Consider the following 55,709-nt stretch of genomic DNA (forward strand, 5'->3'; position numbering starts at 1 on the left):
CGAGGGCGGGGCCAACGACTGGCTCGCGCTCGGCGTCTCCGAAGACCACGGCGCCGGCCCCGCCGCCGGCGCCGCCGCCCTCGCCACCTTCTCGGTCGCGATGACGGTGGTCCGACTCTTCGGCGGTCCGCTGGTCGACCGCTTCGGCCGGGTCATCGTGCTGCGCATCCTCGCGATCACGGCGGCGGGTGGCATCCTGCTCTTCATCCTCGCGCCGAACACGCCCCTGGTCTTCGTGGCTGCGGCGCTGTGGGGCATCGGGGCCTCCCTCGGGTTCCCCCTCGGCATGTCGGCGGCGGCCGACGACCCCGCCAAGGCCGCGGCGCGCGTGAGCGCCGCCGCGACGATCGGCTACGTCGCCTTCCTCGGCGGCCCCCCGGTGCTCGGATTCATCAGCGAGCACATCGGGCTGCTGAACACCCTGTACATCCTCGTGGTGCTCGCCGCGCTCTCCGGTCTCTTCTCGGCGGCGGCGCGGCCGCTCCGCGCCGACGAGATGACCGAGCCGGAGAAGCAGGGCTAGCGCAGGACGCCGCCGGGGAGCGAGCGCTCCCCGGCGGGCGTGCGCTGCGGACTACGCCTGGAGAACGCTGTCCGATCGGGCGCCGACCTCGACGGCGACCACCGCGACGACCGCCCCGGCGGCGACGAGCGCGACGGCCCAGAGTCCGGGGCGAGGATGCTCCTACCGCCTCGCCCGCGCCCGCGCCCGAACAACGTCGCCGTGATCATGCGGCGCACCGTCACAGTCGACCTTGTATGACCAACTGGTGACTACACACCACGTATCACGCGTCCGATTCATAACGAATGCGCGGCTCGACTCTGTCAGGAAGGGAGGTTCTGACGCCCTTCGGCTACTCAATTCCCAAGCGCATAAATGACCATTTATGCGTAAAACTTAGCGTCTGTATGTAGGTACTTTGGGGGACACCAATCGCCCTCTTGACAGACGAATTGTCGAGGGACATCATGACTCGCACCGGGCCCAGTCGACAGATCTGAGCCGACCACAACGGAGCGGACGGGAATATGGATGCAACACACCTCACTGGCAGGCGGCGGGCGCGATCGAAAGTCCTCGCGCTGCTCACCTCATGTCTGATCGTCCTCGGCGTGGTTCTGTTTCCCGCACCAGCCATGGCCTACGTCACGAACGGCTGCTCGTGGCCTCAGCGACCCGTGGCATGGAATAGAGCCACAACCGGCAGCTATGGGACCGCCGCCGACGGCGCTGCATCCTCCTGGTCCTCGTCCACAGACCTCAACATGACGATGAACTACTCGGCCAACCTGAAGTTCACTGACAAGAACAGTGGCGCCAACGGATACGACGGGTACTCGACATGGTCATGCCCGTTCGGAACGCAGATTAGCTCTGAGTCGTGGTTCAACACCTATTACGTGAGCGGGTGGACAGTAACCAAGCTACGGGCCGTTGCTGTTCATGAATTCGGACATGTCCTGGGCCTGAGTCATGTAACGAGCACCAACCAGATGATGTACAACTGCGCCGCCTGCGTCTACAACTCCTACGGCTACTACACCCCACAAAGTGATGACAAAGCCGGAATGAACGCCATCTATTGATTCGAGCCTGGAGAAACATTATGAAGAGAACAAAACTCCGTCACGGAGCCACTTTCCTCGCCGCGCTCCTCCTCGCCTCATCGGTCGCGGGCTGCAGCCCAGGGGTGCAGAAGCTCGACGGTTCACGGCACGAGATCTTCTCGTCAAACCAGGAGCTGATCGAAGCGAGCGAGGTCATGGTCACGGGCACCGTCCTCTCGCAGCAGGAGAAGACGATCGGCGATGATCTCGCTCCCACGACATTCTCCGAGGTCGAGGTCATTGCGAGCTTCACACCTGAGGGACTCGCACGGAACACGCCCGAGAACTCTGCTCCTCAGATCCGCGCAGGCGACACGATCACCGTAATGCAACTCGGAGGGAAAGGCTGGGACACACCCTATCCCCTCCTCGCCGAGAAGCAGACCTATCTACTCTTGCTCAACTCAAGCGGTGTCGAGGGCGTCGACGGGTACTACACAGCCGGCGGACCAGCGGGCATCTTCACGCCCACTGCGAGCGGATTCGAACCAACCTCCACCGATGGAGACAAGCTCACCGCCATCAGTAGCGCAGATCTCAAAGGACTTCCACAGCAGTAACCAGCCGAACCGAACCCTGAGGCCTCCCCGATCGTGTCGACCGGGGAGGCCCTCCTTTCGCGCCACACGGATCCACTCGGCAATCCAGAGCCGGGACCAAACTCGTACGCCCGTGCGGTGATCGTTGCGGGCATGCCAGTGCTGACGAAACTCATCGACAAGCGCTGTCCACACTGACCGACAGAATCACACCATCCGTAGAAATACGGTTACCCCGCCGCGGACGGCTTGTTACGTTGGCCGCGGGGAGTCACCCTCTCCACTCGAAGCGAACCGATTCTTGGAGGAAATCATGTGCAGAGACACACGCTGGGGCTTCGCCTTCGGACTTCTCGGCTGGGCGATCATTCACGACTACTGCCTCTACAGCTGATCCCGCCGCTGCCATCGCGGGTGCAGGTCACGGCCGTCTCCGGTCGCCGTCGCGCACGAGCGCGGCGGCGTGAGAGCGACTGCGGGCGCCCAGCTTGGCGAGCACGCTCGACACGTGCGTCTTCACGGTCGGCACGCTGATCCCCAGCCGCTGGGCGAGCTGGGCGTTGGACCACCCCTGGAGGATGCCGTCGAGCACCTCCTGCTCGCGCGACGTCAGCTCGGGCAGCGCAGGGGTCGCGATGTCGGGCGGACTCCCCACGCCCTGTGCCGCCGCGGCGAGCGCACGTCGCGTCACCCGGGGGTCGAGCGCCCCTTCACCCGCGGCGACCGCACGGACCGCGGCGACGAGAGACGACGCATCCACGGTCTTGAGCAGGAACCCGGCCGCACCGGCCCTGATCGCCCCGAACACCAGCTCGTCCTCATCGAAGCTCGTGAGCACCAGGACGTCGCTCAGGCCCTGCTCCACGATCTCGCGTGTCGCGGAGACGCCATCGCGCCCCGGCATCCGGAGGTCCATGAGCACCACGTCGGGGCGCAGGGCTGCGGCGTTGCGCACCGCCACGTCTCCATCGGCGGCCTCGCCCACCACGCGGATGCCGTGCGACTCGAGCATGATGCGCAAGCCCGCGCGGATCGCACCGTGATCGTCGGCGAGCAGCACGGTCGGGGCGCTCATACCGCCCTCGCGGGCAGCTGCGCCTCGACCAGCCAGCCATCGGCGTGCGGCCCCGCGGAGAACCTGCCGCCCAGCGCCTCCACCCGCTCGGCGAGCATGCTCAGGCCCCAGCCGCCGCCCTCGTAGCCGGCCGAGACGAGAGGCGCTCCACCCCGGGACTCCACGCGCACCGCGATCACGGCATCCCTCTCCTCCATCGTCACATCGACCTCCGCGCCTCCGGCGTGACGGAGGCAGTTCGACAGCGCCTCGCGCACGACGCGCACCACGGCCTGCTCGGTGGGACCCGTCAGCGTCGTCACGCCGTCTGCCGACACCCGCACCCGGAGTCCCGCGCGGCGCGCATCGTCGGCGAGCGCCTCGACATCGGCCAGCCGGGGCGTCGGCGAGAGCTCTCCGTCGCCCCTCCGCAGCACGGCGATCATCGAGCGCAGCGCTCCGTGGGCATCGATGCCGGCATCCCGCACCGCCTGCAGCGCCGCACGATCGGCCCTCTCGTCGGCCGGCGTCGACAGCGCGGCCTCCGCCCTGATCGCCATGGCCAGCACGTGACCGGCGACGACGTCGTGGAGCTCCTTCGCCATGGTCTCCCGCTCGCGCAGCACGGCCTCCGCACGATCCCGCACCGCCGCGGCCGCCGCCTCCTCTGCGCGCTGGCGGTGGAGGTCGGCGAGCTCGTTCGCCTGCGACACGGCGACCGCCCACCAGTAGTCGGTGCCGACGAAGGCCCCGAACTGGACCGCCACCAGGAACGCCATGGGGGCGGAAGCCTCCGACACGAGGAGCGCGACCACGAAGAGCACCACGACGCTGAGGATCATGGCGATGAGGATCCTGCGCCGCACCCGCGGGGAGGCCAGGAACGCCGCCGTCCACAGCACGTCGAGGAGCACGACGAGCGGGCCGAGCCCGCCGGTGGTGAACAGGTCGACCGCGAACACGACCGTCGCGGCGATCAGCGAGAGCCACGGAGCGCGGTGCTTGGTCAGGACGAGGATGCAGGCGGGGAGCGCCGTCGCCAGAGTCCACCAGGGAGAGGCATCCGCGGGGAGCACCGAGAAGATGCTCCAGATGCCGCTGAAACCGAGGAACGCGGCGAGCGCGCTGAGCAGGGCGATGAGGAGGGCATCGACCGGCCGCCGATGCGACAGATACCACTCGCGGATGCCGCCGACCCTCGCCTCCTCCATGCGTTCATGCAACCACGGCTGGCCGTTCCCCGCATCCGACCAAGGTATGAGGAGCCGCGGGTGCGACCGCGACCTTCGCCCGATCCGCGCGGGGGCGAGCGCGGAGAGGCTGATCGCATGGAACTCTTCGGCGGACTCCCGCTCCCCCTCTCCCTGGCACTTCTGGCGCTGATCGACGGGCTGAGCGTCGGCACGCTGCTCATCCCCGTGTTCCTCCTCCTCAGTCCGGGTCGCGTGCGGGCCGGACGCATCCTGCTCTACCTCGGCACCATCGCCGCGTTCTACCTCGTGGTCGGACTCCTCTTCCTCTGGGGCCTGGTCAACCTCGTCGACGTCGCCTCCGACTTCCTCTCCTCCTCGGCGGGGCTGATCGTGCGCCTCATCGTCGGCGCCGCGCTGCTCGTGGTCGCGTTCGCGATGCCGACCGACTCGAAAGCCCGCGAGGCCGCGTCGGCATCCGCGGCGTTGGGCGCCACGGCATCCGCGGCCTCCGGCACAGCGGCATCCGGCACCACAGCATCCGGCGCCACGGCATCCGACGGTGCCGTATCCGCCGCGCGCACCGATCCGCTCACCCCTCCTCCCGCGGCTGCCGCTCCTCCCGCCGGCGGCGCCGTCCCCGCGCCGACCCCATCGTCCGGACGCATCACGCGATGGCGCGAGCGCCTGCTGGACCCGCGTACCCGGGGAACGGCGGTCATGGCGGTCGCGATCGCCGCCGGCGTGGTGGAGGTCGCGACGATGCTCCCCTACATCGTCGGCATGACGATGCTCGCGGATGCCGGCGTGAGCACGCCGTTTCGCGTGCTCGCGCTGGTGGGCTACTGCGCGCTCATGGTCGCCCCCGCCGTCGTCCTCCTCGTGCTGCGCATGGTGGCCGCCCCTCTGGTGCAGCGGCCTCTCGAGCGCTTCGCCGCGTGGATGGAGCGCACCGGCGCCGAGAACACCGCCTGGATCCTCGGCATCATCGGCTTCCTGATCGCACGCTCCGCCGCGACGGAGCTCGGGATCTTCGAGGCGATCGGGACCATGCTCGACCGGTGACCGTCCCGACGGTCCGGCGCGACCGGACGCGGTCGCGACGAAGTAGGCTCGACGGGTGCGTCTCGTCATCGCCCGCTGCTCCGTGGACTACACCGGGCGGCTCAATGCTCATCTCCCTCTCGCCACGCGCCTGCTGGTGCACAAGGGAGACGGAAGTCTGCTCGTGCACTCCGACGGCGGCAGCTACAAGCCGCTGAACTGGATGAGCCCGCCGTGCTCGCTCTCGCCCGAGGAGCCCGGTGAAGAGGAGGCCAGCGCGGGTGTCGTCGAGGTCTGGCGCGTCACGCACAAGAAGACCGGCGACGCGCTGCGCGTGCAGATCTACGAGATCCTCCACGACTCGAACCACGACCTCGGCATCGACCCCGGCCTGCAGAAGGACGGCGTCGAGGCTGATCTGCAGCGGCTCCTCGCCGAGCAGGTCGAGCTCGTGGGCGAGGGGACCACGCTCGTGCGACGCGAGTACCCCACGGCGATCGGCCCCGTCGATCTGCTGGTCCGGGATGCCGAGGGCGCGGCCATCGCGATCGAGGTGAAGCGCCGCGGCGACATCGACGGCGTCGAGCAGCTCACCCGCTACCTCGAGCTGCTGGGCCGCGACCCGCACCTCGCCCCGATCACCGGCATCTTCGCCGCGCAGGAGATCAAGCCTCAGGCTCGCGTGCTCGCGGAGGATCGCGGCATCCGCTGCCTCGTCCTCGACTACGACGACATGAAGGGGATCGATTCGGGCGCGCCGCGCCTGTTCTGACGCTCTGCCGCCCGCATCGCGGTCAGGAGATCAACGCCCCTGTCCGTCCGGGCGCTCGGCGATGAACATCGACCTCTTGAGCTCCAGGACGTGCGCCCGCGCGGTTCGCGCGGCCCCGAGAGCATCCCCCTCTTCGATCGCCGCGAGGATGCGCCGATGCTCGTCGTTGCTGTCGCGCAGGTACGCGATCGGGTACGGCACGAAGTAGTCGTAGAGCTGGTCGGCGATGCGGCTGTGTTCGGCGAGAGCCCAGTCGAGGCCCGAGGCCGAGGCGACAGCACGATGGAAGGCGCGATCGGCGTCATGGAACTCCGCCCAGTCCCCGGCAGCCACCGCGTCCTCCAGAGCCTGCGCCGCCTCGTCGAGCGCCCGCGCTCTCGCTCCGTCGCGCACGGTTCCTGCCGCCTCCGCCGCCAGGGCGGACTCGATCAGCGCGCGCTCGTCGATCAACTGGATCACGGTCGACGTCCTGTCGCGGAATCCGCGCACGGAGTCGTCCTCCTGCCACGTCCGCGGATCGATCGGGTCGCTCACGAAGGTCCCGCCGCCCCTGCCGCGGCGGCGCTCCAGGATCCCCTGGTCGGCGAGTGTGCCGAACACGCGCCGAAGGGTCATCAGACTGACGTTCAGCGCCCGGGCCGTGCTCTCGTGCGGCGGCAGCTGCTCGCCGGGCTTGAGCAGTCCCAGCTCGATCGCCAACAGGATCCGTGCGCGCACCGCATCCGTCGCGCTGAGCGGCCGGACCCCGTCCAGCGGGCCCGAGGCCAGGACGTCGCGCTCCGCTCGTTCGGTCATCGGCGCCCCTCTGTGTCGATCCGTGCCCGCATCGGATCCCGAGCACTTCCACCGAGGGTACGCCCGCGTCGCCGGGCCCGCCTAACCCTCCTGCCGCGCCTCCGCGAGCCGGTTGCCCCCGCCGAGCGCGACCCCGAGGAGGAAGACCGCCGGCGGGAGGCAGGCGAGGAACACCGAGAGTCCGACGCTGCCTCCGGTCACGAGCGTGAAGTTCGACAGCACGACCCACCCAGCGGCGATCAAGCCGATCACCGCGGCGGCGGGCACCAGCACCGTCGTGACGACGTGTCCCTCCCGCAGTGAGGGATGCCGGCGGAAGAACACCAGGACCGCGATGCTCGTCATGAGCATGAGGAGCACCATCCCGACGGTCGCGACCCCCGCCATCGAGCCGAACACTCCCACGAGAGGCTCCACGCCTCCGATGATGAATGCCACCATGATGACCGTCGCCGTCACCGTCTGCACGAGCGAGGACACCGCCGGCGAGTGGTGCCGCGGGTGCACGGTGCCCCAGCGCGCCGGGAGGACGCCCTTGCGCGACAGGGCGAACTGGTAGCGGGCGATGACGTTGTGGAACGAGAGCACGCAGGCGAAGAGGCTCGTCACGAGCAGCACCTGGACGATGTCCTGGACCAGCCAGCCGAGATAGCGACCGGTCATGTCGGTGAGCATGTTGGCCTCTCCCGCCAGCGTCGCCGTCGCGAGATCGACGATCCCCTGCCGGCCCCCGCCCACGACCATCGCCCAGCACGACAGGCAGTAGAAGACGCCGATGATGATGACGGCGAGGTACGTCGCCCGCGGAATCGTCCGCTCCGGATCCCGCGCCTCGTCTCGGAACACCGCGGTCGCCTCGAACCCGATGAACCCGGTCAGCGCGAACAGCACGGCGACCGAGAGCCCCGGCGCGAACGCGTTCGCCGGGTCGAAGGTGTCCCACACGATCCCCTCCGCGCCTCCGGTCGCGAAGATGACGGTGTCGAGCACGATGACGACGCCGATCTCCAGGACCAGCGCGATGCCGAGGACCTTGGCCGACAGATCGATGTGCCGATACCCGAGCACGGCGACGAGCGCGACGGCGGCGAGGGAGTAGACGCCCCAGGGGATCGCCGGGCCGCCGAAGTGCTGCACCAGATCGTCCACCGCCCAGCCGAGATAGCCGTAGATCCCCACCTGGATGGCGGTGTACGCGAGGAGCGACACGAACGCCGTTCCGAGACCGGTCCGGCCATCGATCCCCTTCGTCACATAGGAGAAGAACGCGCCGGCCTCCTTCACGTGCGGCGTCATCTTCACGAAGCCCACCGAGAACAGCAGCAGGACCACGGTCGCGATCACGAAACCAACCGGGGCGCCGATGCCGTTGCCCAGGCCGATCGCGATCGGAGCGTTGCCGCCGATCACCGTCAGCGGCGCGGCCGCGGCGATCACCATGAAGACGATCGAGCCGGTGCCGAGCCTGCCGCGGAGCCGGTGCTCCGTGGTCGTCTGATCTGCACTCATGAACTGTCCCTCTCGGTCGTGATCCGGGTGCGGATGCCGGGCGTCCTGCCGGCTCCTTGGGGGTCGGGGGCGACGACGAGTCCTGGGCGCCGGTCCCGAAGATACGGATTGCGCGCCTGAGCGCTGCGCACCTCCGCCGGGTCGATCCTGGCGAGGAGCAGCGCGCGCTCCTCCGGGCCGGCGGCGGCGAGGACGCGGCCGGAGGGGTCGACGATCGAACTCAATCCGACGTAGTCCAGCTCCTTCTCGGAGCCGATGCGATTCGCGTAGGCCACATACACCTGGTTCTCCCAGGCGCGGGTGCGGATGACGTGCTCCGCGATGAACTGGTACGGCGCCATCTGGGCCGTGGGCACCAGCACGACGTCGGCGCCGGCGGAGGCGAGCGCGCGGACCGTCTCGGGGAACTCCACGTCGTAGCAGATGAGCAGGCCGATCCTCACGCCGTGCAGCTCGACGATCGGACCGAGGGCGTCACCCGGCTCGAAGAGCGAGACATCCAGATCGCCGAAGAGGTGGGTCTTGTCGTAGCGCGCCACGACATCGCCGTCCTCCGACACCAGGACGGCCGAGTTGGAGATGCCCGCCGCAGCGGGCAGTCCCGTGCCGACGAGGAGCGCGATCCCCTCGCTCCGCGCGATGTCGCGGATGCCGTCGACGAGCTCGTCCCGCACGACATCGGCCAGCCGCGCACCCACGTTGTAGCCCGTGAGGTACATCTCGGGCGTCATGAGGAGCTGCGCACCCTGTGCCGCAGCATCCCGCGCCGCCTCGCGGATGAGACGGAAGTTCGCCTCGACGTCGGCGCCGACGCCCTCCGCCTGGAGCACGGCGACAGTGAGTCCGTTTGAATAGCTCATTGCGAACACTTTAGCCACGCGCGGGCTTCCCGTCCAGGGTCAACCTCAGGCTCGCGCCCAGGGCTCGGCGAACGAAGAGACTCCACCCACGGCCATCCGGGCAGAGAAGGTGCCCGTAGGCTGGAGACATGCCCCACTCCCCCTATACCTGCGTGCTGTGGGACGTCGACGGCACCATCATCGACGCCTCGGTCGGCATCCTCCGCCGCCTGAACGTCGCGCTCACGCACTTCGGCCACCCGGCGCCGACGCGGGACGACCTGGTGCACTGGATCGGCCCGCCGATGTTCCAGTCCTTCCAGGTCCAGGCCGGCATGACCCCCGAGGAGTCCGCCGACGCCGTGGCCTTCTACCGCTCGCTGGGCAAGGCCGACGGGTACACCACCGACGTCGCGACCTATCCCGACGTCCCCGAGATCATCCGCGAACTCCACGCCGCCGGGGTGCCGCAGGCGACCGCGAGCTCGAAGCCGGAGAACCAGGTCGACGCCCTCGTCGACCACTTCGACCTGCGCCCGTACTTCCTCGCCACGGTGGGGGCGACACCGGATGAGGCGACGCTGGCGTCGAAGGCCGACATCGTCGTCGAGGCGCTGAAGCGGCTCCGTGAGCGCGGCGCCGACACCTCGCGCCCCGTGCTGATCGGCGACCGGCACCACGACGTCGAGGGCGGGAACGCCAACGGGGTGCCCGTGATCTTCGTCGAATGGGGCTTCAGCGACGAGCATGAGGGAGACGATGCCGCGTTCCGCGTGTCATCCCCCGACGAGCTGAAGGCCCTGCTTCTCGTCTGACTCCGTCGATGCACCGCCCTCTCGGAGGGAGACGGTTCGCCACCCGCTCGGAGGGAGACGGTGCGCCCGCCCGTTCAGGAGGAGAACTCCGCCTCGGGAGGAGGAATCCGCGCCGATCCTCAGCCCGAACGCGCGAACTCAGCCCGAACGTGCGACCGGTAAAGCCCCCAGAAAGCACACGACTCCCCGCCGGATGCCGCAAAAGCGGATCCGGTCGGGGAGTCGTCGAGTATTCCGACCTCAGAGAGGACGGATGTTCTCGGCCTGCAGGCCCTTGGGGCCCTGCGCTACATCGAACTCGACGCGCTGGTTCTCGTCGAGCGAGCGGTAGCCGGATGACTCGATGGCGGAGTAGTGCGCGAAAACGTCAGCGCCGCCGTCGTCGGGGGAGATGAAGCCGAAGCCCTTCTCCGAGTTGAACCACTTGACCGTGCCCTGGGTGCTCATGTACTGCCTGTTCTGCTGATGAAGAAGCCGACGCAGGTATGCCCCGACATCGCTAACGCTAGTGGAGCAGCGGCTGAGTGGAAGGGCCGGGGTCACCCCGTAACAGAAATGTTGCACGAGCCGTCACACCGCGTCACAGAGGATCCGCGGAAAACTCGCCCGGAAAATTGTGTGGCCCTCACCGCGGGGGGAGCGATGAGGGCCGAAGACGACCGGAGGGTGCGTCAGAAATAAGCGTACCCCCTCCGAAGAGGTTTTGTCCCCCATTTGGGGGACATTCTCGAAAAATCTCAGCGGAACGATAGCGGCCCCCTCGAGCAGCCCATTGGGGACTGAACTACTCGAGAGGGCCCAATCGCATGCACGGACCGTCTTGCCTCTGGGGAAGGCTTCCCGTCTTCTGGGGAAAGACGGAGACGATCGATTCCCCTGTGCACGCACCTACACCATAGGGGACGGACGACGATCCCGCCACGATCACGTCACCGGTGAGAACAGGCCTGGAATCCCCCTCGACGAAGGGGTACCCTGCGGACGCGACCGCCCATAAAATGTGGTCGTGCTGAGAGATTCCTCACCGCAGTTCCGCGAGGCGGGCGGCAACGCCGAGCGGCGGAGACTCGCGCTCATGCTGCGTGCCGCCATCATGCGCGGAGACTTCCCGGAGGGGAAGCTCCCTCGGGAGTTCGAGATCATGCGCGACTACGACGTCAGCCGCGCGGTCGTCCGAGACGTGCTGCAGCAGCTCAAGGAGACGGGCGTGGTCAGCCGCACCCACGGGGTGGGCACGCACGCCGACATCGGATCCGTCTTCGGTCTGTATGAGTTCCATGGCGTCGACGTCATCCCGGAGCAGTCGACCTATCCGCGCGTGGTCGACCGCACGATCATCCCCATACCTCCGGTGGCGAAGGAGCGGATGCCGGAAGCCGGCCCGCAGGTGCTGCGAGTCGAGTACCTCGCCGCCCCCGCCGACTATGCGAGCGCCGTCTCCACGAACTACTTCGCCCTGCCGAAGGCCGCGAGCCTCGAGACCGCGCCGTTCGGCCACAACATCTACCAGTTCCTCCACAACGGCGGACTGCGGCTCTCGTCCTCCGAGTTCCTGATCGGCGCGATGCTCGCGGACCAGTCGGTGGCCACGCGATTGAGCGTGCTGCCCGGTAGCCCGCTGCTGAGCCTGGAGCAGGTGATGTACGACGAAGACGGCGTGGCGTTGAGCTTCTCCACCGTGGCCCTGCGGGCCGACAGAGTCGCCTTCTTCTCCCGCGTCGGACGCTCCGACGGCGGCGATGCCCTCCGTCCCTTGAACGAGAGCGCGGTGCCCGACCTCGGTTTCGGCTGATCCGCGGAGACGCTGGCGGCATCCGGCTCAGATCGCCGCTGCGCGCGTCCGTCGGCGCAGCCGCCCCTGACTGACGGCGATGCCGAGGATCACCACTGCAGCTCCGGCCGGCTCGTTCCAGGAGATGTGCTCGCCCCGCACGAGGACGCCGAGAGCCACTCCGATCACCGGCGTGAGGTAGGTCACCGTGGATGCGCTGGTGGCACCCCACGCGGTCACGATGTTCGTGTTCCAGACGTAGGCCACGCCCGTCCCCAGAACGCCGAGGGCGAGCACCGCGACGATGACGGGGGCCGACAGGTAGACCTCTCCGCGAGCGACGACCGGAGAGAGCACCAGCATCACCGCCGCTCCGAGACCGACCTGCACCGTCGCGACCGGTATCGCTCCGAGCCTGCGCGGCGTGACGAACCGGCGGAGGTACACGAACGCGATGCCGTAGCTGAGGGTGGCGCCGAGACAGGCGAGCTGGGCGAGCACGGATCCGGCGCCGAGCCCCTCCCACGGTGCGAGGACGACGACCACTCCGAGGAAGCCGACGAGGATCCCGAGCAGGGTCGTCCTGGTCGGACGCTCCTCACGGAGCGCGATCAGCGCCACCAGCATCGTCATCAGCGGGGTCGTCGCGTTGTAGATGCTCGCGAGACCGGAGGAGATGTCCTGCTGCGCCCACGCGAAGAGAAGGAAGGGGATGACGCACAGCAGCAGCGCCACCACGAGCAGGTGCGCCCAGATCGTGCCCGGCGGCGGCAGCCGATGACGGCCGATGACGCAGACCGCCGCGAGCGCCAGCGCTCCGGCCACGAGCCGGCCGAGCACGACCTGCGCAGGGGAGACCCCGGTCAGCGCGATGGCGACGAAGAGGAAGCTCGCACCCCAGGTGAGAGCCAGCAGGATGAACGGCAGCAGCACGCCGCCGCGCCGGATCTGCGTGGCGCCCGTGGCTGCATCCGTGTTCGGCATCCGCTCTCCTCCGCATCGACGTCCCGCGTCGCTGCGTCCAGCCTGAACCGCTGCCGTGCGGAGCGCTGGCGGGTATCGGCCATCGCACCCGACGCCCGGGCTCCCGACGCTCCGGCAGTCCGACAGCCCCGGCAGCCCCGCAGCCCGGCAGCCCCGCCGCTCGCCTAACGGACTGCGGGGCGCGGCCGCGCGATCGTCACGGCGATGGCGAGACCGCCGATCAGGACGGCGAAGGCGCCCCAGGGCAGCGCGGGCGCGCCCGGCGCCGAGGGGAGGGAGATCTGATCCGCCTCCGCCGTGTGCGCGTCGACGCGTTCGCCGCGGACCAGCAGTCGGTGGGTGTTGACCCCGGTGGGCGTGCAGGTCAGCAGGGTCACGTAGTCGTGCCCGGGCGACTGCCGCAGCAGATCGCCGTCGTCGGGGAGCACGGTCTTGATCTGGTCGACGCGGTAGACCAGCGTCTCGCCGGCGACGTCGATCGCGAACTCGTCGCCCAGGTCGAGCTCGTCGAGACGCGTGAACAGACTCGCCCCGGGGATCCCGGAGTGGCCGGTCAGCACGGAGTGCGTCCCCTCCCCGCCGACGGGGAGGCCGGAGCCGTACAGATGGCCGATCCCGTGTGCGAGGGTGTCTTCGTCTGTGCCGTGATAGATCGGCAGGTCCACCCCGATCCCGGGGATGCGGATGCGCGCCATCGGAGCTCCGGGAGCGAGCGAGAGCTGCTGCAGGTAGTCCGCGCGTCCGTCGTCGACGTCGTCTGCCCCGCCCTCCGCATTGAGCGTGTAGGGATCACGGAGCGGTCCGTCGGGAAGATGCTCGTTGTAGTCGCGGGCCGCGTCGATCATTCCGCCGAGCTCGGAGGAGGTCGAGTCGGATACCGCCTGCGCATACCCGGAGACCGTGGACGCGTGGGTGAGGTCGCTGATCCAGGTCGCTCCGGAGGGGTAGGCGATGAGGCCCGCCCCCGCCATCACGATCACGGCGACGGCGATGCTCATCGGAGACCACCGACGCCCGACGGATGCACGCCGGGCACGACGCGTGAGCGGAGTCGCGTCCTGCGGTTCGGCGGTGACGATCATGAGGAAACTCCGAAGTCGAGGTGGGGGCGACCCGATAGGCGGGTCGCCCCCGAAGACGGTTCGGTTCGAGCCGATCCGCCCCAGAGGCGGGGGCGACCCGGGGAGGTGGGTCGCCCCCGAGGATGATCCGGTTCGAGCCGCATCATCCCCTGGAGAGGGGACAGCCGGGGAGAGGAAAAGGCTGCCCCCTCGATGGCGGCGGTGTGGGGACTCCGCCGTCTCGGGTGGTCAGGCGTTACGACGACGCTTCACGACGAGGAACACGACACCACCGGCGATGAGGCCGATGCCGGCCAGGTAGAGCAGACCGGTGCCCGTGCCACCGGTGAACGGCAGCTGGAAGCCGCCGTTGTGCGGCACGTTGGTCACGGTCAGATCGATCCCCGCTGCCGTCGTGGCGGCGGTGACGGTGAACTCGATCGGAGCGGCGAGCAGCTCGTAGCCGCTCGGCGCCTGCACCTCGACGAGGTAGTACTGCAGGTAGCCGGCGTCACCCGGTGCGACCGTGGCGCCGTTGGCGAAGTCGCTGTACCGCAGACCCTCGATCGTGAGGGTGCCGTCCGCGTTCACGACCTCGAACTCGGTGTCCCCGTTCAGGGTGACCGGGTTCGTCTGCGCCGCGGCATCCGCCGCCGAGGTGAACACCTGGAACACGGCTCCGGTGAGCGCCGCGCCGCCCTGACCGACCTTCGCGACGGTCAGACCGCCCCACCGGGTCTCGACCTCGGGGGTCGTGGTGGGTCCGCCGGGCTCACCCGGGTCGATGTCGAAGCTGGCGGCGTTCGGGTAGACGAGTGCCTGGTTTGCGATCTCGCCGATGGTGTTCACCGTGGTGATGATGTCGACGACGACCTGCGTGGTGTTGTTCGCGGCGAGGATCGCGCGACCCGCAGCGGTGAACTCGACCGTGACGGCGTTCGTCCCTGCGTCGTGGACGATCGTGTAGTCGGTGCCCTCGGCGATCGCGGTGCCGTCGGCGAGCGTGACCGTGGCGGCGACGTAGTCGAGCTTGGGGTCGAGCACGTCGACGATCTTGAAGCCGTCGATCGGGTTCGCGTTGGGGATGTCCGACGTGATCGTGAACGACACCTCATCGCCCAGCTGCACGGCATCCGCATCGTCGACGGTCTTGGTGGCCGTCGTGATCGCGTTCTTCGGGTAGACGTGCACGTCGTACAGCCAGTTGTCCCGGTTGTCGGGATCGGTCAGCGGCACCGAGACGAGGAACGGCGCCGACGGCGTCACGCCCGCGGGGAAGCTGGTCTCCTCGACGAGGTACAGGCCGACGGGGAGACCGGTGAACGACGCCTGACCTGCGGCATCCGTCACCAGCGACGAACCCGCCGCGAGCGTGTATCCCGCGCCGGTGATCGAGCCTTCGGGATCTGCGGCGTCGAACACGCCCGACAGCGTCGAGGCGTTCGCCCAGCCGCTGTTGGTCGACAGGTCGATGCCGGTGACCTGCCGCACCTGGAACTCGACCCCGGGGAGCGGAGTGAGGCCCGTGGTGTCCACGGCCGTGCCGTTGTTCGGCAGACCGGTGGGCGTGTCAGGCGCTTCGAGCTTGTGCACGGTGATCGAGCCGGTGGCGTTCGGGTCGACCAGCGGCGCCGCTGCCGCCGGTGCCGCGAGGCCGAGCCCCAGGAGCACCGCGGCGGCGCTCGCTGCGAGGCCGACGCGGAGTCCGCGTCGTGCCGGATTCATGGTCTTCATGTTTCTTCCCCCTTGGGTCGGGTCTTGCGTTTCTCGGGTATTCGGGTGGGCGCGCATGTCACGCCCGGGGACCGCGTGAGGTGACGGCGAGTGCTCGTCGTCGTCGCGCGAGGTTGAGGGTGCCGGCGGTGGTGCCGGCGAGGAGGAGGGTGAGGCCGATCAGGTAGATCCAGGCCGTGCCGGGTCCTCCGGCGTCGGGGAGATCAAGAGCGGGAACGTCTTCGACACGGATCGTGCGGATGCCGTCGACATCCACCAGCTGCACGTTCGAGGAGACACCGGCGTCGAGGGTGATCGTGCCGTCGGCGGCGACCGTGAACGGCACCCGCCCGGCCAGCAGCGCGAACCCGTCCAGCGCCCGCGTCTCCTCCAACCAGTACGTCCCCGCCGTCAGCGTGACATCACGGAACAGGCCCGTCACCGGAGAACCACCCGACACCGCCGCCGGCACCGAATCCACCACCGCCGTGCCCCCGGTCGCCGCGGAGAAGATCGCCCACGACGACCCATCCATCGGCACCACAACACCCGTCGACGCCTCACCGACCTTCTGGACCTGCACCGGCGTCGGGGTGACCTGCGACGTCGTGCACGCCGTCGTGCACGGCTGCGGCGGCGTCGGCTGCCCCGGCGCACCCGCCGTTCCCGACACCACGTTCCGCAACGTCGACGACCACGCATCCGCCGCCACCGTCACCCGATACGTCAACACCGCTGCCGAGGATGCCGGCAGAGTGAACGACGCGGTCGTCAACTGGGTACCCACCGGGTCCGGCTCGGCGACAGGGGGTCCTCCCGCGATGACGAGCTGGGCGGAACCCGCGACGAAGGTCGCGTCGTCGAGCACATCGGAGAGATCATCCGTCAGCACAGTCCCCGACACCGGCACCGCCGAGGTGTTCGTCGCCGTGACACGGTAGGTGATCACCTCACCCGGCTGCACTCTCGCACCTGCGGCGAGCGGGTCGGCGCCGCGCAGGGCTTGCTTCGCCAACGTCCAGGTCGGGATAGGGGTGTTCGTGAACACGCACACGATGTGGGAACCGGTGTTCGACCCCAACGGCATCGTCACCGACCCGCTCGCTCCGGATCCGGACGCGACCAGTGCGTTCCCGTTGAGTGAGTCGCGGCACTCCCACGTCGTTCGGTAATTCGCCAGCACCGCGCCGCCGCTCGGCGTCTCCGTGATCGTGTAGGTGCGGCCAGGAACCCCGACGACCGCACCCGCCGTCGCCGATGCTGCCGTCTGCAACCCCGTCGATGTGCCCGACGTCGTGCCCGCGTTTCCCGACGCCACACCGTTGCCGGTGATCGTGACCGTGAACTGATCCCCCGTCGCGTACCGCCCCACGAGGTCCTTCCGCAGCGTCAGCGTGCTGTTCAACGTGCACGAGCTCAGATCGCTGACCAGCGTGTTGTTCGTGCCGTTCGGGTTCAGGATCGTCGCACTCGACACCTGGGCTCCCGAGTTCGGATCCACGCGCGACAGCACCCGCGTCGCCGCCGTGTGCTGCGTGTACAGATACCCGTCGCTGCCGAACGCGATCCCCTGGAACTGCGCCGAGGCGGGTGCAAGATTCGCCAACAACCGCGACCCTACGAGACTCCCGTTGCTCGGCGGGGAATCCACAACCACCAGACGGTTGCCCGCTGCCGTTCCATTCGACATCACGATGAACGCCCGCCCCTGGCTGTCGAAGACCAGATCACCGTTCGCGCCGCTCCCGGTCGGCACCGCCACACGGAACTGCAGACCCAACGACGTGTTCGCAACGGGATCGAAGGCGAAGAACACGTACTCCGTGCCGGAAACCCCGCCGATGTAATACAGACCGTTCACAGGATTAACCGCACCCATGAAGAGATTGAAGGTCGCTTCCGGAATCGTTCCCGCCAGCGACGCCACACCCGTCGTCGTGTCGTAGCGATACACGTTCTTGGTACCCGACTGCGACGCCGCGTACGCATATCTCCCGTCGGCGGTGATCGCGAGGCTGTTCATCAGAGCGGAACCACCGGCCGGGAAGAACCCCTCCTGCACCGATGCTCCCGTTGCCCGGTTGATCGCCAGCACTGCACCGCTCGTGTTGAGGCCGTAGACCACATCAGCCGTGCACCGGAACCCCGCGGAGAAGGCGGCGGTCGTCGTGCTCTGATCGTTCGACGGATTGGGGTCGCGCTCGTTGCCGATCACTCGCGCCGCGTTCGTCAGCAACCCCGTGGTGGAGGCTGCCACTGTGCCGTTCACCGTGATGGTCCTGGTGGCTCCGACCGCCAGCCCTGCCAGTGCGCACCGGAGGACGCCGGTCACCACCGTGCACCCCGCGGTCGGCGAGGAGGCGCCCGTGATGCCGGCGGGCAGAGTGTCGGTCACCTGGTAGCCGGAGGAGACGCCGGGGCCGTTGTTGGTGACGGTGAGCGTGTAGGTGATCGCCGCACCAGCGGTGTAGACCGCCGGACCGGTCTTCACGATTCCGAGGTCGACATCGAGCCCGGGTATCGCGGCGCCGTCGTTGTTGCCCGAGGCCGGCCCTGCCGTGGTCGACACGAGGGTGAAGGTCGGCGTCGCCGCCGTCGGGTTGGCGATCGCGACCTGATAGATGTTGCCGGTGGCGTTGTCGGACAGGCCGATGTTCCCGTTGCCGTACAGCCACTGCGCACCGAAAGCCGCGCTCACGCCCAGCCCCAACGCCCATGAGCTCACCTGCCCCGTCACGGGGTTCATCCGGTAGATCCGGTCGGCCTGGCTCACCCCCCAGAGGAAGCCGTCCTTCCAGACGATGTCGGACAGGTTCGGAACGGCCGCCTGCAGAGTGATCCCGGTCGCGGTCCTCGTCGCCACGTCGATGGCGCCGATGTAGGTTCCCGCTCCACCCGTGTAGCGCACGTAGAGCACCCCGGCCGTCGCGCCCTGCCCGAAGGCGCCCTCGTTGTAGATCTGACCCGCCGGGGGAGTCGCGAGGCCGGAGATCGCACCGAGAGACGTGATCACCCCGCCCTGACCGATCCGGATCAGCGTCGTTCGGTTCGCCGTGTCCCGCTGGACCCCGTAGAGGTAGTTGTCTGTCGTGTTGAATCCGATCGCGTTGTAGCCGATCGCCGCCGTCGCGCCGATCGGAGTGAACCCGACGGACCCCGCCGTCTGCTGCGCGGCGTAGAGCCTCGTGGGGACGTCCTGCGCGATGAAGACCGTGGGGACGTTCGGATCGAACGGGTCTCCCGGAGCGGCAGACGCCTGAAGTGGCCGCGACAGCGGCACCAGCGCCACCGACATGAGGATCGCGATCACGACGAGCGACAGTGGTCTCCGCCAGCTCCCCGGTCGATCGAGAGCCACGATGTCTCGTGATACGCGCACGGTTCCTCCCCAGATTCGGCTCGCGCCGAGGGGCGTCAACCAGAGGACTCGGGTATCACGGGAACGCTCCCAGCGCGTACCAGGGAAAGCTAGTGAGCAGCCGGTGTCGAACGACAAGGGGCTCTGTCTCGTTTTGGTTACGCCGGAGAAAGTACCGGAAACAAGAGCCGTCATCTCTCGTTCCGCCGATTCTGCGAGTCAGAGATTCCCTCAGTACTGGGGATTGCCGCACGCCTCAGCCGCTTCGATCGCACAAAGCCGGCGGTGGTGCCGGCGAGGAGGAGGGTGAGGCCGATCAGGTAGATCCAGGAATCGCCGGGCCCTCCCGCGTCGGGGAGGTCGAGAGCGGGAACGTCTTCGACACGGATCGTGCGGATGCCGTCGACATCCACCAGCTGCACGTTCGAGGAGACACCAGCGCCGAGGGTGATCGTGCCGTCGGCGGCGACCGTGAACGGCACCCGCCCGGCCAGCAACGCGAACCCGTCCAGCGCCCGCGTCTCCTCCAACCAGTACGTCCCCGCCGTCAGCGTGACATCACGGAACAGGCCCGTCACCGGAGAACCACCCGACACCGCCGCCGGCACCGAATCCACCACCGCCGTGCCCCCGGTCGCCGCGGAGAAGATCGCCCACGACGACCCATCCATCGGCACCACAACACCCGTCGACGCCTCACCGACCTTCTGGACCTGCACCGGCGTCGGGGTGACCTGCGACGTCGTGCACGCCGTCGTGCACGGCTGCGGCGGCGTCGGCTGACCCGGCGCACCCGCGTTACCGGTGACCACGTTCCGCAACGTCGACGACCACGCATCCGCCGCCACCGTCACCCGATACGTCAACGTGGCAGTCGCGCCGACGGGAAGCGTGAAGGGCCCCGCCGTCAAGACCGTCCCGGCAGGATCAGCGACCGCGACCGGGGCGCCCCCGCCGATGACGAGCTGCCCTGACCCCGGAACGAACGTCGCGTCGTCCAGCACGTCGGCGAGGTCATCCGACAGCGCCACGCCCGTGATGTCGACCGTCGCCGCGCTGACCGCGGTCACGGTGTAGGAGATCTCACTCCCGGGGTCGACGACGGCCCCCTGGGCGAGCGGGACTCCAGCGACCGACGCGGACTTCGACAACGACCAGGTCAGAACGGGCTGGATCAGCACGGTCGCCGTCGCCTGGTTCGAGATGACCCCGCGACCGTCCTGGGTCGTCCCCGCCGCGGTCGCCGTGTCGTCGATGCGACCATGGCCGACGTCCGCGTTCGTCGCGACATACGTACCGGTGCACACCGTGCTCTGCCCCGGGTTCAGCGCCGTGACCGGGCAGGTCGGACCAGACGTCAACGCCCCCGCAGGCGCCTGCTGCACATCGGTCACCACGATGTTCTGGATGCGCACGTCAGAGATGTTCTTCACGGTGAAGCTGTAGGTCACGGTCTGCCCCGCACCGGTGATCACCGCCGGACTCGGCGCCTTCGTAATCGTCAGACCGACGCACTGACCCGCATCCTGAACAGCGCTCGCCCCGTAGAACTGCGGTCCTCCCGACAGCACCGTCGTGTAGGAGAGCATCGCCGTGCTCGCCGCCGTGGGCAGAGTCGCCAACGGGATCCGGTTGATCTGTCCGCTCGGCGCGGCCATGAAGAAGTTGCCTCCGGACTGCGCGCCACCCCACATCGCCGGAACGGTGCCGATCTGCGTCATCGAGCCGTCGGGATGAATGCGGTAGACCCGCGAGTTCGACAGGTTTCCATCAAGAGGGCGCACACCGAAGGCGAGGATGTCGCCGTCCGGCAGCACCGTGAAGTCGCCCGCAGAACTGATCTCGTTCGGGAACTGCGTCCACAGCGTCGTGACCCCTGTATTCACATCCAGCCGATAGATCGCCCTCGACGAGTACGACCCCACCAGCAACGTGTTCGCGTCCAGCGCCGCCAACGCGTTCAGGCTGTACAGAGTCGCACTCGGACCCGGAACCGTCGCCTGCGTCAGAATCGGCCCCGTGATCGCGACCGACGCGAGCTCGGCGCCCGTCACAGGATCGATCCGCCGCAGCACCGGCGTCTGACCCGTGCCACCGTCGTAGTCCACCCCGTACAGCGCGCTTCCGTTGCTGCTCCACGCGATATCGCCGTACTGGCGGATCAAAGGCGTCGACGAGACGAGCTGGAACGTCGTGGGGTTGTATTGCTGCAGAGCATTCGCTGTGTTCGTCCACACCGGCACCGCCACACATGGATCGAAGGAGAAGAACCTCACCGCAGCGCAGGCCGGAAGGTCGATGCCCAGATGGGCGGTGATGTTCGCGGCGCAGTTGGTGTACGTCCCCGCGGTGTTCGAGGTGACATCCAGGGTGATGGTGCACGACGCCTGCCCGGCGTTGAGCCTCCCGTTCGACACGACGACGGATGACGCCCCTGCGGCCGCGGCGACCGTCGCGGTGCACGTGCCCCCCACGTTGGCGGGAGAACGCACGACCAGGCCGGCGGGGAGGGAATCCGTGAACGACCAGCCGACCTTCTCCGCGAGCTCACTGGTGTTGGTGACCGTGAGCGTCAACGTCGAGACGCCGCCCGTCGGCACCGAGGTCGGACTGAACGACTTGTCGAGCTGCGGGGTCACGTCCAGGACGCGGATGTTGTCGAATGCGCCGTCGTTGCCGATCCCGTTGCCCTGGACATTGCGCATGGTGATGCCGAGGGTGGCGCTTGTATAGAGCATCGAGCCGTTCGCCGGGAAGCGACCGTAGCTGACAGAGCCGCCGAAGGCGGTCGTGGTCAGCCGTCGCGAGTCCGTGCAGGGGTTGATGGCCGAGCTGGAGACCGGTGTCTCCGTGCCTGCCGCGTTCGTCAGGTAGAACCGGAGCGACGGCTGGTTGCCGGCGCCGCAGTTCGTCGCCGCCGCATCCACGGAGAACGTGATGAACCGTCCGTTCGACGGCACCGAGAGCTGAGAGCTGATGAACTGGCGGGCATTGGCCGGGCCGTTCGAGGACGTGTTGCTCGATACGGCGCGGTTGGTCGTCGTGTTCTGCGGGCTGTTCAGCAGTCCGAGGGCCGCCGCTTTGCGCTGCACCTCGGTCCACTCGGTCGCACGGCCTGCGCAGACGCTCCCACCGGGGAACGCGTTGGCCTGGCTCAGGATGAAGCCGTTGCACGCGGTGGCGTCGAGCCAGAACGGATCAGCCGAATAGGTCGCTCCGGATGCGGAGACGTAGCTCTCGAGTTCTGTGACGCCCGTCCCCTGTTGGAAGTCCTCCTGGAAGAGGACGGACGGCGCTCCGGGCACACCGGGAGAACCGGGGGCGGCCGATGCGGTCTGAGTTCCGGTGGTCGCGTCGACCACGCCGAAGAATGCGACGAGCATCGCCACCACGGACACCGCAGCACTGACACGGGTGGTCCGCGAACGACGGATGCCGGCGCTGCGGACGGGGCCTCTCAACGGGTTCACGAGCGTCCTCCCCAGAACGGTGCGGCAGAGCCTTCGACCCTCGGGTGGGTCGGAGTCGGGTTCTCTGCGATCGCAGGGGAAAGCTAGCGACGGCCGTCGTCTCGCCACCAGAGTGCCGGGGTTGCGCTAGCGTTGCGCCTCTCGGAACCCCGAGATTTCCAGGGTCTGATCAACGTTCCGCCGTTTTCGGCCAGGCGCGGTTCCCCCAGTTCGAGGGGTTGCGTTCGTTGCGCCGGTCATGCGCTGGTGTTCCGTCGGCGGCTCCGCAGCGGCCCGAGTAGCCTGGTGCGGTGACCATGCTGAACAAGGACATGACGCTGTGCATCTCGCTCTCGGCGCGTCCGAGCAACAACGGGACCCGGTTCCACAACTTCCTGTACGAGGAGCTCGGTCTCAACTGGATCTACAAGGCGTTCGCGCCCACCGATCTCGCCCAGGCGATCGCGGGAGTCCGCGGCCTCGGCATCCGCGGCTGCGCGATCTCGATGCCCTACAAGGAAGACGTGATCGCGCTCGTCGACCGCATGGACGCATCGGCGACGGCCATCGACTCGGTGAACACGATCGTGAACGACGACGGCGTGCTCACCGCGTACAACACCGACTACTCCGCGATCGCCCAGCTCATCGAGCGCAATGCCCTCGACCCGGCCTCGTCCGTTCTGCTGCGGGGTTCGGGCGGGATGGCCAAGGCCACGGCGGCCGCCTTCCGCGACGCGGGCTTCTCCCGCGTGACGATCATCGCCCGCAACGAGCAGAACGGGCGGGCCCTGGCCGACCTCTACGGCTTCGCGTGGACGGCGGATGCCGCAGCCGCCACGGCCGACGTCATCGTGAACATCACGCCCATCGGCATGGCCGGAGGCGCCGAGGAGTACTCGCTGTCGTTCACCGAGGAGCAGATCGCCGCGGCATCCGTGGTCTTCGACGTGGTGGCGCTGCCCGCTGACACTCCGCTCGTGAAGGCGGGGCGCGCCGCGGGCAAGACCGTGATCAGCGGCGCGGAGGTCGCGACGCTGCAGGCGCTCGAGCAGTTCGTGCTCTACACCGGCATCCGCCCGACACCCGCGCAGGTGCAGGCGGCCGAGGAGTTCATGCGGGCGCAGTAGCACCCCGCGGAGCACCTGTTCAGGTCGCGAACCTGGTCGCGATCCGAGCCGATTCGCGACCAGGTCTGCGACCTGAACGAGCGCGGCGGCTCGACGAGGGAGGCGTCAGGCTGCGATGGTGCGCAGGGTCGCGGTGGTGGCCGACGGGGTGGAAGAGCGCGCGGTGAGGGCGGCGATCCCCATCACGACGAGGCCGGATGCCGTGATCGCGGCGCCGATCCAGATGGGCGAGGTGTAGCCGAGACCCGCCGCGATGCCGAGACCGCCCGCCCAGGCTCCCAGCGCGTTGCCGACGTTGAACGCCCCGATGTTGGCTCCGGAGGCCAGCGTGGGCGCCCCGCCGGCGTACTGCATGATGCGGCTCTGGAGTCCGGGAACCGTGCCGAAGCCGAAGGCCCCGAGGAGCACGAGGACGGCGATCGTGGCCGGCTGCGACCAGGCGAGCAGCGCGAAGGCGACCAGCACGACGAGGAGCGCGGCGGTGAAGCCGAGGAGCGTGCGGTCGATGGAGCGGTCGGCGAGCCGGCCTCCCACGACGTTGCCCACGACGAGGCCGACGCCGAAGAGCACGAGCAGCCACGGCACGGCGGATGCCGCGAAGCCGGTGACCCCGGTGAGCGTGTAGGCGATGTAGGTGAAGGCGCCGAACATGCCCCCGTAGGCGAGCACGGTGACGGTGAGCGAGAGCCAGACCTGTCCTGAGCGGAAGGCGCGGAGTTCGTGCCGCAGGCTCACAGTCGCCCCGCCGGCACGCGGGACGGTGACGAGAGCGGCGATGCCGGCGAAGGCGAGGATGCCGATGGCGGAGATCGCCCAGAACGTCGCCCGCCACCCGAACTGCTGGCCGATGAAGGTGCCGAACGGCACACCGAAGACGTTGGCCGCGGTGAGTCCGGTGAACATGATCGCGATGGCGCGTGCCTTCTTGTCCGGGGCGACGAGGTCGGCGGCGACGACCGAGCCGATGCCGAAGAACGCGCCGTGGCACAGGGCGGCGATGATGCGGCCGATCATGGCGGTGGTGTAGTCGGGCGCGAGGGCCGTGAGCGCGTTGCCGGCGATGAAGAGGACGACCAGTCCGAGCAGCACCGGCTTGCGGGGCAGCCTCGTGGTCGCGGCCGTCAGGCCGAGGGCTCCGACGACCACGCTCAGCGCGTAGCCGGAGATGAGCCAGCCCGCGGTGGCCTCGGTCACGCCGAAGCTCGCTGCGACCTCGGGGAGGAGGCCCATGATCACGAACTCGGTGAGTCCGATTCCGAAGGCGCCGATGGCGAGTGCGATGAGTCCGAGTGGCATGGGTTGCTCTCTGCTAAAGTAGTTGCATACGCGGGATATTGCGTTGCGAGCACTAATCATTGCACACGCAACTATCCCGCGCAAGCAACTACTTTGGAGGACACATGGGCATCTCCGACGACGCCGTCGAGATCCGCGCCCGCGGATGGCGCACGCTCGCCGCCCTGCACGGCATCATCGAGGCCGAGCTGGAGCGCGCGCTCGGCGCCTCCGTCGACCTCTCCGTCGTCGAGTACACCGTTCTCGACGCGCTCAGCAGGCAAGACGGCTGGCACATGCGGATGCAGCAGCTGGCGCGCGCCACCGCACTGAGCCCGAGCGCCACGACCCGCCTCGTCACCCGCCTCGAAGACCGGGGCCTGCTGACCCGCATCCTCTGCGCAGACGACCGCCGCGGCATCTACACCGAGCTCACCGCGGCCGGTCAGTCGCTCTACGAGAAGGCGCACCCCATCCACGACGAGGCCTTGGAGCGCACGCTCGGCGAGGCCGCGGATCAGCCCGAGCTGGCCCCCGTCGTGCACGCGCTGCAGGGGAGCGTCGCGCTCGCCTGACGCCGACCAGTGATCGGGAGGCGATTATCTGGATACCCTAGGCCCATGAGCGCGCCTCGCACCGCACGAAGATTCCTCGGCCGACGGACCCCGGCGGTCATCGCCATGTCTGCGATCGTCGCACTGACCCTTTCCGCCTGCTCGTTCGGCGGAGACGACGGCGGCGGCACGAACGGCGAAGGCCAGGGCTTCCCCGACGACGGGTGCACCCACGTCACCATCGCGACCTCCTCCGAGAAGGTCAACATGCTCGACGCGCTCGCGACGGCGTTCAAGGACTCGCCCGAGCACAAGAAGCTCGGCACCTGCGCGACGGTCCGCCCGATCAACGTCTCATCCGGCAACGCCGCGCGGTATCTCACCTCGGGAGAGGACTGGCCGAGTGACGACCACGACCTGTGGCCCACGCTGTGGTCGCCGGCATCCACCGTGTGGACCGACCGCGTCGCCGCGGCCGCCTCCGCCAACCTCGTCGGCGACCCGAAGTCCTTCACGCGCACGCCCGTCGTGTTCGGCATGCCGGAGCCGATGGCCAAGGCGCTCGGCTGGCCGAACACGCCCATCAGCATCACCGACCTGTCGAAGCTCTGCCAGGATCCGGACGGCTGGGGCAGCGTCGGCAAGGACATCTGGGGCGCCTTCAAGATCTCCAAGACCAACCCGAACACCTCGACGACGGGGCTCTCGACGATCCTGATGCAGTCGTACGAGGCGTCCGGCAAGTCCGCCGACCTGACATCCGCTGACGTGGATGCCGCTGCCGACTTCTCTCGCGTGTTCGAGGAGTGCGTGATCCACTACGGCGACACCACCGGCAACGTGCTGTCGACCCTGTATGACGAGACGCAGAACGGCTCCAACGGCTCCGCCTATGTCTCGGCCGTCGCCCTCGAGGAGACGTCGCTGCTCAACTACAACCAGGGCAACCCCGACTCGCACACGGTGCAGCCCGGCGAGACCCTGGTCCCGCCGAAGACCAAGCTCGTCGCGGTCTATCCGGCAGGGGGCTCGATGTGGTCCGACAACCCGGTGACCGTGCTCGGCGCGGACTGGGTGACTCCGGAGCAGCGCACGGCGGGCGAGGCGTTCGCGGCGTTCCTGCAGACCACAGAGGCTCAGAAGATCCTGCCGACGTACGGCTTCCGCCCGCTCGACGAATCGGTGCCGCTGGGCAAGCTCTTCACCGCCAACTACGGCGTCGACCCCGACCAGCCCGCGGTGACGCTCCCCAAGCCCGACGTCGACGTGATCTCCACCGCCATCGATCAGTGGACGCAGGTGCGCAAGCCCTCGTCCGTCCTGGAGCTCATCGACATCTCCGGCTCGATGGACGATCCGATCGGCGACGGCCGTTCGCGGCTCGACGGCGCCATCCAGGGCGCGCAGACGACCCTCGACCACTTCCGCCCGACCGACGAGGTCGGCGTGTGGGCGTTCACGACCGGGATCTCATCGGATGCCGGCGATGGCATACAGGTGCTGCGCGACGTCACGGCGCTGGGCGCCGACGGCGAGAAGCTCGACTCCTCACTGGATGACCTGCACTACGCACAGCGCAACGGGACCCCGCTGTACGACGCGATCCTCACGGCATACGAGGCGATGAGCAAGCGCGCCGAACCCGGTCGCATCAACGCGATCGTCGTGCTCTCCGACGGTGAGGACACCGACTCCACCACGTCGCTCGACTCCCTGATCGCGAAGATCGGGAAGAGCACGAAGGAGGGCGGATCCGACGCTCCTGTTCGTATATTCCCGATCGCGTACGGAGAGGGCGCCGACACCTCCGCTCTGCAGCGGATCGCGGATGCCACGGGCGGACAGCTCTTCGACGCGTCGAACGCCGAGCGCATCGACCTCGTGTTCGCATCCGTCATCAACAACTTCTGAGAGTGGTCATGATCATCGCTGCGGCATCCGGTGGGGGGTGGATCGACGACGCCATCGCGAGCCTTCATGCGGGCAATGTCTACGTCGATCCGACCGTGAAGGGCTCCGGGTCGTTGACGGAGGTCCTGAACGGCATCGTCCCCACTGACGGAACGGTGGCCGTCGTGGTGCTCCCCGCGAATGCCAACATCGGCCTCGACTACGCCGACCAGCTCCTCGATGAGCTGACCAAGGCGGTCGACCAGCAGACGGTCGTGCTCGCTGTCGGAGATGACCTGCAGGCGGCATCGGTCCCACTCGGACAGGACGCCGTGCGGATCGCCAACGAGGCCGAGCACGACGCGGGGGGAGACCTTCAGGACTCACTCACCACGGCGGTCACGGAGATCTCCGCTCAGCTCCCCGACGCCGGCGGCTCCTCTGGCGGCACGGGCGGCGCCGACGTCCTGATGCCGGTCGTCATCGGCGGCGTCGTGCTGATCGCCGCCGCAGGGACGGCCATCGGACTCCTCGCCCGTCGCCGCCGCCGCGCACCCGCGTCGCCTCCGGTGAACACGGACCCCGTGCCCGCCGGCATCCGACTGCGGGTGAGCCGCCTGCGCGAACTCGCCCCTTCGTATGCGGCGGTCCCCGGCAATCCGGTCGCGGCGGAGACGGCTGCGAGCATCGACGCCCTCGCCTCGCACATCGAGCAGCTGTTCGCCCGCCTCGACGCCAAGGCCGGTGAGGACCAGAGCGCGATGGCGGAGGCCGAGTACTCCGACAAGCTCGCGCGACTGGTCGCGGCGCTCGACCGGGACTACCTGCTCGACCTGCTCACCCGTCCCGATCTGTGGGACGACCCGGAGGAGCGCATCGGCGAGGTCCGTGAGGCGCTGAACGCCGTCACCACGCAGATCGTCGACAACATCAAACAGGTCAACGCCCGCAAGGGTCTGCTCTTCCAGGTGTCGCTGGACTCGCTGATCGGCCGCAGCGAGCTGCGCGACTGGGAGCGTCAGTTCAAGCAGAGCTCGGGCGACTGACCTGCAAGACTGTGTCGGCGAGCTCGTTCGAGCGAGCTCGCCGATCCCGGACATGCAATGAGAGAGGACGGGCATGGACCTCAGTGCCGTCGCCGACGACCCCACCTTCTTCGCCATCGTGGGCGGTCACCTGCTGGTGCTCGTCCTCGCCGTGCTCTTCACGGTGCTGCGCAAGTACTCCGTCGGGGGCTTCTTCGCCTGGATCGCGACGGTCGTCTCGCTGCTCTTCGGGCTCTTCTGGTTTCTCGTGCTCGGCGGAGGCCGCGGCAACTCGCGGGCGAACGAGTCGGTGCAGTTCGCTCTCGACCCGCAGGGCGGCCTCTGGGTCACGCTGTACATCGTCGCCGCTCTGGTCATCGCCTACGTGCTGACCTGGATCTGCAAGAAGGGGAAGGCGCGCTCCTACGCGTCGACGGGCCCGTTGCCCCGACGCGACACGACGGACACCCCCGCCGCGGGCTGAGTCAGCGCCGCGACCGTCGAGAGCCGATCAGCGTCGCGATGCCGAGGACGGCGCAGAGCGGACGGTAGTACCGCGTGTCGAGCTCTCGGAACCGTTTGTCGGCGGGAGGAAGACCGAGCGCCTTCAGGGCGACGTCGCCTCCGACGACGGCCCGCGCGAGCAGAGCCGTCGCGATGATCCGACGCACGACGACCGCCATGCGCCCCTCGCCCAGCGCTCCGGCCGAGACGGCCCCGGCGGCGAGCGCGGCGCCCGCGACGACAGCCGTCGCGGCGGCATCCGGCATCGCGGCCGCGTTGCCGACGGTGGCGGAGGCGAGCCGTCTGCGGTTCTTCGCCGGCCAGCTCGATCCCGACGCCCAGATGAGATGCAGACCGCCGACCGCCGTCAATCCGGTCCAGCTCACGAGTCGTGCGGCACCCCTGATAACGCTCACCCGTCGAGCGTATCGCCGGGGGTGCTCAGGGGGCGGACGGGACGGACCGTTCCCTGATGGCTCCCACCGCGACGGCGAGGATGCCGAGTGCACCGGCCGCGACGAGGAGCGCCCACCCGTGGAGCAGTCGCTCGCCGCCCGCGCCCACCACGGCGCCGGCGGCGAGGGAGCCCCACAGCAGGAGGGGCCGTCGCCATGCGGTCCGCGAACGCCCCGTGATCAGGTCGGCGAGTGCCACGCCGAGGCTGACGAGGGTGCCCGTGGCGTAGGTGATGGCGATGCGTGCACGCCCCTCCGACAGATACAGCGTGTTCAGCGCACCCATGGCGGCGGCGAGCAGCGCGAACCTCCAGAAGGCGCCGGGCTGCAGGAGGCCCACGATGCCGCAGATCGCCACGGCGACCGCCGCCCCCGCGACCACGCGCCACCGCCTCGTGCGGACCGGTCCTCGTGACAGAGCTCCCGCCGCGACCCCGATGACGAACGCCGCGACGAGCCCGAGAGGAAGCAGTGCATTCGCTGCACCCTGCGCCCACAGCTCGGCGCCGGCCTGGGTCGAGTTGCCGCTCATGAACGAGACGAACAGCCCGCCGGTCTCGATGAAGCCGATCGCGTCGATGTACCCCGCGATGAGCCCGAGCAGCAGCGTGAGCGCCAGGCCGCGCCGCGAGACATCCTTCACTGACCGACCTCCGCCCTGCTGACCTCCTCATAGTGCTCACGATCGCCGGTCGAGAGCAAGCCGGGCGACCGAGCGCGGCAGAAGGAGGCCTCGGTCAGAGCCGCCGCACCCCTCCCGCGCCGAGCATCCGCAGGACGTGCACGGCGATCTCGAACTGACCATCGGCGCTGGGGTGCACACCGTCGTCGAGGAGGGCGATCGGATGCTCGGCATCCGCCGGGTCGATCACCGGGTCGGATGCGGCGACGTCCGTGATCGCGCGGGCGGTGTCGCTCCTGTCGTGCTCGGTCCAGTGGATCCCCGCCCCGCCGAAGTACGGGTAGCGGGCGATCGCGTCCTCATCGACCGGGACGGGCGCCAGCCACACCCGCGGCACCCCCGCCACGGCATCGCGGATCAGTGCGAGGTTGCGTCTGGTCTCCTCGGCACTGACCAGGCGAGCAGCATGGGAGCCCCCCGTGCGGCGGGCGTCGTTGGCGCCGATCATGCAGAACACGATCGACGGGTCCACCCGGCGGAGCATGCCGAGGCCGCCGAGGAGCTGGGTCGTCGTCGAGCCCGACACCGAGAGGTTCACGAAGCGGAGACCGAGATCAGGGCGCTCTGTGGCGAACAGCGCACCGATCAGCTCGAACCACGACTCGCGGTCGGCGGTCGTGCTCTCACCGATCGCGACGACGGTCTGCCCCGCGGTGAACGGAGGGTCGGCGAGGATCTCGCGCACGTCATCGCGCTGCGCGAGGCGCTGGACAGCAACGTCGCGCCGCTGTGCGAGCTCCCCGACCGCCGTGTCGTACTCGTCGAGGGTCGCGCCGAAGACGGCGGCTCTGGTGGCGGCATCCATCCCGCCCGCATAGGGGAGGGACAGCTCGGGGCGCTCGAAGCGGACGAGCTTCGCGAGCACGGCGGCGCGGGAGGCGTGAGTCTGTGTCATGAATCATTCATAGCACAGAAGTAATTACGGCGCTCACCCACCGGCCACTCGGCCGGGGTGCCATCATGTGTCGATGGGAACCATCGACGACTACCTCGCGACCCTCGCCGACGCCGACAGGTCGGCGATCGCCCGGGTCTACCGCATCGCGACGGATGCCGTGCCCGAGGCCGAGCAGGGCACCGGATACCGGATGCCCGCGCTGCTGCTCGACGGCAAGGCGCTGCTCTCGGTGATGCGCACGAAGACCCACCTGGGCGTGTACCCCTTCAGCGCGGATGCCGTGGCCGCCGTGCGCCCGCGACTGGACGGCTTCGACGTCAGCACCGGCACGATCCGCTTCACGCTCGAGCATCCCCTCCCCGACGACGTCGTGCGCGACCTCGTGCTGTTCCGGCGCGATCAGATCATCCGGCGCTGAATCCGGCGATCGAGGCGAGCCGTCAGTGCCGCGGCGCCGCGTCGTGGGCCAGCGGCAGGTGCACGTCGACCCGCAGACCCTCACCAGGCGTGTTGACGAGAGACACCCGGCCTGAGGCGTTCGCCGCGATCCCGGCCACGATCGAGAGGCCGAGACCCGCCCCGCCGCGGGTGCGTGCGTCGCTCTGCCGGGCGAAGCGGTCGAGGGCAGACGGAGCGAACTCCGCATCCATGCCGCCGCCGTCGTCGGACACCGAGAGGACGACCCCGCCATCGTCGTCCGAGAGGACCAGTTCGATGACCCCCTCGCGCCCGATCGCGTTCACGGCATTTCCGATGAGGTTGTCGCACAGGCGCCCGAAGTCCTCGACGCTCACGGCGACGAGCGCCGTGGGGCGCGCGGTCCCGTCCTCGTAGTCGACGCGGATGGCGCGGTCGGCGACTCGGAGGCGCCAGCGATCAGCGGCATCCGCCATCTCCTCCGCCAGGCGATCGACGCTCGCGCTGCCCGCCGTCTGCTGCGCATCGATGCGGGAGAGCTCCAGAAGCGAAGTCGCGAGAGAAGAGAGCCTCGCCACCGTCTGCTGCGCGGCGGCGACGTCGCGCCTCATGTCCTCCAGGCTCGTCGCCTCGCGCTGCGCGAGCTCGAGTCTCGTCTGGATGATCGCCAGCGGGGTGCGGAACTCGTGACTCGCGTCGGACACGATCTGCCGCTCCCGCTCGGCCGACGACCGCAGCTGCACGACCAGTTCGTTCAGCGTCTCGGCGAGCTCAGCGATCTCGTCTCTCGCGGGCCCGACGGGCAGCAGGTCGGCGCCGGGTTCGGCGATGAGCGCCGCCGCGCTGCGCCTCAGACGGGAGACCGGGCTGAGCGCTGCGGAGCCGATCAGCCAGGATGCCGCCCCGAAGGCGATGTTGATGACGGCGATGCTGGCGATGAGCAGCGCGGCCACCTCGTTCAGCACCTGTGCATTGCTGTCCGTCGCGGTGATGACGTGCCAGTCACCAGTGCCGGCGGTCACGGTGGTCGCGCGCACGACGTAGCTTCCGACCGTCGTGTGGCCATCCGGTCCTGCCGCGAACTCCTCCGCTCGACCGGAGAGCCCGTCGGGCAGGGTGTCGACTCCGATCGCTCCGGACGGGTCGATGACGGCCACGAACTGACCGGACCCCGGGAGATCCATCTCCTCCGTGTCGCCCGTGGTGATGGCGGTGACGTACTGGCCCTCGACGCCCTCCAGCAGACGCACCTGGCCCTCGCCGACGATCCGTGCGACCTGGGAGTAGACGATGATCCCGGCGACGACGGAGATGAGGATCGCGATCAGCAGACTGCCTCCGGTGATCCGGACGCGGATCGTCAGCCGGGAGAGGTTCACGTCTCACCCTCGATCAGCTGGAATCCGACGCCGCGCGCCGTCGCGATGCGCACGGGCGCGCCGACCGCATCGAGCTTGCGGCGGATGTAGCTGACGTACTGATCGACGATGTTGGGGTCGATGTAGTCGGTCGATCCCCAGATCGCGTCGAGGATCGCGGCCCGCGGCATCACCGCGCCGACGTTCGCGGCGAGCAGCCGGAGGAGGTCGAACTCGGTCCGGCTCAGACTCAGCTCTCCCTGCTCCGTCGCGATCCGATGCCTCGTCATGTCGATGTGCAGGCCGCCGATCTCCATCCGGGTCGTCCCGATCGCGTCGCGACGGCGGAGCGCCCGCAGCCGGGCGGCGAGCTCGACGAACTCGAACGGCTTGGTGAGGTAGTCGTCGGCGCCGGCATCCAGCCCCTTCACTCTGTCGTCGACCGCGTCGCGCGCGGTGAGGAGGATGATCGCCAGTCCCTCGTGCTGGCGACGCAGCCAACGACACAGCTCGAAACCCGACATGCCGGGCAGCATTACATCGAGGATCGCGATGTCGTAACCGGCATCCTTCGCGAGGGCCATCGCGTGCACCCCGTCTTCGGCGACGTCGACGACGTATCCCTCGCCGCGGAGTCCGCGGGCGATGAGATCCGCCATCTCCGGTTCGTCTTCGACCGTGAGGATGCGCAGTGCCACCAGTTCGACCTCCTGCGGCGATCCTATGCCGCGTCGACGAGCCGGGCGTCCTCGATCAGCGCGGTCGCCTCCCGCCGCTGCCGGTTGACCTTGACACCGAGATAGGCCGCGACCGCGACGATGACCGCCAGGAAGACGACGCTCGTGATCGTGGTGCCCAAGCCCATACCGCCGTCGGCCGGGGCCTGCGAGAGGAGATCGCCGATCGATGCGCCGAGCGGACGGGTGAGGATGTACGCGGCCCAGAAGCAGAACACCACGTTGGCCTTGAACGCGAACCGCGCGATCGCGATGACGCCGATCAGAGCACTGAACAGGATCGTCCCGAACAGGTAGCCGAGCCCCAGACCCTCGGAGATGAGGTCGCCGGCGGCGGTGCCCAGCGCGAAGGTGAACAGGATCGCGATCCAGTAGAAGGCCTCGCGGCGACGCGTGAAGATCGTGTGGATCGACAGCGTGTGCTCGCGGGCGAACCAGATGCCGAAGGTGATCGCGAGCACGAGTGTGAAGATGAGAGTGCTGACCCACAGCTCGACGCCGAGGACGTCGGTGAGGTTGTCGGTGAGCAGCGTGCCGACGATGCTGATCAGCACGACGACCGTCCAGTACACGCCGGAGTTGTAGCGCTTCGTGGCGAACTGGGCGATCAACGCCGCCACGAGCAGCGCGCCCATCACCGCAGTGGTGAGGCTGAGCCCCCACCCGAGATCGGCGTTGAGGTAGTCGGCGAAGGTCTCGCCTGTCGTGGTCGAGAGGATCTTGATCACCCAGAAGGCGAACGTGACCTCCGGCACCCTGTTGAACAGGATGGTGCGGACGTGCTCGGGGAGTGGATTCGTCATGGCCACAGACTCTCGGCGGATCCTTGACGTTCACCCCCTCGGAGAGCACCGCGGAGTGAGCGTTCTTTCAGAGAAGGTGCGGACCTCGGTGATCCTGAGAGCATTTTCACGCGCTGACGGCCGATACCGGGATCGCTCGGATGTCGGGGCGGCAGTGTGAGGGAATGCTCCGCACCACAGATATCCCGCCGTCACCGACGCGGGCGACCTCCATCCGCAACCTCGGGCTGCTGGGTCTGCTCGGCATCGCCGGGGTGCTCGCGCTGGGGATCGTCATCCGCAGCTCCGGCAACGGCCCATCGCCGCTCGACTCCTGGTGGCACGACCTCCAACGAGGCTGGCGGACGGATGCCGGGATCCGCGTCGCCGAGGCATTCGATCTCGTCGGCGGCGTCGGCATCGTGATCGGGGTCACGGTCGTGCTCATCGCCGCCTTCCTGATCGCCCGGCGGTTCCGCAGCGCGATCACTCTCGCGGTCGCGATGGCGGTCTCTGAGACCGTCACCGCAGCGATCAAGGTCGTGATCGCGCGTCCCCGTCCCGCGGACTCGCTCTCCGATGTCGACGTCACCTCGTTCCCCTCCGGGCACACCGCCGCGGCGGCCACGCTCGCCGTGACCGTCGCCCTCCTGATCGGACGTCGGTTCTGGGCGCCCGCGATCGCCTGGATCGTGCTGATGGCATGGAGCCGCACGTTCCTCGAGGCGCACTGGCTCAGCGACGTCGTCGCCGGCGGGATCCTCGGCGCCTCGGTCGCCCTGCTCGCGCGATGGCTGGTGGTGACCGCGACGACGACCGCCGCTACTCGACTCCGGCGATCAGCTCCCGCAGCGCGGCGACGTGCGCGCTCAGCGCCTTCCGCCCCTCCGTCGTGAGGGAGATCCAGGTGGTGCGGCGGCTGTCGAGGACAGCCTTGCGGCTCTTCACGTACCTCTCGGCGGCGAGCGCGCTGATGTGCTTGGAGAGCACGGAGTCGCTCACGTCCAGGTGGTCCCGCAGGGTCACGAACTCGATCTCGCTCACGCCGGTGAGCATGGTCGTCAGTTTCAGTCGGATCGGCGACTGCAGCGCCGGGTTCAGCTCGACCATCAGTGGTTGAGGAAGAGGAGGGCGATGCCGCACGCTGCGAGGACGCCGAGGACGAGGAGGAACGCGACGGATTCGCCGCGGGCGTGCTCTGCGGGGTCAGCGCGGTACATGCGCACCCATCTCGCCCCGCTGAGCGCGAAGCCGACGCCCCCGGCGAGCGCGCACACCGGCACCAGCCACCAGACTCCGGCGAATCCGGCCCACATCGCTCCGGCCAGCGCCAGGAGGTACGACATGGTCGCCTCGGTGGCCGTGCCTCCGACGACCCTGCTGGCGAAGCCGCCGACGGTCACGCCGTTCACCCGGCGGAAGCGGCGGAGCTGCAGGAGCGCGACGGCCACGTAGAGCAGCGCTCCGGCGATCGTGAACCAGTAGCCCCTGCTCGTCCACACCACGGCGGTCGAGGCGATCTGCACGGCGATCGCCGACCCGAGGGCGAGGAGGAGGAGCGGGGGGAGCACGAGGCGGTTCGCCAACGCGGTGCGGGATGCCTCGGCATCCGCCAGCTGTCCGAGGGCCTGTTCCGGCGTCGGGTCGTCGCTTTTGCTTTCCATGTTGGAAAGTATGCTCCGAACTTTCCATATCGTCAAGTAGTGAGCGCCCTCCCCCGCGGAGGGCGCCCGTCCGTCACTTGATCGATCCCCGTGTGACCCCGGAGATCACCCAGCGCTGCGAGAAGATGTACACGATCAGCAGCGGGGCCATCGCCATCAGATACGACGCGAACGCCACGGTGTAGTCGGTGTTGTACTGCCCCTGCAGCACGTACTGCGCGAGCGGCAGCGTGCGGGCGCCCGGGTCGGTGAGCACGACGAGCGGCAGGATGAAGTCGTTCCACGCCCACACGCAGGTGAGGATGCCGACCGTGGCGTTCATCGGAGTGAGCAGAGGGAAGATGACCTGCCAGAACACGCGCCAGGTCGATGCGCCGTCCATGCGGGCGGCCTCCTCGAGCTCGATCGGGATCGAGCGGATGTACGCCGAGTAGATGAACACGTTCAGCGACAGCCCGTAGACCGTGTAGAGGATGATGACGCCGACCTGATTGTCGAGCCCGAACATCGCCGTCTGCTTCACGAGCGGCAGCATGATGATCGGGAACGGGATGAACAGAGCCGCGAGCAGGTAGTAGAACACGCCCTTGAAGAAGGGCCGGTGCATGTTGCGGGCCAGCGCATAGGCGACGACCGAGCTCGTGAACATCGTGAACACGACCGAACCGACCGTGATCAGCGCGGTGTTCAGGAGCGCCTGCGGGAACTGCGTGCGCTCCCAGGCCTCGGCGAAGTTCTCCCAGCGCACCGGGTTCGGCCATTCGAAGCCGGTTCCGCTGACGAGCTGATCGGGCGTCTTCACCGCGACGACCACGGCCAGGTAGAGCGGGATCAGAACGGTCAGAGCGCACACGGCGATGACGGCGGTGGCCCACCAGTTGGTGCGGCGGGTGTCATCCTCCCGATCCGCGCCGCCTCGACGGCGCCTGCCGCCCGTGACGATGGACGTGGTGGATTCGGTGGGGGCTGCGACAGACATCATGCATCCACCTCTCGGCGCTGGAGGACTCGGAACTGCAGGAGGGAGACGATCGTGATCACGATGAAGAAGACCACCGCGTTGGCCGTCTGGTAGGCGAACTCGCCACCGCCGTAGCCGCCCTTGAAGATGAGCATCGTCACGGACTCGGTGGAGGTGCCGGGGCCGCCGTTGGTGAGGGCGACGATCGGGTCGAACACCTGCAGGTACCCCTTGAGGCTCAGCACCACGTTGATGGTGAAGAAGGCGCTGATCAGGGGGAACGTGATCGCCCAGAACTGCCGCCAGCTCGAGGCGCCGTCGAGCGACGCCGCCTCGTAGAGCTCCGACGGGATCGTCTGCAGACCGGACAGGTAGATGATGATCGTGAACGCGCAGCCCTGCCAGACCGCGAGGGAGACGATCGCCAGCCAGGCCCAGTCGGGGTTCGACAGGATGTTGTCGGCGATCAGCGGGATGCCGGGGAAGAGCTTCGGCAGCGAGTTCGTGAACAGGTACTGGAAGACGTAGCCGATCACCAGCATCGCGAGCACGTAGGGCACGAAGTAGACGCCGCGGAAGAAGTTGCGCGCCTTGATCTTCGCGTTGAGCCCCATCGCGATCGCGAGCGAGATCGCGTTCGTGAGGATGGTCGCGACGATCGCGAACAGGAAGGAGAACCCGTACGCACCCCAGACCCGGTCGTCCTTGAACAGGTTGAGGTAGTTCGAGATCCCGACGAAGTTCCAGTCGCCGTAGCCCGCGTAGTTCGTGAAGCTGAAGAACACGCCCACGAGCATGGGGACGGTGTGGAACAGCGCGAAGGCGATGACGGCCGGCCAGACCATCCAGTAGTAGGCCGAGAGCGCACGCGGCGACGAGGAGCGGATGCGGTCGGCCCGCCCGCTGCGGGAGCCGCCGGATGCCGACGACCTGACCGCTTCGGTGAGTGTGCTCATGATCGGTCCTCCGTCACGGGGATGGTGCGGGCGGCGATCTTGCGCCACTCGTTGTCGAGGGTGGCGAGCGCGGCCCCCGCGTCGCCGGTGAAGATCGACTCCTGCACGAACTCCGCGAGCGGGATGCCCGGCGGGATCTGGTGATCGAGGAAGCCGGTGATGCGCCCGTCGTCGAAGAACGGCTTGACCGACTGCAGCGCGAGATCATCGCTGAGCTCGGCGCCCTCGACCGAGGGGATCATGTTCTGCGAGGCCGCGAACTCCTCGATGACGTCGGGGCGGAACATGAACTCGATGAACCGCAGCGCCTCCTCGCGATGCGGGCTGTTGCGGCCCATCGTCACCGTCACGTCGACGCCCGAGACGATCACGCGGTCCTTCCCGGCATCCGTCGGGTACGGGAAGATCGCGGCGTTGATGTCGGGGTTCACCTGCTTGATGCCGTTGACGGCCCAGATGCCCTGGAGCAGCATCGCGGCCTCGCCGCGAGCGAACGCGGCGTTGCCTTCGTCGTAGGTCGCGCCCCGGTAGCCCTCCTGCGCGTAGCCGTACAGCTGCAGCTCGCGGTCGAGCGGCTCGGCGAAGTCCCGCTCGAACGAGGCCTTCGAGTCGGGGCCCACGTTCTCGCCCTCCGCGCGCATCTCGTCGAAGAAGCCGTCCTGCACCGCGTAGGCGCCGAGGCCGTTGAACGAGGGGACAGAGGTCCACGAGTCGGCGAGGGTGGCGTAGATCGGCTGGATGCCGGCATCCTTCAGCTTCTCGCAGGCTGCGATGAGCTCGTCCCACGTCTCGGGCACCTCGATGCCCTGCTCCGCGAAGATGTCGGCGTTGTAGATGATGCCGTTGGCGTTGTTGACGTAGCCGAGGCTGTTCACCTCGCCGTCCTTGTTTCCGAGGTCGGCGAGGATGTCCTGCACCGCGGGGTTGATCGTGTCGAGCACCGGCTCGTCGGAGAAGTCGTAGAAGACCCCTGCCTGTGCGAGACGGCCGAAGTTGCCGTTGCCGTTCAGGGTGATGACGTCGGGCGCCTTGTCCTTCACGAGCAGCGTGCGGATGATGGTGTCGGCATCCGCCACCTGGTTCTGCACGACGTGGATGTCGGGGTTCTCGGCCTCGAACTTCTCGATGATCCTGTCGAAGTCCTCGCGGGCCTCTCCCTTGAACTGGAAGAAGTTCAGCGTGGTGACGCCGGGGTCGGCTCCGGAGGAGCAGCCTCCCAGCGTTCCGGCGAGCGCGACGACGACGACGGCCGCCGTCGCTCCGCGGAGCGGATGGTTCGATCTCATATCTGCGCCTCCTTGCGCGAGGGATCGGCGATGCCGATCAGGATCAGTGCTGTGCGGTGAGCTCCACGAGGGTCGCTCGCCCGGGATGCTGCACGGGGGGACGGATGCCGGTCGTCGCCAGCTGTCGGCCGGTGAGGATGACGCCGTCCTGGATCCACCGGAGCGGGGACTGCCCTGCATCCTCGTGGGCGCCACCGGGCGTCACGACGCGGAGACGGTACTCGCGCTCCGGGTCGAGTCCGGGGAACCGCACCCGCCCTGCGGGATAGGCCACCGAGGTCGCAGCCTGCGTGATCGTGAAGACGGCGTCGGCACGATCGGCCGAGACCATGCCGCGCACGTCGATGCCCGGTTCCACGCCGTCGACGTTCACGACGCGACCGGTCGCGACGAGAGGACGCAGCGTCTTCGCGAGCCCCACCCAGGCGCGGATGCGGTCGCGATCGGCATCCGTCTCCCGGCTGATGTCCCGCTCGATGCCGAAGTGCCCGAACAGGGCGATCGCGGCGCTCAGGTCGAGGTCCGTCGCCCTGCCCGTCGAGTGGACGACGGCGCTGGTGAGGTGCGCGCCCATGAGCTCGGGCGGCACGACCAGGCCGGTGTAGCGCTGGATGTCGAGCCGTTCGAGCGGGTCGATGCAGTCGCTCGTCCAGATGCGATCGGTGCGATCCAGGATGCCGAGGTCGACCCGGGCGCCGCCCGATGCGCAGCTCTCGATCTCGAGCCCTGGATGCTGCGCCTTGAGCTCGTCGAGAAGACGGTAGACGGCGAGGGTATGCGCGTGCACGTGGGAGCCGCCGCCCGGGCCGGAGCCCGCGTCGACGAGATCGCGGTTGTGGTCCCACTTCAGGTAGGCGATCGGATACTCGTCGAGCAGGGCGTGCAGGCGCGACGCGATGTGCGCGTACGCGTCGGGGTGCGCGAGGTCGAGCACCTGCTGCTGCCGGGCGGCGGGCGGCAGATCGAGTCGAGAGCGCAGGATCCAGTCGGGATGCTCACGGGCGAGCTCGCTGTCGGGGTTCACCATCTCGGGCTCGACCCACAGCCCGAACTCCATGCCGCGCGAGCGCACGCGGTCGACGAGCGGGTGCAGCCCCTGCGGCCACACCTCCGTGTCCACCTGCCAGTCGCCGAGTCCGGCGGTGTCGTCGCGACGACCGAGGAACCAGCCGTCGTCGAGCACGAACCGCTCGACGCCCGCATCGGCCGCGGCATCCGCGAGCGCGGTCAGCCGATCGAGGTCGTGATCGAAGTACACGGCCTCCCAGGTGTTGAGGGTGATGGGGCGGGGCCGATGCGGATGCTGCGGGCGCGCGCGGAGCTCGTCGTGGAACCGCGCGGAGAGCTCGTCGAGGCCGTCGCCCCAGGAGCCGATGACCCAGGGAGTGGTCACGGTCTCACCAGAGTCGAGGATGATCTCGCCGGGGCCGTACAGCTCGCCACCCGCGAGGAAGGCCTCCCCGGCGATGGTCCGTTCGGCCAGGACGGTGTGGCTGCCGCTCCAGGCGACGTGGATGCCGTGCACCCGTCCCGACTCGAACCCGAACCCGGGGCGGCCGGCGCAGAGCAGCAGCGTGGCATCGGCGCCCGGGCGTCCTCGGCGGCTCTCCCGCACCGAGGTGCCGACGGTGAAGGCGCGGCGCTGCGGCGAGCGTTCACGCAGATGACGCCCCGTGGTGTCGAGGATCTCGGTCGCGTCCCACGGAACGGGGAAGGATGGTGCGAGACGTTGCACCGTGTACGCGCCCGTTCCGCTGTTGCGGAGCGTGATGCGCTGCCGGAGGAGACCCGCGACGCCGAGTTCGAGCTCGACGGTGGCGGCGAGACGCGACTCCTCGTCGACGAGCGAGATGCGGGCGCGCTCGGCGGTGGCGTCGACTCCGGCCAGGTGCCAGCGGACGCTGATGCCGTGGCCTGCCCTGTGCCCTTCGAGCCCCGGCGTGCCGAGCCAGCCGTGCGCGGGCGTCGGCAGGATGCTGAGGACGGGGGTGACGTCGAGTCCACCCGAGACGCGCTGGGGCGCCGCGGCCAGTGCGAGGCCGCCGAGGGCCTGCGTCGAGAGGTGTCCGAGGTCTTCGCCCCAGTGCACGATGGCGGGCGGCGTCGACATCTCGACGACCACGCTGGTGCCGCCTCTGCGGAGGTGCAGAACCTCCGGGGAGAGCCCCTCGTCGATGGCGGAAGGTTCGCTGCTCACATCGCTGGAATGCATGAATTAGTTTTAGCATGAAAATAATCCAGACGTCAACGGCGTGATCTCGCCGGTCCGCCGCGTCTTTATGTGCCAAGATGAAATCAATGGAGGTGTCATGAGCACGGAGGCCACCGTCGCGCGCACGGTCCTCATCCACGGCCCGATCTCCCGTTCAGCCCTGGCCGTGCGGATGCGGATGTCTCCGGCGAGCCTGACCCGCCTCACGAAGCCGTTCGTCGACCGCGGCATCCTCGTCGAGCTCGACGACGTGGTCGACGGCGTCGGCCGCCCCTCTCGCCCCCTCGACGTCTCGCCCGCCGTCGGCACCTTCCTGGGAGTGAAGCTCACGGGCGGCGACGCGCACTGCGTGCTCACCGACGTCCGGGCGCAGCTGCTCGGCGAGGTGGTGCTGCCGCTGCGGTCGCACGCGCCCTCCGACGTGGTCGACACCATCGTCGAGGCCATGACGCGGCTCGTCGGCGACAGCGACGCCCCCGTCGGCGTCGGCATCAGCGTCGGCGGGATCACCGACGGCAGCACCGTGGTCTGGGGGCCGTTCCTCGACTGGGAGGACGTTCCTCTCGGCGAGCTCGTCACCGCGGCCACCGGCCTGCCAACGCGCATCGAGAACGATCTGATCGCCCTGACCGAGGCCGAGCGCTGGTTCGGCGTCGTCCGCGGGCTCGACGGCTTCGCGGTGATCACGATCGGCGCCGGCGTCGGGTACGAGGTCGTCTCCGGCGGCGAGGTCGTGCGCAACGCGGACTCGGGGATCAGCCTCGCCGCTCACGTGCCGCTCGAGCCGCACGGACCCCTGTGCTCCGAGGGGCACAGGGGCTGCGCGCAGGCGATGCTCGGCTCAGCATCCATCGCCGCACAGGCGACGACCGCCCTCCAGCGGCCGGTGGGCTACGACGAGGTCCTCGCTCTCGCCGCCGACGGCGACCCCGCGGCCGCGTCCATCGTCGACGCCAGCGCCCGAGCGCTCGGGCGCCTCGTCGCCCTGGCCGCCAACCTCACGACCCACGCGGACATCGTTCTCGCCGGCGAGGGCATGGGGCTGTTCGCCGTGGCGGAGGGTGCCGTGCGCGCCGAGATCGCCGCTGGTCGTGACCCGCGGGCCTCTCCGGTGCGGCTGCACGTGGACGACAGCGGCTTCACCGCGTGGGCGCGCGGAGCGGCAGCCGTCGCCGTGCAGGCGGCGTTCGAGCGGTTGTAGGACGCGGATCAGTCAGCGGAGGGGCAGCCGCCCGGACGCCGCAGCGCAGGGAACCCGCCGTGCCTCACTCCGCGCGGATGCCGGTCCACAGCAGGTCGCGAGCATCGGCGACCAACTCGGCGGCCGGTACGCCGTCGAGGAGCCCCCCGGAGGCGAGAGTCGCGATGCCGTGGAACGTCGCGAACGCCGTGAGCGCGATGCGATGGGGATCTCCCGCGCGGATGATCCCGCTCTCCTGCGCCGCGATCACGACCCGCACGGTGACCTCCATCGACGCCTGACCAGCCGCGATGAGCTCTGCGCGCGCGTCGGGCGCGTGCTTCATCCCGAACATCAGGCCGAGCAGGATCGGCTGCTCGAGGGCGAAGTCGACGTAGGCCGCGGTGAGAGCGTCGAACCGACCCCGCACCTTCTCCCCCGTCGTCGCCTCCACGCCGGCGGCCTCGTCCAGCACCGCCGCGAGCCGGGTGAACCCGTCTTCGGCGAGAGCGTCGAGCAGGGCCTGCTTGTCACGGAAGTGCCGGCTGGGAGCCGCATGGCTGACCCCGGCCTCGCGGGCGAGCTGCCGCAGCGACAGGGCCTCGACGCCGTCGCTCTCGATGCTCGACCTGGCGGCCTCGAGGAGCGTGCGGCGGAGATCGCCGTGGTGATAGGGCTGCGGGGGCACCCGTCGATCCTATCTCGATGTAGGCATTGACAACAAGAGAGAGCGCGTGCACAATGATGTCACTGCCTACATTGTCGACACGACCGAAGGACTGCACCATGACACTCGACCTCCGCGGTGGAACCACCCTCATCACCGGCGCCAGCGCCGGCCTCGGGGTCGAGTTCGCCCGCCGATTCGCCTCCCGCGGCTCGAACCTCGTCCTCGTCGCCCGCCGCGTCGACCGCCTCGAAGCCCTCGCCGCCGAGCTGCGCGCCTCCGCCGGAGTCGCGGTCGAGGTCGTCGCCGCCGACCTCGGCGTCGCCGGAGCAGCAGCAGCCCTGCACGCGGAGCTCGACCGCCGCGGCATCCGCGTCACCTCGCTGGTCAACAACGCCGGCTTCGGCACCCACGGCGCCTTCGACACGGTCGACCCCGAGCGGATGACGAGCGAGATCCAGCTCAACGTCGGCACGCTGGTCGAGCTCTCCCGCCTCTTCATGCCCCAGCTGCTCCGGGGCCGGGGCGCCCTCGTCACGGTCGCGAGCACCGCGGCGTACCAGCCGACGCCAGGCATGGCCGTGTACGGCGCGACCAAGGCCTTCGTGCTGAGCTTCACCGAAGCGCTCTGGGCCGAAGCACGGGGCACCGGACTGCGCGTGCTCGCGGTGAGCCCCGGAGCGACGAAGACCGAGTTCTTCGACGTGGTCGGCACCGACGCCGCCTCCGTCGGCCGGCAGCAGACCCCCGAGCAGGTGATCGACACCGCGTTCCGCGAGCTCGACCGCAGCAACGGCCGTCCCAGCGTCATCTCCGGCCGCGTCAACCACCTCATGGCACTCGGCATCCGCCTGCTGTCCCGGCGAGCCACCGCGCTGACGAGCGCACGCGTGCTGCACGACGTCAGGATGCCGGGCTGACCGCAGCCACAGGCACGGATCCGCAGGCGAGCGCACCCCGCAGGCGATGAGCGCGAGCACAGGGATGCCGCGGCAGCGAGAGCAACCTCTGCCGCGGCATCCGTGTTCTCTCCGCGGTCAGCGGAGAACCGTCTCCCCGATGAAGCCGCCCTCCGCGCATCCGGGCGGGATCGCGAACACCGCGGACCCGATGGGCGTGGTCCACTCGTTGAGCAGGTCGAGCTCGGCGAGCCGCTGCTGCATGGGGGTGAACTGCCGCTCGACGTCGGCCTGGAACGAGACGAAGACGAGCCCCGACTCCGAGATGCCGCCACCCGACGGCCTCTCGTCGTAGTTGTACGCACGCCGGAAGATCTTCTCCCCGTCGTCGCCGCGGGCGCGGCGGATGTGCGCGAACTGCGGGATCACGGGGAATCCGATCGTGGTCTTCGCCTCGAAGTCGGGTTCGTCGTGCTCCGCGGTTCCGGTGAGCGGGGCGCCGTTCCCCAGTGTCCGGCCGACGGAGGCCTCACGGCCCCCGCGGTCGAGGCGGTCCCACTTGTCGAGGTCCATTCGGATGCGGCGGATGACGAGGCCGGTGCCCCCGGACAGCCAGCCGTCGTCCGCCCACACGACCCGGTCGAACTCCGCCGTCCCCGGCTCGGGGTTCGCCGTGCCGTCGACCTGACCGAAGAGGTTGCGCATCGTGGTGCCCGGTCGCTCGGTGCCGTACGCGCGGCGGAAGCCGGTCTGGGTCCACCGCAGCGCAGCGAACGAACGCGAGTCCTTCAACAGCATCCGTGCGGCGTGGGCGACCGTGAGCGGGTCGTCTCCGGCGACCTGGAGCAGCAGGTCGCCGTCGGAGAACTCGGGCTGCAGCGCGTCGATCCCGAACGCGGGGAGCGGCGCGAGCCAGGTCGGCGCCGGGCCGCCGGCGCGCGCGACCAGCCGCGGGCCGAAGCCGAAAGTCACGGTCAGACGAGCGGGGCTGGCGGCGAGCTCCGGCTCCGAGTCCGCGAGCGCGGGGGCGCCCTGGGTGAGCCGGGCCGCGTCGTCGGTGAGGATCCGCATCAGCCTGGACACCCCCTCGCGGTCCGTGGTGTCGTGCAGGTCGAGGGCGAGGAACATGCCGTGGGCCTGCGCGGGCGTGTCGATGCCGGCCTGGTGGATGCCGTGGAACGGGACCTTCTCGTCGCCGTTCATCGGCGCGGACGGCGTGACGGCCGGAGCCGCCTTCTGATTCAGGGCGATGTCGATGCCGACCGCGGCAGCGGCGCCCACACCGGCGACAGCCCCTCCGAGGAGGAACTGCCGCCGGGTGGAGCCGGTGCGGCCGGCACGAGCGCCCTCAGCGGGCGCGCGCATCAGTGGTTCATGCTGCCGTCGTCGTCGCCGCCCTCGTAGTTCTCGTTCGCGCCGGTGTAGTCCTTCACGGGTGCGGTGAACTCGTAGGTCGACTTGTCGGAGAAGGTGAGGGTGAACGTCACCTCGTCGCCCGCCTTGAGCGGCGCCGAGAGGCCCATGAGCATGATGTGGTTCGCGCCGGGCTCGAGCGTCAGCGTGCCGCCGGCGGGGATGACGAAGCCGCCGTCCTTCTCGCGCATCACCATCTCCCCCGACTCGTTCTCGACGGTCTCGTGCAGTTCGACCATGCCCGAGGCCTCGGTCTTCGCCGAGACGACGGTGACGTCCTTCTCGCCGCTGTTGGAGAGCTCGCCGAAGGCCGCCGACATCCCCTCGTCGGCGGACTTGACCCAGGCGTCCTCGATCGTGACCGAGTCGCCGGCGAGCGCCGTCGACGACTCCGCCGAGGGCGCGGTCGAGGCGCAGCCGGTGAGAGCGAGGAGCGCGGCGGCGATCAGGGCGGTGAGACGGACGGTGGACTTCTGTGCGGTGTTCATGGAATGGCCTTTCACGGTTGCGTGTCCGCAGAGTCGCCGGACTCCGGCGCTGCGGCCGCCGCCCGGGGGCGACGGAGGAATCTGTAGAGGAGGAAGGCGGCAGCGGCGATGGCCGCTCCGCCGGCGCCGACGAGCAGCGTCCGCTGCATCCCGTCGGCCTCGTCGGCCGTCCGCGCCGCGTCATCCGCTGGTGCGTCGGTGGTCGCGGCATCCGTCTTCGCGGTCGCCATCGGAGACGCATCCCCGACGGTGAACGGCACGACGCCGGAGATCGGATGCCCGTCCTCCGAGACGACCTGCCACCGCACCTGGTAGCCCGCGTCGGGCATGCCCTCTGCGACGGCGGCCGTGACGGTGTTCCCGTTCACGACCGGGTCGCCGGACACCCAGTTCTTCCCCTCGGCGTCGACGAGGAGCACGACGGCTCCCGTCGTCGAGTCGCCGAGCATCAGCAGCTCTCCGGAGAACGTCAGCGTGACGGACTCCGGAGGGGCGGCGAGACGTTCGTCGGTTCCGGGGGTGCTCTGGGTGAGCTGGTCGTGGGCGGATGCGGGCAGGGCGGTCGCGAGGATCACGACGGCCGCCGCCAGTGCACCCGCCGCGAATCTGCGGACAGGGGACATGGATGACAGACCTCTCGACGGGCGTCGGGAGTCGACGCCGCGGACGCGGATCGCGTGCCCGGCGGGCCGGTGCGCACGCGACAGTGCCGCCGTCACGGGCCCGAGAGGGCGGACGGCGCGGATCAGACGGCGGTGAGAGCCGGCGGGGCGCGTCCGTGGAGAGGAGAGCGGAGGGCGAGGTCGCGGAGCGCTTCGGGTCCTTCGGATGCCGGAGAGGCCAGCGGGCTCAGGGGCGCGGGCGCGGCGACGAGCGCGTCGACACGACGGCGCAGCCAGCGGATGCTGAGCTCCGCCAGTTCGCGCAGGCCCAGCAGGAGGCGTTCGCCCCGGTGCAGTACGAGGATCGTGACGACCGCGGCGATCGCGTGACCGAACCACATGAGTCCGTCGGCGGCGACGGCGTCGGAGAGTCCGTCGGTCGGCGAGAGCTGCAGCGGAGCGCCGTGGACGTGGCCGCCGACCGCGCCGGTCGGCGTGATCGTGCCCAGCACGAACAGCACGTGGAACAGGAGCTGGCTGATCGCGACCGAGAGGCTCAGCCGCACGATCGACAGCCGGCGCCCCGCGAGGAGCACGCACACCATGAGCGACAGCAGCCAGGGCACGAGGATGCCGAGGGGTCCCGGCATCGTTCCGCCGCCGGTCAGGTGACCGGCGAGAGCGGCGAAGATCGCCAGCGACGACGCGGCGAAGCCGCGCAGAACCGCCGGCTTCCTGGACTCGTGCACGGGTCCATTGTGTCAGGAAGCCAAGACGCCCGTCCGGGCGGGGTCGGTGGGCGCATACCTCCCGCATAGACGCTGCACAGCATCCGCACTCGATTTGAGACCTGCGGATTCTTCGCTTATGGTTACAACTTGATAACGGACGTGTCCGTCTCCCGAGGAGCTTCACCATCACTTCGCGATCACCCGAAACCGCGCTGTCTTCCACGCCTCTCACCGAGGTGTCTTCTGCAGACCCCGTCGTCTCGACGGGCATGCTGCGACGAGACCGACGCAGGGCCCAGGCGACGCCGGATGCCGCAGACGTCGTGACGGAGCAGACCCCGATCGTCGAGCAGGCCGCCGCCGTGGAGCAGGCCGCCGCCGTCGTGACGCTGGCCGCGACCATCGCCGCCGAGTCCGCAGAACCGCAGGAGACTCCCGCGCCCGCCGAGCAGGACGTCATCTCCGCACCGGCGGATGCTGTCGATGAGCCCCAGGCCGTGGATTCTCCCGCGATCGATGAGGCGCCCGCCGACGCAGCGCCCTCGGTCGACGAGGCACCGGCAGATGAGGTCGCCGCAGACGACGAGGCCCCCTCGGCCGACGAGGACGCCTCCTCCCCCGCTTCCGACGCCACCGAGCCGGCCGCCGCCCGCAGCCCCCGCGGCCGCAAGGCTCGTCCGCGCCGCGTGCGTGCGACGGCATCCGCGGCTTCCCGCCCGGCATCCGCAGCTCCCGTGGCCGCGCGCACAGAGCGCAGCTCGTCTCGACGCCGGATCGGCCGGATGACCACGGCCGCACTGGCCGTCGCCACCCTGGTGTGCGGCGTCGCGCTGCCCGCCGTCGGCATGGCGCAGTCGGGCACCGCCTCCGCAGCCTCGTCGGTGATGGCCGACATCCGCGCCGAGGCCCAGACCTACACGGCCAGCGCCGACGTCATGCCCGACGTCGTGGTGAGCGGCGACTTCTCCGCGACCACCCCGGACGAGATCGAGAAGATCCGCGTCGCCAGCGCCGCCTCCGCGAAGAGCGGCATCGTCCCGATCGCGCAGCCCGGCCAGGTCATCATCCCCATGGCGGCCGGCTCGTACACGATGACCGACGGCTTCGGCGCGAGCCGCCCCGGTCGCAGCCACATGGGCCAGGACTACGCCGCCCCCGTCGGAACCCCGATCTACGCGGCCGCCGACGGCGTCGTGACGATGTCGCAGGACAGCTACGGCGGCTACGGCGTGACCGTCCAGGTGCAGCACGAGTTCGGCGGCAGCTCCGCCGTATCGACCCTCTACGGGCACATGGACTACGGCACCCGGGCAGTCCAGTCCGGCGACCGCGTCGTGGCCGGTCAGTTCCTGGGCCGAGTCGGCACCACCGGCTACACCATCGGGTCGTGCCTGCACTTCGAGGTGCACATCAACGGCACCCCGATCAACCCCGTCCCCTGGCTCGACGCGAACGTCCGGTAGAAGCACTCGGCTGCGGCTCTGTCGCGGCTCTCGAGAACCCCTCGCACAGCGGGGATCGCACGGCCTAGAGTCGTCGCATGGGCCTCCTGACCTTCAGTCTCAACATCACCTTGGACGGCTGCGTCGACCATCGGGAGGGCATCGCCGACGACGAGACGCACGCCTACTTCACACACCTCATGGACGAGGGCGGCGCCATGCTCTGGGGTCGAACGACCTACGAGATGATGGAGAGCTACTGGCCGGCGGTCGCCCGCGGCGAAGAGGATGCTCCTCCGGCGCTGCGCGAGTGGGCGATCAAGCTGGACGCCAAGCCGAAGTACGTCGTGTCGTCGACGCGCAGCGACTTCCCCTGGGCCAACAGCCACCACCTCACCGGCGACCTGCGGACCGCCGTGCAGGAGCTCAAGGATGCGACCCCCGACGGCGTGCTCCTCGGCAGCGGTGCGCTCGCGACGCAGCTCGACCGGCTGGACCTGATCGACGAGTACGTGTTCCTGCTGCATCCCCTGATCGCGGGGCACGGCCCCACGCTGTTCCAGGACGGGCTGCCTCAGACTCGACAGCTCGAACTGATCTCGGCGCAGCCGCTCAGCAACGGCTCTGTCGCGATGCGCTATCGACGGAGCGAGTGAAGGCGCGACCCCTCAGCGAGGGATGACGACGGCGGTGAGCAGCAGTCCATTGCTCCGCGTCCACCGCCCGTCGATCTCCGAGACGCTCCGGCCCTGCAGCCGCCACGGCTCCCGCAGCAGGCGCGCCAGGAAGACTCCGGAAGACGGATCGATCTCGACGCTCACCTCCTCGAAGCCGAGCCACTCGTCGGTGATCGGAGACCAGGCCTTGTAGACGGACTCCTTCGCGCTGAAGAGCAGCCGGTCCCAGTGCACGTCCGACGGGGCCGAGGGCAGTCGCCTGAGCGCGTCCTTCTCGTGTGGGGAGGACACCAGATCGAGCACGTCCTCCGGAAGCGCCGCGTCCGGCTCGGCGTCGATGCCCAGAGTGAGGATGTCCGTCGTCCGGGCGACGGCGGCCGCGCGATACCCCTCGCAGTGCGTGATGCTGCCGACGAATCCCTCCGGCCACACGGGTCGTCGCCCCACGCGGTCGATTGGCGCGTCGGGCACCCCGAACTCCCGCAGCGCGCGGCGTGCGCACTCGCGCCCGGCGAAGAACTCCGACCGACGGCCCGGCACGGCATCCGCGACGAGCAGCTCCTCCTCCGCGAATCGCGCGAGGACCGTCTCATCGCCGCTCTCCGCGCAGGCCACCCCGTCGGGGAGGATCGCGGCAATCGCCCGGGTCATCGGAGCCTCACGACCGAGCGGGTCCGATTCGTCGTGCGGCATAGCTCCCTTGATAGCAGATGCCCTGCCGGCCCCGACGCGCCCGGGCTACAACGCGAAGAGCCCCGATCGTTTTCGATCGAGGCTCTTCATCTCGCGTGCGCGAGGGGGGACTTGAACCCCCACGTCCATACGGACACTGGCACCTGAAGCCAGCGCGTCTACCATTCCGCCACTCGCGCGAGTCGTCTCATTCCGAAGAATTCAACTCCGCAAGGCTATCACGGCATCCACCCCGCGAAGAAACCGGCCCGACCGAGCCCGTCCGCAGCATCCGACCGAGCCCGTCCGCACCATCCGACCGAGCCCGTCCGCAGCGTCCGTCCTGGTCCATTCTGTCGGCGCAGATCACGGGTGCCTGCGGAAACAAGCCGGTGCGCCGACATCCGCGCACCGGCGCCGACGAAGCGAGCCTGGCTCCACACCACACCGCCGCCGCACCCGCGCACCACACTCCCCCGCCGCACCCGCAAACCCCCGCAACATCCCTGCGAATCCGCCATACAACGGCGTTCACTCAGCACACCTGGCTACGATGTCCCTACCGGTCGGCATGCCAGAGGAGCCCAGTGGGACTACTTGACAGCTTTGAGAAGGGTCTCGAGCGCGCTGTGAACAGCGCCTTCGCGAAGACCTTCCGCAGCGGCATCCAGCCCGTGGAGATCGCCTCCGCCCTGCGGCGCGAGGCCGACACCAACGCGGCTGTGGTGAGCCGCGACCGCATCATCGCGCCCAACAGCTATGTGGCACGGCTCAGCCCCGACGATGCGGAGCGGATGCTCGGTCTCGGCGGCGCCCTGACCGATGAACTGCACGCGCTGCTCACGGCGCACGCGAAGTCACAGGGCTACAGCTTCGCCGGCCCGCTCGCGATCACGCTGGAGGCCGACGAGAGGGTCGCGACCGGCACGGTCCGCGTCGACTCGGGCACGGTCGAGGGCCGTGTCAGCTGGCAGGCCGTCGTCGACGTCGACGGGCGCCGCCACTCGATCACCCGCGCGCGCACCGTGATCGGACGCGGATCGGATGCCGACATCACGATCGCCGACGCCGGATCCAGTCGCAAGCACGTGGAGATCCTGTGGGACGGCGAGCGCGCCATGATGCGCGACCTCGGCTCGACCAACGGCACGAAGGTCAACGGCACGAAGGTCCGCGAGGCCGCGCTTCCGACCGACACGACGATCACGATCGGACGCACCGACCTCGTCTTCCGCATCATCCCCGTCGCCGCCCCGTCCCGCCCCGCGCGGCCGCGCGACGACGACGCCACCCGCGCGTTCGGGGCACTCGGATGAGCGCTCGCATCCCGGCGGGAGGGACGATCTGATGGCAGAGCTCCCTCTCCTCCTCCTGCGCCTGGGCTTCCTCCTCCTCCTGTGGTTCTTCGTGTTCGCCGTGGTCTACTCGCTCCGCGCCGATCTCTTCGGCGTGAAGGTGCGCAAGCTCCCCGCCGAGCAGGCCGCAGCCGCGGCATCCGCTGCTCCGGCGCCCGCACCCGCGGCGAAGCCGGCATCCGCGAAGCCCTCGACCGGCCCCGCGACGATCGCCACGGCCAAGCGCCTCGTGATCACGTCGGGTCCCAAGACCGGTCTCGAGCTCCCGCTGAACGGCGAGAGCCTGTCGATCGGCCGCTCCAGCGAGTCGTCTCTCGTGATCCGCGACGACTACACGTCGAGCCACCACGCGCGCCTCCTGCTGCGCGGAGACAACTGGGCGATCCAGGACCTCGACTCCACCAACGGCACCTTCGTCGGCGGCACGCGCGTGACCGGCTCCTCGGTGCCGCTGTCGCTCGGCACCCCCGTCAAGGTGGGCGCCACGACCTTCGAGCTGCGGGCCTGACGCGCGTATGGTCTTCGAGGGCTCGAGCGCCGCGATCTCCCACACCGGGAAGGTCCGCTCCAACAACCAGGACTCCGGATACTCCGGAGCCAACCTGTTCGTCGTCGCCGACGGCATGGGCGGACACGCGGGCGGCGACGTCGCATCGAGCATCGCGATCCAGCGCATGGAGCCCCTCGACCAGGCGTACGCCTCGACCGACGACGCGCAGGCGTCGCTGCAGGCCGCGGCCACGACGGCCGCCGGCGACCTGATCCGCGCCGCGAAAGACCGCCCCGAGCTCGCCGGACTCGGCACCACGCTCAGCGCGATCATCATGGTCGACGACTACGCCGTCATCGGCCACATCGGCGACTCGCGCATCTATCTCTTCCGCGACGACGCGCTGACGCAGATCACGGCCGATCACACCTTCGTGCAGCGGCTCGTCGACTCGGGCCGCATCACGCCGGAAGAAGCCCGCTACCACCCGCGGCGCTCGGTGCTCATGCGCGTGCTCAGCGACATGGACGCCGACCCCGAGCTCGACATGTTCGTCATGCACACCCAGCCGGGCGACCGCTGGCTGCTGTGCTCCGACGGACTCTCCGGCGTCGTCGACGAGACCCACATCCTCAAGGCGATGCGCCTCGGCATGGCTCCGGGCCGCACGGCCGACAGCCTCCTCAAGCAGGCGCTCGACGGCGGCGCGCCCGACAACGTCACGATGGTGCTCGTCGACGTCGGCGGACAGCACGCGATCTCGTCTGGCACGCCGACCATCGTCGGATCGGCCTCCAATCCGTCGAACATCGCGATCCCGGCCGCCCGTTCCGCGCTCAGCAACTGGCTGCACCCGGTGCGCCAGGCGGCGAACGAGCCGAGCCACTTCGAACCGGCCCCCGAGTACCTCGAGGAGCTGATCCAGGAAGACCGTCGGCGCGCACGTCGCCGCCGGTTCGGCTGGATCGCCGGGATGCTGCTGGTGCTCGTCATGCTCGGCATCGCCGCCTTCGCCGCCTACAGCTGGACCCAGACGCGCTACTTCATCGGCGCCGACGAGGACAGCGTCGTGATCTTCCAGGGCGTGCAGCAGAACATCGGGCCGATCACGCTGTCGACGCCGGTGCGCGACACCGACATCCTGCTCGCCGACCTGCCCGAGTACCAGCGCGCATCGGTGGAGCGCACGATCAACGCCCGCTCCCTGTCGGATGCCGACGCCATCGTCGCGCGCCTCCAGGCGGGAGCCGACGCGAACGCGATCCAGCAGACGCCCCTGCCCACTCCGATACCCACTCCGACGGAGGGCGCAGGATGAGCGTCGACGTCGCGGCTGATACCAGCGTCATCAAGGCGCTGCGCGGGATCCGGATGCCGCAGACGCAGCGCAACCGGGAGTTCTGGCTGCTGCTGTTCGCCATCGTCATCAGCGGCGCATCGCTGACCCTCGTGCAGCTCGGCGCCCTCGGCACGGTCGACCCGATGATCCTCGCGATCGGCGGCGGGCTCGCCGTGCTCGCGTTCGCCCTGCACTTCGTGCTGCGCGCCGTGGCCCGCGACGCCGATCCGTTCGTGCTCCCGATCGCCACGCTGCTGACCGGACTCGGCATCGCGATGATCTACCGGATCGACATCGCCAAGGCCTACACGGGCTGGGGAGCGTTCTCCACAAAGCAGCTCGCGTGGGCGGCGATCTCCCTTGCGGGGGCGATCGCCACCGTCATCCTGCTCCGCAACTACCGCGTGCTCTTCCGGTACACGTACATCTTCGGCCTCACCGGCATCGTCCTGCTGCTGCTGCCGTTCGTCCCCGGCCTGCGCATCCCCGACGCGAACGCGGCGGTGTGGGTGTCGCTGGGCGGCAACTTCGCCTTCCAGCCCGGAGAGCTCGCCAAGATCTGCCTCGCGATCTTCTTCGCCGGCTACCTCGTGCGCACGCGGGAGAGCCTGACCTCGGTCGGCACGCGCGTCCTCGGCATCACCTGGCCCCGCATGCGCGAGCTCGGACCGGTGCTCGTGGTGTGGGTGATCTCGCTCGGCATCATCGTGTTCCAGCGCGACCTCGGCACCGGAACCCTCATCTTCGGCATGTTCGTGGCGATGCTCTACGTCGCCACAGGGAAGACCAGCTGGGTGCTGATCGGCCTCGGCCTGGTGCTCGCCGGAGCCGTCGTCGCCACCCAGGTGCTCAGCTACGTGCACGGCCGGTTCATCAACTGGCTGTTCCTGTTCGATCCGGGCCAGGTGAACCCCGAGAAGGAGGGGTACCAGCCGATGCAGGGGCTGTTCGGCCTCGCCCACGGCGGGCTCATCGGCACCGGCTGGGGCCAGGGCCGCCCCGAGGTGACCCCGCTCGCGCACAGCGACTACATCATCACCAGCCTCGGCGAGGAGATCGGCCTGATCGGGCTGTTCGCGATCCTCTGCCTGTACATGGTGTTCGTGAGCCGCGGCATCCGCATCGGCCTCGCCGGTCAGGACGACTTCGGCAAGCTGCTCGCCACCGGGCTGTCGTTCACGATCGCGCTGCAGGTGTTCATCATGGTCGGCGGCGTGACCCGCGTCATCCCGCTCACCGGACTCACCACTCCGTTCCTCGCCGCCGGCGGCTCCTCGCTGGTCGCGAACTGGCTGATCGTCGCGCTGCTGCTGCGGATCTCGGATGCCGTGCGCTCCCAGCCGAGGACGGTGATCGGATGACCAAGGAGCTGCGCCGCCTCAGCATCGTCATGCTGTTCATGTTCATCTCGCTGTTCGCCGCGACCAGCTGGATCCAGGTCATCGACGCCGACGCGCTCTCCCAGAACGGCAACAACAAGCGCACTCGTCTGGACAGCTACGAGATCCAGCGCGGTTCGATCATCGTCGACGGGGTCGCCATCGCGTCGTCCGTGCCGAGCGACGACATGTACCAGTTCCAGCGCGTGTACACGGATGCCGCCATGTGGGAGCCCGTGACCGGCTACTTCAGCGCACCGCTGGACTCCCGCACCGGCATCGAGAAGGCCCTCAACGCCGACCTCTCCGGCACGGGCTCGAACGCGTTCTTCTCGGAGATCGAGCGGATCGTCAGCGGTCAGCCGCAGACCGGCTACAGCGTGAAGCTCTCGCTGAACACGGCAGCGCAGCGCGCCGCCTACGAGGGACTGCAGGGACTCAAGGGCGCCGTCGTCGCCATCGAGCCCAAGAGCGGACGCATCCTCGCGATGGTGTCGACGCCCGGCTTCGACACGAACCTCCTCGCCACGCACGATGCGGATGCCGCGAACGCCGCGTTCGCGCAGCTCGAGCAGGACCCGTCGAAGCCCCTGTCGAACCGCGCGATCGCGGGAGACCTCAACCCCCCGGGGTCGACGTTCAAGATCGTCGTGGCCGCGGCCGCCTTCGCGAGCGGCGACTGGACGCCGGAGTCGACGCTGCCGAACCCCGCGCGCTATCAGCTGCCCGGCTCGGACAACACGGTCTCGAACGCGTGGGGCGGCACGTGCGGCGGCGACGGCCCGACGGTGACGATCGCGGAGGCCGTGCGCCTCAGCTGCAACATCCCGATGGCGGAACTCGCCGTCGCCCTCGGCGACGACAAGATCCGCGAGATGGCCGAGAAGTTCGGCTTCAACCAGAGCTTCGACACCCCGCTCACCTCCACCCCGTCCAGCTACCCCCGGGGGCTCAACGACCCGCAGACCGCGCTCAGCGGTTTCGGTCAGGGTCAGGTCACCGCCACGCCGTTGCAGATCGCCATGGTGGCGGCTGGGCTCGCGAACGACGGAGTGGTCATGAACCCCCACATGGTGGATGCCGTG

Annotated in this window: 53 protein-coding genes and 1 tRNA gene (2 of these 54 running past the window's edge); 23 read left to right on the top strand and 31 right to left on the bottom strand. The window is 69.1% G+C overall.

Going from position 1 to position 55,709, the window contains the following annotated elements; translation table 11 throughout:
• From MRBLWH10_RS16295 to MRBLWH10_RS16305, 3 genes are all read left to right on the top strand, one after another.
• Positions 1 to 523, top strand: partial view of an MFS transporter gene (locus MRBLWH10_RS16295; RefSeq protein WP_341940721.1) — the final stretch only. It extends 710 nt beyond the left edge of the window; only the last 523 of its 1,233 coding nucleotides appear in the window; its start codon lies off the left edge, out of view; the stop codon is at positions 521 to 523.
• A 746-nt stretch (positions 524 to 1,269) separates the two neighbouring features.
• Positions 1,270 to 1,590 (top strand): matrixin family metalloprotease, encoded by a 321-nt coding sequence (locus MRBLWH10_RS16300; RefSeq protein WP_341940722.1) that lies wholly within the window; start codon positions 1,270 to 1,272, stop codon positions 1,588 to 1,590.
• 104 nt (positions 1,591 to 1,694) lie between these two features.
• The gene (locus MRBLWH10_RS16305) at positions 1,695 to 2,171 is read left to right on the top strand and encodes a hypothetical protein (RefSeq protein ID WP_341940723.1); all 477 of its coding nucleotides are present in this window, start codon (positions 1,695 to 1,697) and stop codon (positions 2,169 to 2,171) included.
• Positions 2,172 to 2,571: 400 nt separating this feature from the next.
• Here the strand turns inward: MRBLWH10_RS16305 and MRBLWH10_RS16310 are convergent, their stop codons facing one another.
• Together MRBLWH10_RS16310 and MRBLWH10_RS16315 are read right to left on the bottom strand one after the other, a co-directional pair.
• Positions 2,572 to 3,225, bottom strand: coding sequence for a response regulator transcription factor (locus MRBLWH10_RS16310; RefSeq protein WP_341940724.1), 654 nt, complete (start codon positions 3,223 to 3,225; stop codon positions 2,572 to 2,574).
• Positions 3,222 to 4,415 (bottom strand): histidine kinase, encoded by a 1,194-nt coding sequence (locus MRBLWH10_RS16315; protein ID WP_341940725.1) that lies wholly within the window; start codon positions 4,413 to 4,415, stop codon positions 3,222 to 3,224. Before MRBLWH10_RS16315 ends, MRBLWH10_RS16310 begins: the two co-directional genes overlap by 4 nt.
• A 117-nt stretch (positions 4,416 to 4,532) precedes the next feature.
• Between MRBLWH10_RS16315 and MRBLWH10_RS16320 the strand changes: the two genes are divergently transcribed.
• Both MRBLWH10_RS16320 and nucS read left to right on the top strand, forming a co-directional pair.
• Positions 4,533 to 5,459, top strand: coding sequence for a GAP family protein (locus MRBLWH10_RS16320; RefSeq protein WP_341940726.1), 927 nt, complete (start codon positions 4,533 to 4,535; stop codon positions 5,457 to 5,459).
• A gap of 55 nt (positions 5,460 to 5,514) precedes the next feature.
• Positions 5,515 to 6,210 (top strand): endonuclease NucS, encoded by a 696-nt coding sequence (gene nucS, locus MRBLWH10_RS16325; RefSeq protein ID WP_105673469.1) that lies wholly within the window; start codon positions 5,515 to 5,517, stop codon positions 6,208 to 6,210.
• 30 nt (positions 6,211 to 6,240) lie between these two features.
• On the opposite strand, the gene MRBLWH10_RS16330 is transcribed toward nucS, so the two are convergent.
• The 3 genes from MRBLWH10_RS16330 to MRBLWH10_RS16340 all read right to left on the bottom strand — a co-directional run bounded on the left by MRBLWH10_RS16330 (position 6,241) and on the right by MRBLWH10_RS16340 (position 9,374).
• A complete protein-coding gene (locus tag MRBLWH10_RS16330; protein WP_341940727.1) occupies positions 6,241 to 7,005 on the bottom strand; it encodes a GntR family transcriptional regulator in 765 nt (254 codons plus the stop codon).
• Between the two features lie 81 nt (positions 7,006 to 7,086).
• Complete coding sequence (locus MRBLWH10_RS16335; RefSeq protein WP_223587426.1) at positions 7,087 to 8,514, bottom strand: APC family permease; 1,428 nt, start codon at positions 8,512 to 8,514, stop codon at positions 7,087 to 7,089.
• Positions 8,511 to 9,374 carry a carbon-nitrogen hydrolase family protein gene (locus MRBLWH10_RS16340; protein ID WP_341940728.1) on the bottom strand — a complete coding sequence of 288 codons (864 nt, stop codon included), beginning with the start codon at positions 9,372 to 9,374 and terminating at the stop codon, positions 8,511 to 8,513. The genes MRBLWH10_RS16335 and MRBLWH10_RS16340 overlap by 4 nt, the downstream gene beginning before the upstream one ends.
• Positions 9,375 to 9,502: 128 nt before the next feature.
• On the opposite strand from MRBLWH10_RS16340, the gene MRBLWH10_RS16345 reads away from it, so the two are divergent.
• Positions 9,503 to 10,168, top strand: a complete 666-nt coding sequence (locus MRBLWH10_RS16345; RefSeq protein ID WP_341940729.1) for an HAD hydrolase-like protein — start codon at positions 9,503 to 9,505, stop codon at positions 10,166 to 10,168.
• Between the two features lie 240 nt (positions 10,169 to 10,408).
• Here the strand turns inward: MRBLWH10_RS16345 and MRBLWH10_RS16350 are convergent, their stop codons facing one another.
• Complete coding sequence (locus MRBLWH10_RS16350; protein WP_046014597.1) at positions 10,409 to 10,615, bottom strand: cold-shock protein; 207 nt, start codon at positions 10,613 to 10,615, stop codon at positions 10,409 to 10,411.
• Between the two features lie 559 nt (positions 10,616 to 11,174).
• On the opposite strand from MRBLWH10_RS16350, the gene MRBLWH10_RS16355 reads away from it, so the two are divergent.
• Complete coding sequence (locus MRBLWH10_RS16355; RefSeq protein WP_341940730.1) at positions 11,175 to 11,960, top strand: GntR family transcriptional regulator; 786 nt, start codon at positions 11,175 to 11,177, stop codon at positions 11,958 to 11,960.
• 27 nt (positions 11,961 to 11,987) lie between these two features.
• Here the strand turns inward: MRBLWH10_RS16355 and MRBLWH10_RS16360 are convergent, their stop codons facing one another.
• The 5 genes from MRBLWH10_RS16360 to MRBLWH10_RS16380 all read right to left on the bottom strand — a co-directional run bounded on the left by MRBLWH10_RS16360 (position 11,988) and on the right by MRBLWH10_RS16380 (position 22,525).
• Entirely contained in the window at positions 11,988 to 12,923 is a 936-nt protein-coding gene (locus tag MRBLWH10_RS16360; RefSeq protein WP_341940731.1) for a DMT family transporter, read from the bottom strand.
• 164 nt (positions 12,924 to 13,087) lie between these two features.
• Positions 13,088 to 14,005 (bottom strand): class C sortase, encoded by a 918-nt coding sequence (locus tag MRBLWH10_RS16365; protein ID WP_341940732.1) that lies wholly within the window; start codon positions 14,003 to 14,005, stop codon positions 13,088 to 13,090.
• A 228-nt stretch (positions 14,006 to 14,233) separates the two neighbouring features.
• Positions 14,234 to 15,718 carry a SpaH/EbpB family LPXTG-anchored major pilin gene (locus tag MRBLWH10_RS16370; protein ID WP_341940733.1) on the bottom strand — a complete coding sequence of 495 codons (1,485 nt, stop codon included), beginning with the start codon at positions 15,716 to 15,718 and terminating at the stop codon, positions 14,234 to 14,236.
• 58 nt (positions 15,719 to 15,776) lie between these two features.
• On the bottom strand, positions 15,777 to 19,076 hold the full coding sequence (locus MRBLWH10_RS16375; protein ID WP_341940734.1) for a hypothetical protein: 3,300 nt from the start codon (positions 19,074 to 19,076) through the stop codon (positions 15,777 to 15,779).
• Positions 19,077 to 19,246: 170 nt separating this feature from the next.
• A complete protein-coding gene (locus tag MRBLWH10_RS16380; protein ID WP_341940736.1) occupies positions 19,247 to 22,525 on the bottom strand; it encodes a hypothetical protein in 3,279 nt (1,092 codons plus the stop codon).
• A gap of 290 nt (positions 22,526 to 22,815) precedes the next feature.
• Here MRBLWH10_RS16380 and MRBLWH10_RS16385 point away from each other — a divergent pair, with 290 nt between their 5' ends.
• Positions 22,816 to 23,634 carry a shikimate 5-dehydrogenase gene (locus MRBLWH10_RS16385; protein WP_341940737.1) on the top strand — a complete coding sequence of 273 codons (819 nt, stop codon included), beginning with the start codon at positions 22,816 to 22,818 and terminating at the stop codon, positions 23,632 to 23,634.
• A 105-nt stretch (positions 23,635 to 23,739) separates the two neighbouring features.
• Here the strand turns inward: MRBLWH10_RS16385 and MRBLWH10_RS16390 are convergent, their stop codons facing one another.
• Positions 23,740 to 24,930 (bottom strand): MFS transporter, encoded by a 1,191-nt coding sequence (locus MRBLWH10_RS16390; protein ID WP_341940738.1) that lies wholly within the window; start codon positions 24,928 to 24,930, stop codon positions 23,740 to 23,742.
• Between the two features lie 104 nt (positions 24,931 to 25,034).
• Here MRBLWH10_RS16390 and MRBLWH10_RS16395 point away from each other — a divergent pair, with 104 nt between their 5' ends.
• The 4 genes from MRBLWH10_RS16395 to MRBLWH10_RS16410 all read left to right on the top strand — a co-directional run bounded on the left by MRBLWH10_RS16395 (position 25,035) and on the right by MRBLWH10_RS16410 (position 28,862).
• Positions 25,035 to 25,484, top strand: coding sequence for a MarR family transcriptional regulator (locus tag MRBLWH10_RS16395; RefSeq protein WP_223585430.1), 450 nt, complete (start codon positions 25,035 to 25,037; stop codon positions 25,482 to 25,484).
• A gap of 105 nt (positions 25,485 to 25,589) precedes the next feature.
• Positions 25,590 to 27,374 (top strand): substrate-binding and VWA domain-containing protein, encoded by a 1,785-nt coding sequence (locus MRBLWH10_RS16400; protein WP_341940739.1) that lies wholly within the window; start codon positions 25,590 to 25,592, stop codon positions 27,372 to 27,374.
• Positions 27,375 to 27,376: 2 nt separating this feature from the next.
• A complete protein-coding gene (locus MRBLWH10_RS16405; RefSeq protein WP_341940740.1) occupies positions 27,377 to 28,399 on the top strand; it encodes a hypothetical protein in 1,023 nt (340 codons plus the stop codon).
• 73 nt (positions 28,400 to 28,472) lie between these two features.
• Positions 28,473 to 28,862, top strand: a complete 390-nt coding sequence (locus MRBLWH10_RS16410) for a hypothetical protein (protein ID WP_341940741.1) — start codon at positions 28,473 to 28,475, stop codon at positions 28,860 to 28,862.
• Between the two features lies 1 nt (position 28,863).
• Here MRBLWH10_RS16410 and MRBLWH10_RS16415 read toward each other — a convergent pair whose 3' ends face one another.
• The 3 genes from MRBLWH10_RS16415 to MRBLWH10_RS16425 all read right to left on the bottom strand — a co-directional run bounded on the left by MRBLWH10_RS16415 (position 28,864) and on the right by MRBLWH10_RS16425 (position 30,914).
• Entirely contained in the window at positions 28,864 to 29,298 is a 435-nt protein-coding gene (locus MRBLWH10_RS16415) for a DUF3995 domain-containing protein (RefSeq protein ID WP_341940742.1), read from the bottom strand.
• Positions 29,299 to 29,323: 25 nt separating this feature from the next.
• Positions 29,324 to 29,980, bottom strand: a complete 657-nt coding sequence (locus tag MRBLWH10_RS16420) for a DUF1275 family protein (RefSeq protein ID WP_341940743.1) — start codon at positions 29,978 to 29,980, stop codon at positions 29,324 to 29,326.
• 94 nt (positions 29,981 to 30,074) lie between these two features.
• Positions 30,075 to 30,914, bottom strand: a complete 840-nt coding sequence (locus tag MRBLWH10_RS16425) for a GDSL-type esterase/lipase family protein (protein ID WP_341940744.1) — start codon at positions 30,912 to 30,914, stop codon at positions 30,075 to 30,077.
• A gap of 73 nt (positions 30,915 to 30,987) precedes the next feature.
• On the opposite strand from MRBLWH10_RS16425, the gene MRBLWH10_RS16430 reads away from it, so the two are divergent.
• Entirely contained in the window at positions 30,988 to 31,335 is a 348-nt protein-coding gene (locus MRBLWH10_RS16430; protein WP_105673451.1) for a DUF1801 domain-containing protein, read from the top strand.
• A gap of 22 nt (positions 31,336 to 31,357) precedes the next feature.
• Here MRBLWH10_RS16430 and MRBLWH10_RS16435 read toward each other — a convergent pair whose 3' ends face one another.
• From MRBLWH10_RS16435 to MRBLWH10_RS16445, 3 genes are read right to left on the bottom strand one after another with little or no spacing between them, the layout of a single operon-like run.
• A complete protein-coding gene (locus MRBLWH10_RS16435) occupies positions 31,358 to 32,713 on the bottom strand; it encodes a HAMP domain-containing sensor histidine kinase (RefSeq protein ID WP_341940745.1) in 1,356 nt (451 codons plus the stop codon).
• Positions 32,710 to 33,390, bottom strand: a complete 681-nt coding sequence (locus MRBLWH10_RS16440) for a response regulator transcription factor (RefSeq protein ID WP_341940746.1) — start codon at positions 33,388 to 33,390, stop codon at positions 32,710 to 32,712. The genes MRBLWH10_RS16435 and MRBLWH10_RS16440 overlap by 4 nt, the downstream gene beginning before the upstream one ends.
• 23 nt (positions 33,391 to 33,413) lie before the next feature.
• Complete coding sequence (locus tag MRBLWH10_RS16445; RefSeq protein ID WP_341940747.1) at positions 33,414 to 34,232, bottom strand: hypothetical protein; 819 nt, start codon at positions 34,230 to 34,232, stop codon at positions 33,414 to 33,416.
• Positions 34,233 to 34,396: 164 nt separating this feature from the next.
• On the opposite strand from MRBLWH10_RS16445, the gene MRBLWH10_RS16450 reads away from it, so the two are divergent.
• The gene (locus MRBLWH10_RS16450; RefSeq protein ID WP_341940748.1) at positions 34,397 to 35,107 is read left to right on the top strand and encodes a phosphatase PAP2 family protein; all 711 of its coding nucleotides are present in this window, start codon (positions 34,397 to 34,399) and stop codon (positions 35,105 to 35,107) included.
• Here the strand turns inward: MRBLWH10_RS16450 and MRBLWH10_RS16455 are convergent.
• The 6 genes from MRBLWH10_RS16455 to MRBLWH10_RS16480 all read right to left on the bottom strand — a co-directional run bounded on the left by MRBLWH10_RS16455 (position 35,034) and on the right by MRBLWH10_RS16480 (position 41,290).
• Positions 35,034 to 35,321, bottom strand: a complete 288-nt coding sequence (locus tag MRBLWH10_RS16455) for a transcriptional regulator (RefSeq protein WP_105673443.1) — start codon at positions 35,319 to 35,321, stop codon at positions 35,034 to 35,036. The two genes, MRBLWH10_RS16450 and MRBLWH10_RS16455, sit on opposite strands and share 74 nt — an antisense overlap.
• On the bottom strand, positions 35,321 to 35,875 hold the full coding sequence (locus tag MRBLWH10_RS16460) for a hypothetical protein (protein ID WP_341940749.1): 555 nt from the start codon (positions 35,873 to 35,875) through the stop codon (positions 35,321 to 35,323). Before MRBLWH10_RS16460 ends, MRBLWH10_RS16455 begins: the two co-directional genes overlap by 1 nt.
• Positions 35,876 to 35,948: 73 nt before the next feature.
• Positions 35,949 to 36,857: a carbohydrate ABC transporter permease gene (locus MRBLWH10_RS16465; protein ID WP_341940750.1), complete on the bottom strand. Its 909-nt coding sequence runs from the start codon at positions 36,855 to 36,857 to the stop codon at positions 35,949 to 35,951.
• The gene (locus MRBLWH10_RS16470; RefSeq protein WP_341940751.1) at positions 36,854 to 37,792 is read right to left on the bottom strand and encodes a sugar ABC transporter permease; all 939 of its coding nucleotides are present in this window, start codon (positions 37,790 to 37,792) and stop codon (positions 36,854 to 36,856) included. The genes MRBLWH10_RS16465 and MRBLWH10_RS16470 overlap by 4 nt, the downstream gene beginning before the upstream one ends.
• Entirely contained in the window at positions 37,789 to 39,078 is a 1,290-nt protein-coding gene (locus MRBLWH10_RS16475) for an extracellular solute-binding protein (protein ID WP_341940752.1), read from the bottom strand. The genes MRBLWH10_RS16470 and MRBLWH10_RS16475 overlap by 4 nt, the downstream gene beginning before the upstream one ends.
• A gap of 43 nt (positions 39,079 to 39,121) precedes the next feature.
• Positions 39,122 to 41,290: an alpha-galactosidase gene (locus MRBLWH10_RS16480; RefSeq protein WP_341940753.1), complete on the bottom strand. Its 2,169-nt coding sequence runs from the start codon at positions 41,288 to 41,290 to the stop codon at positions 39,122 to 39,124.
• A gap of 97 nt (positions 41,291 to 41,387) precedes the next feature.
• Here MRBLWH10_RS16480 and MRBLWH10_RS16485 point away from each other — a divergent pair, with 97 nt between their 5' ends.
• Positions 41,388 to 42,491, top strand: a complete 1,104-nt coding sequence (locus MRBLWH10_RS16485; protein WP_341940754.1) for an ROK family transcriptional regulator — start codon at positions 41,388 to 41,390, stop codon at positions 42,489 to 42,491.
• Between the two features lie 64 nt (positions 42,492 to 42,555).
• Here MRBLWH10_RS16485 and MRBLWH10_RS16490 read toward each other — a convergent pair whose 3' ends face one another.
• The gene (locus MRBLWH10_RS16490) at positions 42,556 to 43,158 is read right to left on the bottom strand and encodes a TetR/AcrR family transcriptional regulator (protein WP_341940755.1); all 603 of its coding nucleotides are present in this window, start codon (positions 43,156 to 43,158) and stop codon (positions 42,556 to 42,558) included.
• Between the two features lie 98 nt (positions 43,159 to 43,256).
• Between MRBLWH10_RS16490 and MRBLWH10_RS16495 the strand changes: the two genes are divergently transcribed.
• Positions 43,257 to 44,057, top strand: coding sequence for an SDR family NAD(P)-dependent oxidoreductase (locus MRBLWH10_RS16495; protein ID WP_341940756.1), 801 nt, complete (start codon positions 43,257 to 43,259; stop codon positions 44,055 to 44,057).
• Positions 44,058 to 44,174: 117 nt separating this feature from the next.
• On the opposite strand, the gene MRBLWH10_RS16500 is transcribed toward MRBLWH10_RS16495, so the two are convergent.
• From MRBLWH10_RS16500 to MRBLWH10_RS16515, 4 genes are all read right to left on the bottom strand, one after another.
• Positions 44,175 to 45,401, bottom strand: coding sequence for a Dyp-type peroxidase (locus MRBLWH10_RS16500; protein ID WP_341940757.1), 1,227 nt, complete (start codon positions 45,399 to 45,401; stop codon positions 44,175 to 44,177).
• Positions 45,401 to 45,937: a copper chaperone PCu(A)C gene (locus MRBLWH10_RS16505; protein ID WP_341940758.1), complete on the bottom strand. Its 537-nt coding sequence runs from the start codon at positions 45,935 to 45,937 to the stop codon at positions 45,401 to 45,403. The genes MRBLWH10_RS16500 and MRBLWH10_RS16505 overlap by 1 nt, the downstream gene beginning before the upstream one ends.
• A gap of 11 nt (positions 45,938 to 45,948) precedes the next feature.
• On the bottom strand, positions 45,949 to 46,560 hold the full coding sequence (locus tag MRBLWH10_RS16510) for a copper resistance CopC family protein (protein ID WP_341940759.1): 612 nt from the start codon (positions 46,558 to 46,560) through the stop codon (positions 45,949 to 45,951).
• A 122-nt stretch (positions 46,561 to 46,682) separates the two neighbouring features.
• Positions 46,683 to 47,288, bottom strand: a complete 606-nt coding sequence (locus MRBLWH10_RS16515) for a hypothetical protein (RefSeq protein WP_341940760.1) — start codon at positions 47,286 to 47,288, stop codon at positions 46,683 to 46,685.
• A 218-nt stretch (positions 47,289 to 47,506) separates the two neighbouring features.
• Here MRBLWH10_RS16515 and MRBLWH10_RS16520 point away from each other — a divergent pair, with 218 nt between their 5' ends.
• Together MRBLWH10_RS16520 and MRBLWH10_RS16525 are read left to right on the top strand one after the other, a co-directional pair.
• A complete protein-coding gene (locus MRBLWH10_RS16520) occupies positions 47,507 to 48,733 on the top strand; it encodes a peptidoglycan DD-metalloendopeptidase family protein (RefSeq protein WP_341940761.1) in 1,227 nt (408 codons plus the stop codon).
• Positions 48,734 to 48,810: 77 nt separating this feature from the next.
• A complete protein-coding gene (locus MRBLWH10_RS16525) occupies positions 48,811 to 49,368 on the top strand; it encodes a dihydrofolate reductase family protein (RefSeq protein ID WP_341940762.1) in 558 nt (185 codons plus the stop codon).
• Positions 49,369 to 49,380: 12 nt separating this feature from the next.
• On the opposite strand, the gene MRBLWH10_RS16530 is transcribed toward MRBLWH10_RS16525, so the two are convergent.
• Together MRBLWH10_RS16530 and MRBLWH10_RS16535 are read right to left on the bottom strand one after the other, a co-directional pair.
• Positions 49,381 to 50,040 carry a 4'-phosphopantetheinyl transferase superfamily protein gene (locus tag MRBLWH10_RS16530; RefSeq protein ID WP_341940763.1) on the bottom strand — a complete coding sequence of 220 codons (660 nt, stop codon included), beginning with the start codon at positions 50,038 to 50,040 and terminating at the stop codon, positions 49,381 to 49,383.
• 138 nt (positions 50,041 to 50,178) lie between these two features.
• Positions 50,179 to 50,261: transfer RNA gene (locus tag MRBLWH10_RS16535), tRNA-Leu, on the bottom strand.
• A 387-nt stretch (positions 50,262 to 50,648) separates the two neighbouring features.
• Here MRBLWH10_RS16535 and MRBLWH10_RS16540 point away from each other — a divergent pair.
• The 5 genes in view from MRBLWH10_RS16540 to MRBLWH10_RS16560 are tightly spaced (at most 31 nt apart) and all read left to right on the top strand, a layout consistent with a single transcriptional unit that may run on beyond the window.
• The gene (locus tag MRBLWH10_RS16540) at positions 50,649 to 51,377 is read left to right on the top strand and encodes a DUF3662 and FHA domain-containing protein (protein WP_341940764.1); all 729 of its coding nucleotides are present in this window, start codon (positions 50,649 to 50,651) and stop codon (positions 51,375 to 51,377) included.
• 31 nt (positions 51,378 to 51,408) lie between these two features.
• Positions 51,409 to 51,924: an FHA domain-containing protein gene (locus MRBLWH10_RS16545; protein WP_105673428.1), complete on the top strand. Its 516-nt coding sequence runs from the start codon at positions 51,409 to 51,411 to the stop codon at positions 51,922 to 51,924.
• 7 nt (positions 51,925 to 51,931) lie between these two features.
• Positions 51,932 to 53,224 (top strand): protein phosphatase 2C domain-containing protein, encoded by a 1,293-nt coding sequence (locus MRBLWH10_RS16550; protein ID WP_341940765.1) that lies wholly within the window; start codon positions 51,932 to 51,934, stop codon positions 53,222 to 53,224.
• Positions 53,221 to 54,606 (top strand): FtsW/RodA/SpoVE family cell cycle protein, encoded by a 1,386-nt coding sequence (locus tag MRBLWH10_RS16555; protein WP_341940766.1) that lies wholly within the window; start codon positions 53,221 to 53,223, stop codon positions 54,604 to 54,606. Before MRBLWH10_RS16550 ends, MRBLWH10_RS16555 begins: the two co-directional genes overlap by 4 nt.
• Positions 54,603 to 55,709: the 5' portion of a penicillin-binding transpeptidase domain-containing protein gene (locus MRBLWH10_RS16560; RefSeq protein ID WP_341940767.1), read on the top strand. It continues 351 nt past the right edge of the window; only the first 1,107 of its 1,458 coding nucleotides appear in the window; it begins with the start codon at positions 54,603 to 54,605; its stop codon lies off the right edge, out of view. Before MRBLWH10_RS16555 ends, MRBLWH10_RS16560 begins: the two co-directional genes overlap by 4 nt.

The sequence above is a fragment of the Microbacterium sp. LWH10-1.2 genome (assembly GCF_038397765.1).
GTDB classification, from domain to species: domain Bacteria; phylum Actinomycetota; class Actinomycetes; order Actinomycetales; family Microbacteriaceae; genus Microbacterium; species Microbacterium natoriense.

Bases quoted from the DNA above. Each gene is read 5' to 3' on its own strand.
- MRBLWH10_RS16300 (WP_341940722.1), top strand. From the start codon at position 1,270: ATGACGATGAACTACTCGGCCAACCTGAAGTTCACTGACAAGAACAGT.
- MRBLWH10_RS16310 (WP_341940724.1), bottom strand. From the start codon at position 3,225: ATGAGCGCCCCGACCGTGCTGCTCGCCGACGATCACGGTGCGATCCGC.
- MRBLWH10_RS16315 (WP_341940725.1), bottom strand. From the start codon at position 4,415: ATGGAGGAGGCGAGGGTCGGCGGCATCCGCGAGTGGTATCTGTCGCAT.
- MRBLWH10_RS16320 (WP_341940726.1), top strand. From the start codon at position 4,533: ATGGAACTCTTCGGCGGACTCCCGCTCCCCCTCTCCCTGGCACTTCTG.
- MRBLWH10_RS16330 (WP_341940727.1), bottom strand. From the start codon at position 7,005: ATGACCGAACGAGCGGAGCGCGACGTCCTGGCCTCGGGCCCGCTGGAC.
- MRBLWH10_RS16335 (WP_223587426.1), bottom strand. From the start codon at position 8,514: ATGAGTGCAGATCAGACGACCACGGAGCACCGGCTCCGCGGCAGGCTC.
- MRBLWH10_RS16340 (WP_341940728.1), bottom strand. From the start codon at position 9,374: ATGAGCTATTCAAACGGACTCACTGTCGCCGTGCTCCAGGCGGAGGGC.
- MRBLWH10_RS16345 (WP_341940729.1), top strand. From the start codon at position 9,503: ATGCCCCACTCCCCCTATACCTGCGTGCTGTGGGACGTCGACGGCACC.
- MRBLWH10_RS16350 (WP_046014597.1), bottom strand. From the start codon at position 10,615: ATGAGCACCCAGGGCACGGTCAAGTGGTTCAACTCGGAGAAGGGCTTC.
- MRBLWH10_RS16360 (WP_341940731.1), bottom strand. From the start codon at position 12,923: ATGCCGAACACGGATGCAGCCACGGGCGCCACGCAGATCCGGCGCGGC.
- MRBLWH10_RS16365 (WP_341940732.1), bottom strand. From the start codon at position 14,005: ATGATCGTCACCGCCGAACCGCAGGACGCGACTCCGCTCACGCGTCGT.
- MRBLWH10_RS16370 (WP_341940733.1), bottom strand. From the start codon at position 15,718: ATGAAGACCATGAATCCGGCACGACGCGGACTCCGCGTCGGCCTCGCA.
- MRBLWH10_RS16390 (WP_341940738.1), bottom strand. From the start codon at position 24,930: ATGCCACTCGGACTCATCGCACTCGCCATCGGCGCCTTCGGAATCGGA.
- MRBLWH10_RS16395 (WP_223585430.1), top strand. From the start codon at position 25,035: ATGGGCATCTCCGACGACGCCGTCGAGATCCGCGCCCGCGGATGGCGC.
- MRBLWH10_RS16400 (WP_341940739.1), top strand. From the start codon at position 25,590: ATGTCTGCGATCGTCGCACTGACCCTTTCCGCCTGCTCGTTCGGCGGA.
- MRBLWH10_RS16410 (WP_341940741.1), top strand. From the start codon at position 28,473: ATGGACCTCAGTGCCGTCGCCGACGACCCCACCTTCTTCGCCATCGTG.
- MRBLWH10_RS16425 (WP_341940744.1), bottom strand. From the start codon at position 30,914: ATGACACAGACTCACGCCTCCCGCGCCGCCGTGCTCGCGAAGCTCGTC.
- MRBLWH10_RS16430 (WP_105673451.1), top strand. From the start codon at position 30,988: ATGGGAACCATCGACGACTACCTCGCGACCCTCGCCGACGCCGACAGG.
- MRBLWH10_RS16445 (WP_341940747.1), bottom strand. From the start codon at position 34,232: ATGACGAATCCACTCCCCGAGCACGTCCGCACCATCCTGTTCAACAGG.
- MRBLWH10_RS16450 (WP_341940748.1), top strand. From the start codon at position 34,397: ATGCTCCGCACCACAGATATCCCGCCGTCACCGACGCGGGCGACCTCC.
- MRBLWH10_RS16455 (WP_105673443.1), bottom strand. From the start codon at position 35,321: ATGGTCGAGCTGAACCCGGCGCTGCAGTCGCCGATCCGACTGAAACTG.
- MRBLWH10_RS16460 (WP_341940749.1), bottom strand. From the start codon at position 35,875: ATGGAAAGCAAAAGCGACGACCCGACGCCGGAACAGGCCCTCGGACAG.
- MRBLWH10_RS16465 (WP_341940750.1), bottom strand. From the start codon at position 36,857: ATGATGTCTGTCGCAGCCCCCACCGAATCCACCACGTCCATCGTCACG.
- MRBLWH10_RS16470 (WP_341940751.1), bottom strand. From the start codon at position 37,792: ATGAGCACACTCACCGAAGCGGTCAGGTCGTCGGCATCCGGCGGCTCC.
- MRBLWH10_RS16475 (WP_341940752.1), bottom strand. From the start codon at position 39,078: ATGAGATCGAACCATCCGCTCCGCGGAGCGACGGCGGCCGTCGTCGTC.
- MRBLWH10_RS16480 (WP_341940753.1), bottom strand. From the start codon at position 41,290: ATGCATTCCAGCGATGTGAGCAGCGAACCTTCCGCCATCGACGAGGGG.
- MRBLWH10_RS16485 (WP_341940754.1), top strand. From the start codon at position 41,388: ATGAGCACGGAGGCCACCGTCGCGCGCACGGTCCTCATCCACGGCCCG.
- MRBLWH10_RS16495 (WP_341940756.1), top strand. From the start codon at position 43,257: ATGACACTCGACCTCCGCGGTGGAACCACCCTCATCACCGGCGCCAGC.
- MRBLWH10_RS16500 (WP_341940757.1), bottom strand. From the start codon at position 45,401: ATGCGCGCGCCCGCTGAGGGCGCTCGTGCCGGCCGCACCGGCTCCACC.
- MRBLWH10_RS16505 (WP_341940758.1), bottom strand. From the start codon at position 45,937: ATGAACACCGCACAGAAGTCCACCGTCCGTCTCACCGCCCTGATCGCC.
- MRBLWH10_RS16510 (WP_341940759.1), bottom strand. From the start codon at position 46,560: ATGTCCCCTGTCCGCAGATTCGCGGCGGGTGCACTGGCGGCGGCCGTC.
- MRBLWH10_RS16525 (WP_341940762.1), top strand. From the start codon at position 48,811: ATGGGCCTCCTGACCTTCAGTCTCAACATCACCTTGGACGGCTGCGTC.
- MRBLWH10_RS16530 (WP_341940763.1), bottom strand. From the start codon at position 50,040: ATGACCCGGGCGATTGCCGCGATCCTCCCCGACGGGGTGGCCTGCGCG.
- MRBLWH10_RS16545 (WP_105673428.1), top strand. From the start codon at position 51,409: ATGGCAGAGCTCCCTCTCCTCCTCCTGCGCCTGGGCTTCCTCCTCCTC.
- MRBLWH10_RS16550 (WP_341940765.1), top strand. From the start codon at position 51,932: ATGGTCTTCGAGGGCTCGAGCGCCGCGATCTCCCACACCGGGAAGGTC.
- MRBLWH10_RS16555 (WP_341940766.1), top strand. From the start codon at position 53,221: ATGAGCGTCGACGTCGCGGCTGATACCAGCGTCATCAAGGCGCTGCGC.